The sequence below is a fragment of the Mesorhizobium sp. M1004 genome (genome assembly GCF_040318795.1).
Classification (GTDB): domain Bacteria; phylum Pseudomonadota; class Alphaproteobacteria; order Rhizobiales; family Rhizobiaceae; genus Mesorhizobium.
Genome location: NZ_JAMYNB010000016.1, coordinates 1 through 56547, shown reverse-complemented (window position 1 = coordinate 56547; position 56547 = coordinate 1). Strand labels below are relative to the sequence as shown.

Sequence of the window (56547 nt, the reverse complement as noted above, 5' to 3'; positions counted from 1 at the left end):
CCGGCGCAGATTGGCAATCGAGTTGAAGGATGTCGTGGGGTGGCCGAGCGCGTCCATAGACATATGCGCCCCGCCATTGGTGATCTGCTTGACCGCCTTGACCACGTTCGGCGTGGTCGAGGCGTTGATGGTCGCCACCGCGCCGATCTTCCTGGCAAACTCCAGCTTCTCGTCGGTGAGGTCGATGGCGATGACATTGGCGCCCATGGAGCTGGCGATCATGATCGCCGACAGCCCGACGCCGCCGCAGCCATGCACCGCCACCCATTCGCCCGGCTTCACCCGGCCCTGGTCGACAATGGCGCGAAACGAGGTGACGAAGCGGCAGCCAAGGCTGGCAGCGGTGGCGAATTCCATCTCCTCGGGCAGCCGCACGAGGTTGGTGTCGGCATGGTCGATGGCGACATATTCGGCGAACGAGCCCCAGGCCGTGAAGCCGGGCTGCGTCTGGTGCTCGCAGACCTGGTGGTTGCCGGATGTGCATTCGAAGCAGCGGCCGCAGCCGACAGCGAAGGGCACGGTGACACGTTCGCCGGCCTTCCAGCGGGTCACCCGCTTGCCGGCGGCAACGACGACGCCCGCCAGTTCGTGGCCCGGAACATGCGGTAGCGTGATGCCCTCGTCATGGCCCATCCAGCCATGCCAGTCGCTGCGGCACAGCCCCGTCGCCTCGACCTTGATAACGACGCCTTCCGGCGCCGGCTTCGGATCGGGAACGGTCTGGATCGTCGGCGCTTCGCCAAATTTTTCGAAGACGACGGCTTTCATCGGCAACTCTCCGTGCTCTGCTCCGGCAATGTGCGGCTACTCGGCATCTATCTGATTCTCTGGCGCCGCCTTCTGAAAGGCCGGCAGCGCCATGCAGGCGGCGTGGATGCGCGCTATCTCGGGGTAGGGCGTCATGTCGACGCCGAAGCGGGCATTGTTGGTGACCTGGGCGACCAGGCAGATATCGGCCAGCCCCGGCGTATCGCCATGGCAGAACGTGCCGGTCTCGGCCGATGAAGCCAGAATCTTTTCAAGCGGCTGAAAACCTTCGTTCACCCAATGGCGGAACCAGTTGACGACGTCCTGATCACCAGCGCCGAACAAAGTGCGCAGCGAAGTCAGCACGCGCAGATTGTTCACCGGGTGGATGTCGCAGGCAATCATCTGCGCCAGCATTCTGACGTGGGCGCGGCCGAGCGCGTCCTTGGGCAGCAGCGGCGGTTCGGGCTTGGTCTCGTCGAGATATTCGATGATCGCCAGCGATTGCGTCAGCAGCGTGCCGCCCTCCAGAATCAGCGCCGGCACCAACCCTTGCGGATTGACCGCGAGATAGGCCGGCTCCAGGTGCTCGCCATGGCGCAGATGATGCGGCACGTAGTCATATGTCAGCCCCTTCATCTCCAGCGCGATGCGCACCCGGTACGACGTGGAGGAGCGGTAGTAGTTGTGGAGGACGAGGTCACTCATCGGATCACGACTTGCCAATGGGATCTTGGCCGATGGGATCTTGGCCGATGGTGATCTCGATCGTGCCGATGCCGTCGACGCCGCCGGTCATCGTCTGGCCCGGCGCCACCGCGCCGACGCCGGCCGGCGTGCCGGTGAAGATCAGGTCGCCCGGTTGTAGTGCAACCGACTCGCTGCAGATCGACACGATATCGGCGATCGGCCAGATCAGTTCGGCGAGGTCGCCATCCTGTTTCACCGCACCGTCGACGGCGAGCCAGATGCGGCCCTTTTGCGGGTGGCCGGATTGCGCCGCAGGGACCAGAGGGCCGCACGGCGCCGAGCGGTCGAAAGCTTTCGACCAGTCCCACGGTCGCGCCGCTTTCTTGGCCTCGTCCTGCAGGTCGCGGCGGGTGAGGTCGATGCCGACGCCGTAGCCCCAGACATGGTCGAGCGCTTGCGTGCGGGGGATGCGGAAGCCGGCCTTGCCGATGGCCGCGACCAGCTCGATCTCGTGATGCAGGTTTTTGGTTAGCGGCGGGTAGGGGATCGCCGTGCCCGAATCGACCACTGCATCGGCCGGCTTGGTGAAGAAGAAAGGCGGGTCGCGCTCGTCATTGCCGAGTTCGCGGGCGTGCGCGGCGTAGTTGCGGCCGACGCAGAAGATGCGGCGCACCGCAAATCGGGCCGGCGAGCCTTCTATTGCGACCGACGGGGTAGCGGGCAAGGGGAGGACGAATTCAGTCATGCGCGGTCTTTCTGCTTCATCTGCCGGCACATTTGACCGATTTGAACCGCCGGGCAAGGCATGGGCCTCCGCAAAAGCGACGGCTCCGCCTGCCGGGTTAAGATGGCGATAGACTATTTGCCAATAAGCTGACTATGGCAGCGGGAGTATCGTGCCCGGGAGGACTGAAACGAGCCCCATGACAGCAATCAACGATCGCGCCCGGTTCCTGATCATCGACGACCATCCGCTGTTTCGCGAGGCGCTGCACAGCGCCGTGCAGATGGCCTATCCCGAAGTTGACACGGTGGAGGCGCGCTCGATCGCCGAGGCACTCGATCTTCTGGGTGGGATAAAACCGTTCGATCTGGCGCTGCTCGATCTCAACATGCCCGATGTCCATGGTTTCGACGGGCTGCTGCAGCTCAGGACCCGCCATCCGCGGCTGCCGGTGGTCGTCGTGTCGGGTTATGAGGAGCCGAAGATCATCTCCGAGGCGCTGTCCTATGGCGCGGCCGGCTTTATCCCGAAATCGGCGCGCAAGAGCGATCTCGCCGCCGCCATCCGTTCGGTGATGGAGGGCGCGATCTATGTGCCGGAAAACTATGAGGGACAGCCGCCGGACGCCGACAGCACCGACCGCGCCGACATGGTGCAGCGGCTGGCGAAACTGACGCCGCAGCAGTTGCGCGTGCTGCAGATGCTGCGCCAGGGCCTGCTCAACAAGCAGATCGCCTATGAGCTGCAGGTCGGCGAGACCACGGTCAAGGCGCATGTCTCGGAGATCCTGCGCAAGCTCAACGTCTACAGCCGCACGCAAGCGGTGATCGAGGTGTCGAAGCTGGACAATGCGGAGCTGTTTCGGGATCAGGCGGGGTTTTGAGGGGCGCCTAGAAAATCACCGTAGTTCGCACCGTAATTCGAAACTCTTACACCAGAGGGATAGTTTACATCCCTTCGAAATCCCATTCCATGATCTTTGAAAGCTCAGAGATACTATCTCGAAAATCAATTCTGTCGCAGCTAAATATCTTTCGATAGATATCCGATTTTATAGAAACAGGTTCGAATTCCTTGTATTTAAAGACCTTTCCGCCATACGGCGCGATGGCAGAGTCGTCGATTAGTTCTTTGACTAGACTTCCGGTGATAATTGCAGAATCAAAAACCTCCTCAAAATTGTTTTCCTCAAAGCCGATAGTTACCCGAATGTTCACATGAATGTTGGACTGGCTTGGCAAATCCCAAAGGTCCAAGATTTTTCCTTCAACCAAAAGGTCCCTGCTATAAATATGTCTTATCACTATCATTGAGCTACCTGCACTTGAGCTATGGTGACTGTGCACTTTCTCCTTCGCCAGCTGCCTCGGCGTCCAGATTTTCCGATTTGCACAGTTGGTTCTAAGCCAGCAAATGCGCCAGCAGCGCCCTTAGCTGCGCCGGTTTCAGCGGCTTGCGCATCAGTTCGATGCCGGCGGCGCGGGCGGCTTTGGCGACGGCCTCCGATCCGTCGGCGGTGACGATCAGCGCCGGCACGGCGCGGCCGAGATAATCGCGGACTTCGGCGATGGTGGCGGTGCCGAGGTCGCCGTCGTCGAGATGCTGGTCGGCAATGACGATGTCGGGCACCCAGTCGGTGTCGCCAAGCAGGCTGACCGCAGCCTCGGTCGAGGTCGCGGCGCGCACCAGGCACTGCCAGCGCTCGAGCAGGAAAGTCATCGCCTGCAGCACGTCGGCGTCGTTTTCGACCAGCAGCACCTTGGTGCCGAACAGGCCGTAGCCGCGCGGCCGCTCCATTTCGGCAAGGCTGGCGATGGCGTCGGCGCTGGCGCCGATGCCGACCGGCACGTCGATGTGGAAGATGGTGCCGCGCCCAACCCTCGAGGAGAACGTCACGGGATGACCGAGCGCGGCGGCCATGCGCCGCACGATGGCAAGGCCCAGGCCCAGCCCGCCGCCGGAGATTCCGGTGTCGGCTGGAATGGCGGAGCCGCGATGGAACTCCTCGAACACCGCCTCGCGCTGGTCGTCGGGAATGCCGCAGCCGGTGTCGGCGACATCGATGCGGATGCTATCGCCGCGATGCCTTGTGCCGACAAGCACGCCGCCCGAAGGGGTATAGCGCAGCGCATTGGACAGGATGTTTTGCAGGATGCGGCGCAAGAGCGTGCGGTCCGAACGCACCACGGCGCTGACCGGGCGGAACTTCAGCGCCAGCCCCTTCATCTCGGCCACGGGCAGGAAATCCGATCGCAGCGAGGAAAACAGCGTCTCCAGATTGACATCGCCGATGTCGGGCTGCACCACACCTGCATCGAGCTTGGAAATGTCCAGCAGCGTGCGCAACAGGTCTTCCATGGTCTCCAGCGAGCGCTCGACCTGACGGACAAGTTTCTTGCCCTCGTCGCTGGTCTGCACTTCGGCCAGCGCCGAGACGGAGAGGTGGGCGGCGTTCAGCGGCTGCAGCACGTCATGGCTGGCGGCGGCCAGGAACCTGGTCTTGGACAGGTTTGCCAGTTCGGCGTTTTCCTTGGCGGCGCTGAGGTCGATGTTCGACTGTTCCAGCCGGCGCAAGGTCGAGTGCAGTTCCTCGGTGCGCATGCGCACGCGGTTTTCCAGTGAAATTGCGGTCTGGAACAGCGAGAAGGCGTTGCCCTGCTGGTCCATCGAGCGCTCGACGCGGCTGACCAGAGCGGCGTTGATCTTCTTCAGCCTGTCGACGTCGTTGATGTCCCTTAGCGGCATGCGCTATTCCGCCGCCTGGCGTTCGCCGAAGGCGATGCCGGTGAAGGTTTGGTTCAGATGCATCGAACGGTACTGTTCGCCATAGGTGCCGAAGCCGATGACATTGTTGACCCGGTAGAGCTCCGAAATGTCGCGGAACACCTGGCGGTTGCGGGCGTCGAGCCGGCGCAGCACGCAATCGAAGCCGAGGATCATGTCGATGCCGCCGAGCCGTTGCTCGACGTCGCGCAGTGCGGCGCGCGTGGATTCCACCATGTCCTTGGGCTGGGCGATGGACAGCACGACGCCGTCGTCTATGGCGCAAAAGAAAGACAGGGAACCGTCGGCATGCATCTTCTGGATCGAGCGGCAGTAATATTCGCCGCCCACTTTCACCACCACCGGGTGCGAGGCGAAGCTCATCGGCGTCAGGTTCTGCGCAACGATGCCGACCGAGGCTGCATATTCCTCAGCCGCGTTGGTGGCGTTGAATTCGCGCACGGTGCGGTGGTCCGGATCGGATGCCGTCACCACCAGCTTCTCGTCGGTGGGGATGAAATTGTCGGTCTTGAAGACATGGAACGGGATCTCGGTGGCGATCAGCACAATGATGGCGCTGTCGGACGCAACCTTGCCGTTCGAAATCAGCCTGGTGGTTTCGAATTTCAAATCGTCGCCCGCCGAACCGCCGATCAGCGGGATGTCGTCCAGCCCCCAATGGATGGCCGAGGTTACAGCTTCCTCGGCAAAGGACAGGCCGTCGATGAAGCAGAGCGCGAAGGTGCTTTTGGCATGGCAACTGCCGGTGCGTCCGCGCAGCAGGCGCCGCAAGCCCTCGACTTCATCAGTGATCCTGTCCATTCCCGACGAGGAGAGATTGTCGACCATGGTGCTGACCGCCGAAAACGACGCGGAGGGAAAGAGCAGCGCCAGCACATGGCCTTCCTCCAGGCCCTGGGGGGTGATCTCGCCGGCGGTCGAGCAGGCGGCGTAGGCCAGCGTCGGCGCGTGGGTCTTCAGCCCTTGCGAAAGGACGCTCGCGTCAAACAGGCTCTGGGAGAAGAACAGCAGGGCAAAGCCGGCATCGATGGCTGCGGCCTCGACGGCGACCGCGAGGGCGAATGCATCGGCGTCGGGCTCGTCGGTGGTGAGCGCCGACAGACCGGATGCATAGCTCGTCCGTGAACTGGCCAGAGGCTTCCTCCCGATATCCTCCGACGCTTCCTGCGCGCGCCCGTTTTATGTCTCTCGGCGCGTTGGCGTCGAGGGCATTGTTGCCCCCTATTCGCTCTTTGGCAATGGGGCGGACAGGCCCATGATTTTCGTTTTCTCCATGACCGAAAGTACAATGAGCGCCGTGTGTTTTTTGCGCTTTTTGCAGTGTACCAATAGCGCATGGCCGAGCGCCAAAGCCGCATCGGCAGCATGACTACCAAGGTCGATACCCAGGGAGGATGCATGTCGGACGTTTCGTTTGTCGTGAACGGAAAACGGATCAGCGGCGCTGCCGAGGACCGAACGCTTCTGGTTCATTTCCTGCGCGAAAATCTTGGTCTCACCGGAACGCATGTCGGTTGTGACACCTCTCAATGCGGCGCCTGCGTCGTGCATGTCGACGGCAAGGCGGTGAAGTCCTGTTCGATGCTGGCCGTGCAGGCCTCCGGGTCGACCGTGGTGACGATCGAAGGGCTTGCCAATGGCGGCGACCTGCATCCGATGCAGGCCGCGTTCAAGGAACATCATGGGCTGCAATGCGGCTTCTGCACGCCGGGCATGATCATGACGGCGACCGACATGATCGCGCGCCATCCCGAAGGCCTTGACGAGGCGACGGTGCGCGCCGAGCTCGAAGGCAACATCTGCCGCTGCACCGGCTACCACAACATCGTCAAGGCGATCCTCGCCGCATCGCAGACGATGGCGAAGGTGCCGAAGGGCAGGGCGAAACAGGCAGCGTAAGAAAGAAGCGAGTAGTGAATAGTGAATAGCGAGTAGTCGGTTTAGCCGAACCGCTCCGAGCACAATTCCCTACTCACTGTTCACTATTCGCTACTCACTATTCGCTATTCCGGAGGAATTCCTATGGGCATTGAAGGCATCGGCGCTCGGGTCGTGCGCAAGGAAGACAAACGGTTCATCACCGGCGCCGGCCGTTATGTCGACGACATGGTGGTTCCCGGCATGAAGCATGCCGCTTTCGTGCGCAGCCCGCACGCGCATGCTCAGATCAAGAAGATCGACGTCAGACGAGCGCAGGCGATGCCCGGCGTCATCGGCGTCTTGACCGGCAAGGAGCTCAAGGCCGACGGCATCGGCAACCTGATCTGCGGCTGGATGATCCATTCCAAGGACGGCTCGCCGATGAAGATGGGCGCGTGGTCGCCGCTGGCCGTTGACAAGGTGCGCTATGTCGGCGACGCGGTCGTCATCGTGGTGGCGGAAACCAAGGGCCAGGCCCGCGACGCGGCCGAAGCGGTCGAGATCACCTACAAGGAATTGAAGGCGGTGGTCGATGCCACCAAGGCGCTGCAAAAAGGTGCGCCGCAGGTCCATGCCGAAGCCGAGGACAATCTTATCTTCGACTGGGAGATCGGCGATGCCAAGGCGACCGACGCGGCGATCCAGGCGGCGGCCCATGTCACCCGCATGAAGATCGTCAACAACCGGCTGGTTCCCAACGCCATGGAGCCGCGCGCGGCCCTTGGCCATTACGACAAGGCCGAGGACCATTTTACCTGCTGGACGACGTCGCAGAACCCGCATGTCGCGCGGCTGGTGATGAGCGCCTTCTACAATGTCGCACCGGAAAACAAACTGCGCGTCATTGCGCCCGATGTCGGCGGCGGCTTCGGCTCGAAGATCTACATCTATCCCGAAGAGATCGTCTGCCTTTGGGCGTCGAAGAAGACCGGCGTGCCGGTCAAATGGGTCGCCGACCGCACCGAAAGCTTCCTCACCGACGCACATGGCCGCGACCATGTCTCGACGGTCGAAATGGCGTTCGACAAGAACAACAAGATCACCGGCTTCAAAGTCGACACCATCGCCAATCTCGGCGCCTACATGTCGCTGTTCTCGTCTTGCGTGCCGACCTATCTCTACGCGACGCTGCTGTCGGGCCAGTACAACATCCCGACGATCCACGCCAATGTGCGCACCGTCTACACCAACACGGCACCCGTCGATGCCTATCGCGGGGCAGGGCGGCCGGAAGCCACGTATCTGCTCGAACGGACAATGGAGACCGCCGCGCGTGAACTTGGGGTCTCTCCGGCGGAGTTGCGGCGCATCAATTTCATAACCGAGTTTCCGCACCAGACGCCGGTCATCATGAATTATGACGCCGGCGATTATGGCGCTTCGCTCGATGCGGCGACAAAGGCGTCCGACTATGCCGGCTTTGCCGAACGCAAGGCTGCCGCCGCCAACCAAGGCAGGCTGCGCGGCATCGGCATGAGCTGTTACATCGAGGCCTGCGGCATCGCGCCGTCGGCGGCGGTCGGCTCGCTCGGCGCCGGCGTCGGCCTGTGGGAATCGGCCGAAGTGCGGGTCAATGCCGTCGGCACGATCGAGGTGCTGACCGGCTCGCACAGTCATGGTCAGGGCCATGAGACGACCTTCGCGCAACTCGTCAACCAGCGTTTTGGCGTGCCACTGGACTCGGTCTCGATCGTCCATGGCGACACCGACAAGGTGCAGATGGGTATGGGGACCTACGGTTCGCGCTCGGGCGCGGTCGGCATGTCGGCAATCGCCAAGGCGCTCGACAAGGTCGAGGCCAAGGCCAAGAAAATCGCCGCCCATCTGCTCGAAGCCGACGAGGGCGACATCGTCATCGAGAATGGCGAGGTCAAGGTCGCCGGCACCGACAAGAGCCTGCCCTGGTTCCAGGTGGCTCTTGCCGCCTACACCGCTCACAATCTGCCGGCAGGCATGGAGCCGGGACTGAAGGAAACCGCCTTCTACGATCCGGCGAACTTCACTTTCCCGGCCGGCTGCTACATCTGCGAGGTCGAGATCGATCCGGAAACCGGCACGACCGAGATCGTCCAGTTCGTCGCCGCGGACGATTTCGGCAACATCATCAACCCGATGATCGTCGAGGGCCAGGTGCATGGCGGCATCGCCCAGGGCATCGGCCAGGCGCTGCTGGAAGGCGCTCACTATGACGATAGCGGGCAGCTTTTGACGGCGAGCTACATGGACTACACCATGCCCCGCGCGGACGACCTGCCGTCATTCAAGGTGTCGACCTCGAACACGCCGTGTCCGAGCAATCCGCTCGGCATCAAGGGCTGTGGCGAGGCCGGCGCCATCGGCTCGCCGCCAGCGGTCATCAACGCCATCACCGACGCTTTGGGGATTGTGGACATCCCCATGCCGGCCTCGCCGTCGACGGTGTGGGCGGCGATTAGGGCGAAGAAATGAGTGAGTAGGGAGTAGTGAGTAGGGAATTGGCATTACCGGAGATGACAGCGTCCTTATTCCCTACTCCCTACTCCCTACTCACTACTCACTACTGCCTAACCACTTCAGGGGAGGATCCCATGTACGCAGTCAACTACCACCGCGCCGCCTCGGTCGCCGACGCCGCCAAGCTGGTGAAGAGCGGCGACGCCAGGCTTTTGTCGGGCGGCATGACGCTGATCCCGGCGATGAAGACGCGGCTCGCCGCACCGTCCGACCTGATCGACCTGTCGCGGATCAGGGAGCTGCAAGGCGTCAAGGTGTCGGGCAAGACCGTCACCATCGGCGCCGCCACAACCCATTACGACGTCGCCAATGACGAGAAGCTGCGGAAGGCCTGTCCGGCGCTTGCGCACCTTGCGTCGCTGATTGGCGATCCGGCGGTGCGCCACAAGGGCACGATCGGCGGCTCGGTCGCCAACAACGACCCAGCCGCCGATTATCCGGCGGCGCTCTTGGCGCTGGGCGCCACCATCGTCACCAACAAGCGCGAGATTTCAGCCGCGAAATTCTTCACCGGCCTGTTCGAAACGGCGCTGAAAGAAGGCGAGATCATCACCGCGGTGAGTTTTACCGCGCCGGCCAAGGCTGCTTACGAAAAATTCCGCAACCCGGCCTCGCGCTATGCGATCGTCGGCGTGTTCGTGGCAAAGGGCAAGGACGGGGTCAGCGTTGCCGTTACCGGCGCCGGCGATGACGGTGTGTTCCGCTCGAAGGAGATCGAAGCAGCACTGGCGAAGAATTTTGCCGCATCGGCGCTCGACGGCGTGAAAGTGCCGGCGAAGAATTTGATGACCGACCTCCACGCTTCGGCCGAATACCGTGCCAATTTGATCGCCGTGATGGCCAAGCGCGCGGTGGCGGCAGCCAACGCCTGACATCATAAAGCTACTGACAAGGAAAGGGGCCATCGCGGCCCCTTTGTTCGTCTGTGGCGGGCTGTAACTGCCCAGTCCTTGCGGGTTCGCTGCCACGCGCAAATCCGTTGTTTCAGGTAATTCCCGTGCAAGAACAGGCGCATACTTCCCAAGGGACTGCCCAGCCCCATTCTCGCACTTGCACAATCTGATATTGCACTGCAATATGTATAGCTTGGCGGAACACGGGGTGGATTCTGCGCGCGGCGGTGTGAGCTGCGCCAAGATCTTGCGTCGTAGAGGATCGGCATGGCCGACATCTCCGCAGCGTCTGTTGCCCTGCCGCGGGCCACAGCCGACAAAGCAGCCAGAGCAAGACTGGCCTATCTCGATGGTTGGCGCGGGCTTTCGATCGCACTGGTGCTGATCGGCCATTTCTTCCCCGTTCCCGGGATCAATCTCGGCGTGCTCGGCGTCGAGTTCTTCTTCGTGCTCTCAGGCCGGCTGATGGGCGAGATACTGTTCATCGAACGCTTTCCGCTGAAAAAATTCTTCAAGCGCCGCTTTTCGCGCATCTATCCCGCGCTGCTGGTGTTCGTGACATCAGCCATGATCGGGCTCTCCGGCACCTTTATCGGCTTCAAATGGAAGGCGGCGCTGACGGCGCTGACATTCACCTACAACTATGCCGGAATTCTCATCACCCGCGCCGGCGCGCTCGACCACATCTGGTCGCTATGCGTGGAAGAGCATGCCTACATCATCCTGGCGCTGATCAGCGTGGTGGTGACCGGGCGGGGTAATGTCGTTCGGCTGCTGGTGACGCTGTCGCTGCTGGCGATGGCCAATGGCGCCATTTCGTACTGGGCACTCGGCATGGATTACGAGCACAGCTATTGGCGCACCGATGTGCATATCGCCTCGATCCTGCTGTCGGCATCGATCTGCCTGCTCAAGCACGATGACCGGCTGCCGGCATTCCTGACGAGCCCCTATGTCAGCCTCGTGTCGGCGGCGGCGGCTATATTGCTGTTCCTCGATCCGGTGCCGACGCCGATCCATTACCTACTGGCGGTGCCGTTGCTGGCGCTTGCCGTCAATACGCTGGACACCAGCAACTGGCATCTTACCGGCCTGCTTTCATCCAGGCCGATGGTGATGATCGGGCTATGGTCGTACTCGCTCTATCTCTGGCAACAGCCCTTCTACAAATTCGTCGCCGAGCAGGGCAGTGCACCGATCCCGATGCTGGCGGCTGTCTTCGCCTGTGCATTATGCAGCTACTATCTGGTCGAGAAGCCCGCGCGGGCCTGGCTGAACCGGAATTGGTGAGGGCTACGGACTCCTAATCTTATGCTGCCGTGGCGATCTGCTTGCCGATCATCAGCCAGCGATGCGTCAGCCCGCAATCTGCCTGAGGTAGTAGCGCACGGTCTTCTTGCCGCCATGGATCACCGCGTCGCCGACCTCGGCGAAGCCAAGCGCGGCATGGAAGGCGTCCGAAGCCGGATTGGGCGGTTCGGCATTCACCTCGCACGTGACGATGCTGTGGCCCGCGCGTGCGACTTCCCCGAACAGATCCTCGTAGAGCCGGCGGGCATGGCCGCGGCCGCGCGCTTGCGCCGCGACGACGACGCGGTCGACATAGACGAAGCGTGGATAGCGCTCGCGGAACCAGAGGAAATTCGGGCTGTCGTAGCGCGCATCCTGGTCGAAGGTCATGATGAAGGCTTCGAGCGCGCCGATGCGCCTGACGTAAAACGCTTCGCCAAGAAGGAAGGACAGCCGTTCGGGCTCGAGCCATGACAGTTCGGCGGCGTGCTCGTTGTTGAGTGCGAGGATGGCCGCTTCGTCCTGAGGCGAGACACGGCTGATCGGCGACGGCCCACTCACGGCTTCGCTCATCATGCTCTGGCCGCCGCAATCGTCGCGGCAACCAGCGCCCCATCGGTGACTGTGGTGCGATACTCGCGGTCGAGATCGGTGCCGCCCATGCCGACTTGCGGGTTGCGGTAGGCCATGGCGCTCGGTACGTCCTTGAGCGCGGCGAAATGCAGTTCCGTCAGCCCGGTTGATGCCAGCACCCCGGCGATGTTTTCGGGGTCCAGCGCGCCGCAGCCGAGGATGATGATGCGGCCGTCGGCCTGGCGGACGAGATCCGCCAACAGGCCGGCGCCTTCCACCGCGGTGTCCCTCTGGCCGCTGGTTAGCACGCGGCCGACCTTGCAGCGGATTAGCGCTTCCAGCGCCTCGGCCGGGTCGCGCGTCATGTCGAAGGCGCGGTGGCAGGTAACGGCGAGCGGACCGGCGGCATCGACCAGCGCGCCCATGCGGGTTTCATCGATGGTGCCGTCGGCATCGAGGCAACCGACAACGACGCCGGCGACGCCGAGGTCACGAAGCGCTGCGACATCGGCGAGCATCGAGCTGTATTCGGCCTCGCTGTAGAGGAAATCGCCGCCGCGCGGCCGCACGATGACATGGAAGGGAATGGTCGCGCTCTCGAGTGCGGCGCGCACCGTGCCGAGGCTGGGCGTGATGCCGCCTTCGACCAGGCTGGCGCAGAGCTCGACCCGGTCGGCGCCGGCGGCCTGCGCAGCCAGCAGTCCATCGATGCCTTCGACGCAGATTTCGATCAGGGGGCGAGCATTTCCGGCCAAGGGGCGATCCTTCATGATTGCATGACGGCCAGCCCTAGCATCGGCTCGGTTGGCGGGGAAGCCGGAACAGCCAGTCGCTGCTTGGGCCAGCCCGGCAACCCTGCCTAGGTCCGTAGCGAGAGATCTATTGTTTCTGCAGCACCGTGTTCTTGGCGCCTTGTTCGACCTGGTCGATGACCAGCAGCTTGACCGGGCCGTCGCCGATGTTGGTGGCCTGGTGCCACTGGCCGATCATCTCGATGATGAAATCGCCCGTCTTGTAGGTGTTGCTGTTGCCGGTCTCGACATTCGTCACTTTGAGTGTCCCGGCCTCGACATAGGCGTAGCGGGCAAACGGGTGCTTGTGCACCGGCAGAGTGGCGCCGACCGCAATGTCATAGGCTGAAACCAGGACCTGGACGTTTTTCTGCGGCAGCACGATCGGCTGGCCGGACGCCGTCTGGCTGCGATCGGCAAGCGGTGTGACGACAACCGGCGGGATGGTACTGTCCAGCGCCCGAGCGGGGTTTGCAGATAGCGCTGCCGCGAACAGCAGCATCGATGCCAGAATCTTTCGCATGGTTCCTCCAGGTTCTACCGCCACCGCGCGGCGCGACGCCAAACTTCTATCTCTCGTCAGTTACTGGAGACACAACGTCATCCGCCGGTGCCGTCGTCCATCATCGTATTCGTGAGCGCTTCATAGATGTTGCTGCATACCTGGGACCGCGGACAGTGTTTTACGATGAATACCGGCACGACAGTCAGTGCGGCGGCGATCAGGATTTGCAGGAAGAGAGGAGCAGGCTCGAAGCGTTTGCCAAACAAGGCTCGGCAAGCGAAGTAGAGACTTTGAGCCAGGCATGCCCAGACAAGGACATGCAACAGCGTGCTCGTTGCTCGGGCATAGGGCGTTATGTATCCGTCGGGAAAGCCGACCATGCCAAGGTCGACGAGCCACTGCAGAGCCAGAACGCAGGACAGGCATGCCCACAGAAAGAGCGCCACGCGGGTAACCAAAACTCTGCTGCGATCCACGCTCATGTGCGATCGAAGCACAACTGCGCTCGGTCTTCCAGAGCGGCTGCTGCGTGGCTTGGAGTGTGGCCTATTTCAGAGTGCGCAGCGTGATCGAATAGCGGTGCCCGGCGACCGGCGGAATGCTGTGCTCCCACTCGTGGCGCGCCGGGCCGTCAATGAGATAGACAGATCTCGGCTGAACCTCGATCGTCTTGCGATCCCATTTCGAGCCGTTTTTTCGGCGCAGCCGAAAGCTGCAGGGCGCCAGCAGCGAGACGCCGGCGACGAGATCGAAATGCGGCTTGTCGCGATGCCAACCTATGCCCGCGCCCGGCCGATACTCGTTGATGAGCACTTGCGCGAATTCCGTGGCCTGCCTGCCGGCAAAATCCGCGACCTTGTCGCGAAGCGGCAGCAGGAATTTCGGGATGGGCGGCGCTTCGACGACCTGGCGCCGGTCGTAGTCGTAGCGCCAGCCGAAGCCGGCGACCTGCCGGTTGGCAAGGTGGCCGTGGAAATCGAACGGCTTGAAGGACAGTTCATTGAGGTGACGGACCAGTTCCGCCTCTTCGTCCGTTGTGATCAGGCTAGGCCGGTAAGAAAATCCTTCCGGCAGCGTGTCGGCCGCGCCGAAGAGATCGCCCTGGCTGGCATACGCTGTTGTACTGGATTTCGTCTGTGCCATCTGACGGAGAGATAGGAAGCCTCGCCACCCGGGCAAGATTCGGCGTTGTGGTGCGCCTCCCTGTCGGAACCTCCGCATCGTTGCGGCATTACGCATGTTCGAAGCAGGATTTGGGGCGAAAGATTTGGGGACGAAGCAGGATTTCGACATGCCGTCCACCGCCATCCGCAACACCCATTACGACCCGTCGACGAAAATCCTCTCGGTCTGGTTCGTCCCGAGCGGAGCCCGCTACGACTATGAAGAGGTCGAGCCCGAGACCTATGCGGCGTTCCGGGCCGCCTTCTCGAAAGGGCAATTTTTCAACGAGTTCGTGCGCGACCGCTACCGGTTTCACCTGGTTGAAGAAGGGCGCGGGCGCGTGACTGGATCCTGAATGCGCTACCAGGAGTCGCAGCGCAGGGATAGTTTTCGGGCTGAGAAGACCAGGGACCCAGGCAGCTATAGGCCCCCAAGTGCGAGTGGAATGCCAAACGGGCGACCGCATAGCCTCATCAAAGCCCTGTTCAACTCCTGAATTCGTGGTAATGTGATTATACCAGTTGATAACATGACGATCGGCGCGGCCGTCGTTTGAATCGGGAGTAGGGATTACATGACGACGATTGCGCTACTCGGTGCCGGCGGCAAAATGGGTTACCGCCTGTCGACCAATTTTCGCGGATCGCCCTACACGGTACGCCATGTCGAGGTGAGCGAGGCCGGCCGCGAGCGGCTGAAGACCGGACTGGGCTTTGACGCGGTCAGTGCCGATGCGGCGCTGGACGGGGCGGACATCGTCATCCTGGCCGTTCCCGACACGCATATCGGCAAGGTGGCGGCTGATATCGAGAGCAAACTGGCGCCGGGCACAATGGTGATAGTGCTCGATGCGGCCGCACCCTTCGCCGGCCATCTGCCCAACCGGCCGGACCTGACCTATTTCGTCACCCATCCCTGTCATCCGCCGATCTTCAACGACGAGACCGACATGGCGGCCAAGAAGGACTATTTTGGCGGCGTCAAGGCCAAGCAGCATATGGTCAGCGCGCTGATGCAGGGACCGGAAGCGGATTACGCCAAGGGCGAGGCGGTCGCGAAAATCATCTGGGCGCCGGTCATGCGCTCGCACCGTGTCACTGTCGAACAGATGGCGCTGCTGGAGCCCGGTCTATCGGAGACGGTGTGCGCGTCACTGCTTGTCGTCATGAAGGAAGCCGTCGACGAGGTCGTCGCGCGAGGCGTCGACCAACAGGCGGCGCTCGACTTCCTGCTCGGCCACATGAACGTGCTCGGCGCCGTGATTTTCGGCGAAACCAAGGGCGTATTCTCGGATGCCTGCAACAAGGCGATCGAATTCGGCAAGCCGGTGCTGATGCGCGACGACTGGAAGCGGGTGTTCGAGCCCGAAGAGATCGCCGCGAGCATTCGGCGCATTACCTGAGACAGGCCGAGTCGGGCGCTTGCCGGAGCGCCTCGATGGCTCGACACACCCGCCATGACGAACAGATGTTTTGCTCAGTGGGAACATGTCACCTCAATTAGTGATTGACTCATCATACCAGTTGGCTTAGCTGTTGATGGCTTGGGCAAGGGTTCGCGGGAAGTACGAAGCCTGGGCGAGTGGAGGGACGGCGGGGGAGCAGCGATCGTTTGGGAAGCCGGCACCGGCATTCAGCCTGAACCGATCGGCGGCCCGCGTTGCGCGATGAATTCGAATGCAGAGGCCTTGATTTATCAAGGCAATTTTTCAAACGGGAGGACATCATGAAACTCACACGCAGAATGACACTTGCGGCGTTCGCCGGCATGCTGGCGCTTGGCACGGCGGTACCCGCCTATGCGGCCGACCTCATTGCCATCATCACGCCCTCGCACGACAATCCGTTCTTCAAGGCGGAAGCCGTCGGCGCCGAAGCCAAGGCCAAGGAACTCGGCTACGAAGCGCTTGTGCTCGTCCATGATGACGACGCCAACAAGCAATCCGAATTGATCGATACGGCGATCGGTCGCGGCGCCAAGGCGATCATCCTCGACAATGCCGGCGCCGACGCCACTGTCGCTGCCGTGCAGAAGGCCAAGGACGCAGGCGTGCCGTCGTTCCTGATCGATCGCGAGATCAACGCCACCGGCGTCGCCGTGGCTCAGATCGTCTCCAACAACTACCAGGGCGCCCAGCTCGGTGCGCAGGAATTCGTCAAGTTGATGGGCGAGAAGGGCAATTTCGTCGAGCTGGTCGGCAAGGAATCCGATACCAATGCCGGCATTCGCTCGAAGGGCTATCACGACGTCATCGACGATTATCCGGATCTGAAGATGGTCGCCCAGCAGTCGGCAAACTGGAGCCAGACGGAAGCGTATTCCAAGATGGAATCGATCCTCCAGGCCAACCCGGATATCAAGGGCGTCATCTCCGGCAACGACACGATGGCGATGGGCGCCTATGCGGCGCTGGTCGCGGCAAACCGCAAGGACGTCATCGTCGTCGGCTTCGACGGGTCGAATGACGTGCGCGACTCCATCACCGCGGGCGGCATCAAGGCAACCGTGCTGCAGCCGGCTTATGCGCAGGCGCAGATGGCGGTCGAGCAGGCCAACGACTTCATCAAGAACAAGAAATCGCCGGCCAAGGAAAAGCAGTTGATGGACTGCGTCCTGGTCAATGGCGACAATGCTTCCAAGCTGGAAACTTTTGCGCTTACCAACTGAGCCGGCGTGACATGAATAGCGAGGGGCGACCCAAGGGTCGTCCCTCGTCGCCATTTTCCGTGGGTGCTGATCACCATGCTCAACAAGCCATCATGCTGAACAACAAGCCGACCTGGCCGATCCTTGCCGTGATACTCGGCATCAGCTTGACCGCCTGCAAGATCCTCCCGACCGCTTCGGGGGACAGCGGCAATGCCGCCGTCTTCAACCCGGACAAGATGGTCGAGGAGATATGGGCGGCGAAGGTCGTGCCTTACCTCCAGCAGAAAGCCGGGCCGTTTGTGCAAGTCCACGCTCTGGCAAAAACCGATCCTGCTTCCGCCGGCGCCAAATATGCCAATCCGAACAAGCAGGCGAATTCGCCCTGGACCTTCGCGGTTCGCGTCGAGGGCAAGATCATCGCCGCCAACACGCAGTCGCGGGCAGCGACCATGGATGTCGATGTCGACGGCGACGGCAAGGCCGATGCGCGGGTGCAAATCGGACCGGCGATGCGGGGAACCGCGCTGCGCGACAGCCTCGATTTCATCCAGTTCAACGATTTTACCAATCAGATCGACTTTGCCCAGTTCGGCAAGGCGTTCAACGCCTATGCCGTCAAGGCCCTGTTTGCCAAACTGCCGCGTGACGCGCTGGAAGGCCGGACCGCCAAGGTTCTCGGCGCCTATACGCTCGAGAGCGGCCAGGACCTGCCGCTGGTGACGCCGGCGGAGGCAGAAATCGGGCGGAAGCCATGAGCGCTGCGGTTGCTCACGATGTCGTCTTGAAGCTGGAGGACGTCTCCAAGGTCTATTCCGGCACCGTCGCGGTCAAGCGCGCGAATTTCGAGGTGCGCAAGGGCGCGGTCAATGTGCTGGTCGGCGAAAACGGCGCCGGCAAATCGACGCTGATGAAGATCATCGCCGGCGTCGAACAGCCGACGCTCGGCCGGATCCTCCTGGAAGGGGAGGAGGTCTCCTTCTCGTCATCGGGCGACGCGGTGAACCGCGGCATCGGCATGGTGTTCCAGGAGCTGAACCTGTTTGGCAATATGACCGTCGCCGAGAACATCTTCGCCACGCGCGAGATCACCAACCGGTTCCGCAAGATCGACCGCAAGGAGCAGGAGCGTCGCGCGGCGCAATTTCTCGAACGCCTGCAGGCCGGGATAAGGCCCGACATGCTGGTCGAGGATCTGCGCATCGGCCAGCAGCAGCTGGTCGAGATCGCCAAGGCGGTTTCGCTCGATGCGCGCATCCTGATCATGGACGAGCCGACCTCGGCGCTCAGTGCGGCGGAAGTCGAGATCCTGTTCAAGGTGATCGCCGACCTCAAGGCGCGCGGCGTGGCGATCGTCTACATCTCGCACCGGCTGGAAGAGCTGATCCGCATTGGCGACTACATCACGGTGCTGCGCGATGGACACATCACCGGCCAGGAAGAGATGAAAAACGTCGACACGCGGTGGATCGTGCGGCAGATGATCGGCTCCGACGCCAAGGATTTCGCCAAGGCCGACGGCCATGTTCCCGGCGAAGAGATATTCCGCGCCGAGGACATCTGCCTGCCGCGCGCGACCGGCGGGCTGGCGGTCGATCACGTCTCCCTGTCGCTGCGCGCCGGCGAGATCCTCGGCATCTATGGCCTGATGGGCGCCGGGCGCAGCGAACTGTTCGACTGCATCATGGGCCGCCATGGCCAGGCGACCGGCGCGATCTTCATCGCCGGCAAGAAGGTCAAGGAGCGCGACACGACGCGGCGCATCCGGCGCGGGCTGGCGCTGATCCCCGAAGACCGCCAACGCGAAGGGCTGGTGTCGATCCTGTCCGTCGCCAGCAATCTGACACTGGCCAGCCTGTCGCGGTTTGTCCGCCTGTTCCACATCAGTGGCGGCCAGGAGAAGCATGCGGTGACGCAGATGGTGCGGGAACTGGCGATCAAAGTCGCCGACCCGGCGCAGGAGGTCTCATCTCTGTCGGGCGGCAACCAGCAAAAGGTGGTGATCGGCAAGGCGCTGCTCACCGGGCCTAAGGTGCTGCTGATGGACGAGCCCAGCCGCGGTATCGATGTCGGCGCCAAGGCCGACGTCTTCGGCACCATGCGCAAGCTGTCGCGCGACGGGCTCGGTATTCTGTTCGCCACCTCGGATCTTGATGAGGTGATGGCGCTGTCCGACCGCATCGCGGTGATGAGCAATGGAAAACTGACGGGCATGTTCGATCGCGCCGAGGCGACGGAGGCAGCCCTTGTCGCCGCCTCGGCACTTGGCCACGGACCGGCCCCGCACACGGAGAACCCATGACTGACATCCCAGCCAAGGCGGCTGTCTCCTCCGTTTCGAGCGGCTCGCTGCTGCTGACGCTGATGAAGGCGAGGACCTTCATCGCGCTGATCGCCGTCTTGATCTTCTTCTCGATCGCGGCGCCGAATTTCCTGTCGACCGCCAATCTGATCCTGATGTCGAAACATGTGGCGCTGAACGCCTTCCTCGCCATGGGCATGACCTTCGTCATCATCACCGGCGGCATCGACCTGTCGGTCGGCTCGATCGTCGGCCTGTGCGGCATGGTTGCCGGCTACCTCGTGCTCAACGGCATCGACCTGCAATTCGGCTACACCGTCTATTTCAACGTCGTCGAGATCGCGCTGATCACGCTGGCGGTTGGCATCCTGATCGGCGCCGTCAACGGATTGCTGATCACCAGGCTGAACGTCGCGCCGTTCATCGCCACACTCGGCGTGCTCTATGTCGCGCGCGGCCTGGCGTTGCTGTCGTCGGACGGCCGCACCTTCCCGAACCTCGTCGGCAAGCCGGAGCTTGGCACCACCGGGTTTGGTTTCCTCGGCGCCGGGCGGCTGCTCGGCCTGCCGGTGGCGATCTGGATCCTGATCGTCGTCGCGCTGGCTGCGGCCTATCTCGCCAAATACACGCCGCTCGGCCGCCACATCTTCGCCGTCGGCGGCAATGAACGGGCGTCGCGAATTTCGGGCGTTCGTGTCAACATGGTGAAAATGTTCGTCTACATGTTCTCCGGCTTCTGCGCGGCGATCGTCGGCCTGATCATCTCGTCCGAACTGATGGCCTCGCACCCGGCAACGGGCGAAAGTTTCGAGCTCAACGCCATCGCGGCGGCAGTGCTCGGCGGCACCTCGATGTCGGGTGGGCGCGGCACGATCGGCGGCACCATTGTCGGCGCCTTCGTCATCGGCATTCTTTCGGACGGGTTGGTGATGATGGGCGTGAGTTCCTTCTGGCAGATGGTGATCAAGGGCCTTGTCATCATCGTCGCCGTCGTCGTCGACCAGGCGCAGCGCCGGCTGCAGAGCCGGGTGACGTTGATGCAGATGGCAAAGGCAGGCTGAGCATGGCGGAGTTGCGGGGAGGGCTCATCGGCTGCGGCTTCTTTGCCATCAACCAGATGCATGCCTGGCGCGACATTGAAGGCGCCGCGATGGTCGCCATTTGCGACCGCGACCCGGAGCGGCTGCGCATCATCGGCGACCAGTTCGGCATTGCGAAGCGCTACACCGACGCGGCAGAGATGTTTGCAAGCGAAAGCCTCGACTTCGTCGATATCGCCACTACCGTTCCCAGCCATCGTCCGCTGGTCGAGATGGCGGCGCTGCACCGTGTGCCGGTGATTTGCCAAAAGCCGTTCGCGCCGACGCTTGCCGACGCCAAGGCGATGGTGAGGGCCTGCGTGGAAGCCGGCGTACCGCTGATGGTGCATGAGAATTTTCGCTGGCAGTCGGCGATCCAGGCGGTGCGTGCCGTGCTGGACAGCGGCGAGATCGGCACGCCGTTCTTCGGGCGCATCTCCTTCCGCTCCGCCTATGACGTGTTTTCCGGCCAGCCCTATCTCGCCAAGGGAAAGCGCTTCATCATCGAAGACCTCGGTATCCACATCCTCGACATCGCCCGTTTTCTACTCGGCGACGTATCGACGATCACGACGCGAACGGCGCGCATCAACCCCGATATCGCCGGCGAGGACGTCGTAACGATGCTGATGGATCACAAGAGCGGCGCCACCTCAGTCGTCGACTGCAGCTACGCGACGAAGCTTGCCGTGGAGCCGTTTCCCGAAACGCTTATCGAGATCGACGGCAGCGACGGCACAATCCGCCTGGCGCAGGGATATCGGCTCACCGTGACCGGCAGGAGCGGCACGAAGATCACCGACGTTTCGCCGCCCGTACTCGCCTGGGCATCGCGCCCATGGCACAACATCCAGGAGAGTGTCGTCGCCATCCAGCAGCACTGGGTCGACTGCCTGGCAAAGGGAACCGAGCCGGCGACCTCGGGCGCCGACAATCTCAAGACATTCGCGCTGGTCGAGGCGGCCTATCTGGGCGCCGCGAGCCACGAACCTGTCCACCTGGATGGCTTGCTGACATGACAGCCGACGCCTTCCTCCTATACGGCACACGCGTGGTCGAGGCCGAGCCGGTCAGGCTGAGTGCGGGCCTGCTCAGCGCCGACTTCGTCAACGGCAATCTGCGCACCATCCGTTACGGCGGCATCGAAGTGCTGCGCGCCATCGCCTACATCGTGCGCGACCGCGACTGGGGCACTTACGAGCCTGAACTGACCGACCTTGCCGTCGATCAGGACGCCGACAGCTTCTCCGTCAGCTACTCCGCAAGTTGCTTAGCGCCGGGCGGAAGCCGGCTCGACCTTCGCGCTACGATCAAGGGCTCCGCCAACGGTCACCTGGTCTTCGACGTCAGCGCGGTCCCTGAAAGCGATTTCGAGACCAATCGCTGCGGTTTTTGCGTCCTGCATCCGATCGCCGGCCTCGCCGGCAGCCCGGTCACGGTCGAGCATACCGACGGCAGCGTGGTGGCGACGAAACTGCCACTGCTGATCGATCCCTGGCAGCCTTTCAAGGATTTGCGCGCGATCACCCATGAGGTCCGGCCGGGCATCACTGCCGAATGCCGGATGGAGGGCGACACTTTCGAGATGGAGGACCAGCGTAACTGGTCGGACGCGTCCTACAAGACCTATGTGCGGCCACTGGCGTTGCCTTGGCCCTATGTGCTGCCGGCCGGCCAAACTGTAAGCCAGACGGTCAGCCTGCGCATCACCGGCGAGGGGGGAATGCCGGCCGCAGCATCTGCCGCCGAACCGGTCAGCGTCGAACTCGGCGAGACCGGGCAGAGGCTGCCGGATCTCGGCGTGATCATCTACCCGGATGAGGTCGAAGCAGCGCTCGCAAATCTTTCGACATTGACCGAGCTCGGCCCGCAGCAACTTGTCTTCCACTACGATCCGACGCGCGGTCACGGCGTCGAAGCATTGCAGTCTTATGCAAGGCTCACCGCCGCCTATCCGGTGCAGACGACGCTGGAATGCGTCGTTGCCTGCGCGGGCGACCTCGATGCCGAGCTGTCAGGCGTTGCCGACATGGTGCGTCAAGCCGGGTTGAAGCTTTCGGCCATTGCCGTCTTGCCTTCGGTTGACCGGCAGTCGACACCGCCGGGCAGCGCGTGGCCGGACTGTCCGCCGCTCGAAGACGTCTATGCCGCGGCCTGTCGCGCCTTTCCCGATATCCGGCTCGGCGGCGGCATGTTCAGCTATTTCACCGAGCTCAACCGCAAGCGCGTGCCGGCGGGCCAACTCGATTTCGTCACCCACTGCACGTGCCCGATCGTGCACGCCGCCGACGATCTCAGCGTCATGCAGTCGCTGGAGGCGCTGCCCTTCATCACCGCGTCGGCGCGGGCGATCTTCGGGGAAAAGCCTTACCGCATCGGTCCATCGACGATCGCCATGCGCCAGAACCCCTATGGCGGCGCGACCAAGGGCAATCCCGGGGGCCAGCGCATCGCCATGGCCGATCGCGACCCTCGCCATGCCGGCCTGTTCGCAGCCGCATGGGCGATCGGCTATGCCGCGCGTGTCGCGCCGGCCGGGCTGGAACTGCTCACGCTGTCCGGCTTCGCCGGGCCTTTCGGCGTGCTCGCAGCATCCGGCGAACCCGTCGCGGAAGGATCGCCTCGGCCGATCTTCGATGCCATCAAGGGGCTTTGCGAACTGGCCGGCCTTACGTATGTGGCGACGAAAACGAGCGACGAGACCAAGGTGCTGGCGCTGGCCGGCCGCTCCGCTTCGGGCAAGACCGTGGCGTGGCTGGCGAACCTGACGGCGGACGACGTGACGGTCGACATCTCAGCGTTTGGCCGAGGCCAACTGGTGATGACCCCTTACGCGATCACGCGGATCGGCTGAAATCAGTTGCCGGAGTTCATCACATAAAGCGCGCGCGAGCGCTCGAGGTGCTTGATCATCGCCTTCTCGGCGCCGTCGGCATCCTTCTTCTCGATGCGGCCGATGATCTCTTCATGCTCGGTCAGCGTGAACTGTTCCTTGCCGGTCCAGATCAGCATTTCGGTGTGATATTCCTTCAGCCAACCGAGCATCGCCTCGCTGACGGCGATATAGATCGGGTTGCCTGAAATGGCCGCGATCTGGGTGTGAAACTTCATGTCGGCTGAAATGAAAGCCTCGGAATCGCCGCGAAAGCCACGCTGTTCGGCAATTGTGGCCCGCAGCTGCTCAACGTCCTCGGCAGTGGCGTTTTCGGCGGCTTCCCTGACCATACCGCGCTCGAAGAAGATGCGCGCCGTTTTCAGGTGTTCCAACGTGTCCTTCGACGACGACAGGATGATCTTGGCTGCGCCATCGACCTGCTTGATGATCGACTTGGCGGTCAGCTGCAGCACCTTGGCGCGTTCCCCATGCGAGATCGCGACGAGGCCCATATTGCTCAGCGCCTGCATCGCCTCGCGGATCGCGGGACGGCCGACCTCGAAGCGCTCCATCAACTCGCGCTCCGACGGCATGTCGTCGCCCGGCGTCAATTCTCCGCTGGTGATCAGGCGCTTCAGCCGCAAAAACACTTCGTCGGAAAGTTTGCGCCGGACGATCGGCTCCGAACGGTTCATCGTCGCGAATCACTCCCTTGACCTGTGTCTATCTAGCACTGCCGCAGCTGTTCCCGGAATGGCTGTCGCCCCGATCGCCCATAGCCGCCAGACAGGATATTGCTTGCAAAGCTTATGTACTCATTATACCAGATTCCGACGATCAAGGAACTCTTTTCGAACCCCCTGCGGCCTCAGACAACGAACCATGATCACGCTCACCTACCGCATCGAGACATCAGGCAGCATCGAGACGCTGGCAGCCAAGATCGCCAGCGACCAGTCGTCTGGAACCTTCGTCGCGCTGCCCGGCGAGACCGAGGAACTGAAAGCCCGGGTGGCCGCGCGTGTCCTGGCCATTCGGCACCTGCCGGACGCACTTCGCCCCTCCATTCCCGAGGCCGGTAACGGGCCGTTCAAGCGCGCGGATGTCGACATCGCCTTTCCATTCGATGCCATCGGCCACGACCTGTCGGCTCTGATGACCATTGCCATCGGCGGCGCCTATTCGATCAAGGGCCTAACCGGCATTCGCGTTGTCGACATGAAGCTGCCGGAGCAATTCCGCGGCGCGCATCCAGGTCCGCAATTCGGCGTCGCCGGCAGCCGCAGGCTGACAGGTGTCACGGATCGGCCGATCATCGGCACCATCGTCAAGCCGGCGCTGGGGCTGCGGCCCCCCGAAACCGCCGCGATGGTGGGCGAGCTGATCGCCGCCGGTGTCGATTTCATCAAGGACGATGAGAAGCTGATGAGCCCAGCCTATTCGCCGCTGGCGGAGCGGGTAAAGGCAATCATGCCGCTGATCCTCGACCACGAGCAGAGGACCGGCAAGAAGGTGATGTACGCCTTCGGCATCTCGCATGCCGACCCGGACGAGATGATGCGCAATCACGATCTGGTGGCCAAGGCCGGCGGAAATTGCGCCGTGGTCAACATCAACTCCGTCGGTTTCGGTGGCCTGGCCTTCTTGAGAAAACGCTCCAGCCTGGTGCTTCACGCTCATCGCAACGGCTGGGACATCCTCACCCGCCATCCCGGCCTCGGTATGAACTTCAAGGTCTGGCAACAGTTCTGGCGGCTGCTCGGCGTCGACCAGTTCCAGATCAACGGCATCCAATCGAAATACTGGGAGCCGGACGCGTCTTTCGTCGAGTCCTTCAAGGCGGTGACGACGCCGATTTTTGCCCCTGAGGATTGCGCCTTGCCTGTGGCGGGCTCCGGCCAATGGGGCGGGCAAGCGCCCGAGACCTATGAACGGACCGGCCGGACGGTCGATCTGCTCTATCTGTGCGGCGGCGGCATCGTCAGCCATCCGGATGGACCGGGCGCCGGGGTGCGTGCCGTGCAGCAAGCCTGGCAGGCGGCGGTCGACGGCATTCCGCTGGCGGATTTCGCCTTGAGCCATCCGGAGCTGGCGCGGTCGATCGAAAAATTCGGCGACGGCAAAGCGGCCTGAAGCAATGCAAGACCTGCTTCTCAGCTATTATGGCGACGACCTCACCGGCTCGACCGACGTCATGGAAGCGCTCGAACTCGGCGGCGTGCCGACCGTGCTATTTATGCGCCAGCCGGACGCGGCCATGGTTGAGCAGTTCAGCCATTGCCGCGCCATTGGCCTGGCCGGCACCAGCCGCAGCGAGACGCCGCAATGGATGAACACGCATCTGAGCGATGCCTTCGCTTGGCTGAAGACGCTGAATGCCGCGATCTGTCACTACAAGGTCTGCTCCACCTTCGATTCCAGCCCGACCATCGGCAGCATCGGTCGCGCCATCGAGATCGGCCGTTCGGTCTTCGCGCAGGACAGCGTGCCGCTGCTGGTCGGGGCGCCGCAGCTCAAGCGTTACACGGCCTTCGGTCATTTGTTCGCGGCCTATCGTGAAAAGTATTTCCGCATCGACCGCCATCCGGTGATGAGCCGCCACCCGACGACGCCGATGGATGAATCCGACCTGCTGATCCATCTGTCGCGGCAGACGGAGCTCACATCGGGGCTGGTCGACCTCGCGACGTTGCAGTCGGCGGCGCGCTCGGAGGCCTTCGATCGCTTGCTCGCCGAGGGCACCGACATCGTACTTGTCGATGTCGACAGCCTCGAGACGCAGGCGCTTGCCGGCAAGGAGATATGGCGCGCCCGCAAGCCGGGCGGTTCGTTCGTCGTCGGCTCGTCGGGGATCGAATATGCGCTGCTGGCCGAATGGGTGTCGAACGGGACAGTCAGAGCTGAACCAGAATTTTCGCCGCCGGGTGCCGCCGACCGGATCGCGGTCGTCTCGGGCAGTTGTTCGCCGACGACCGAACGACAGATCCGGCACGCTTTGACCGACGGCTTCGATGGCATCGAGGTCGATCCCGTCGAACTGATCTCCGAAGCTTCCGGAGATGCGATCGCACGCGCGACGGCAGCCGGTCGCGCCAGTCTGGAAGCCGGGCGCAGCGTCGTTCTCTACACGGCCCTTGGACCCGCGGCCGATAGGGGGGGCGAAATCGACCGCCAGGAAGGCGCCCGCCACAAGCTCGGGCGGGGCCTCGGCGAACTGCTTCGCGCGCTGACCATCGAGCAGAAGTTGCAGCGCGTGGTCGTTGCCGGCGGCGATACGTCGAGCCACGCGCTCGGCCAGATGGGTGTCGATGCGCTGACCGTGCGGATGCCGTTGCCGGTGTCGCCGGGCTCGCCGCTTTGCGTCGCTCACTCGCGCGTCAAGGCGATCGATGGGCTGGAGGTCGCACTCAAGGGCGGGCAGGTTGGAACCGACCGCTATTTCAGCGCCATCCGTGACGGCCTTAGCAGCTGATTACGCGTCGCCTGGCAACCGCGAGATCCATCCGTGGCTCCCTGGCGCCGAAGCCTTTTTGTCGCGTATGTTGACGTTAAATTCACATAAAGATATGAGTTCTTTGTTGCGGCGAGGTGCTTTTGCCGTTTGTCCCCCTTGCTCAATCGGGGTTGTCGCCATGTGTTTCGCCCTTGCATCAGACTGCAGGATCGCCCTGTAGCAATCGCCAGTTGCTGAAAGAGGCGGTGATCATGCCCAGCCTGCTCGGAATCGATAACGGCCTCACGGTCACCAAGGCGGTCATCTTCGATGCCGACGGCACGCAATTGTCCGTGGCCCGTCGCCGGGTGCCGCAATCGATGCCCCACGCGCGCTGGGTGGAGCGCGACATGTCAGGCCTGTGGCAAGCAACAGCCGACGCCATCAAGGAGGCGATCGCGCTCTCCGGCAGGCCGGCGGAAGACATCAAGGCGGTGGCGGCGACCGCGCATGGCGATGGTCTCTATCTGCTCGATCATGATCGTCAGCCTTTGGGACCAGGCATCCTGTCGCTCGACAGCCGCGCCGGCGACATTGTCGAAAGGTGGTCCGCCGGTACCGTTTTCACCGATGCACTGGCGACGACAGGCCAGACGCCGCATGTTTCGGCGCCGTCGGCGCTGCTGGCGTGGCTTAAGCAGAACGATCCTGATCGCTATGGCCGCATCGGCCATGTGCTGGCCTGCAAGGACTGGCTGCGCTTTTGCCTGACCGGCACGATCGGGACCGACCGCACGGAGGCCAGCACTTCATTCACGGATTTTCGCACGCAAGCCTATGCGCCTGAAGCGCTGCGCATCTTCGGGTTGGAGGATCTGTTCAACGCGCTGCCGCCGGTGGCGCATTCCGCTGACATCGCCGGTCAAGTCACAGCCGATGCCGCCGAAAGGACCGGCCTTCGCAGGGGAACACCGGTCGCCTGCGGCCTGCACGACGTGGCCGCCTCGGCGCTTGGCATGGGCGGCCATGAAGACGGCGTGCTCGCCATCGTCGCCGGCACGTATTCCATCAACGAAGTCGTCTCTTCGCAACCGCGCGTCGACCGACGTTGGTTCTGCCGCAACGCCATCGATGCGGGGCGTTGGAACAACATGTCGATCTCGCCGGCCTCGACCGCGAACTACGACTGGTTTCTCGACACTTTCTGTCGCTTGGAGCAAGACAGGACAAACGCGGATGGCGGCTCGCTCCACGAATTGCTGGCGGGAGAGATCGACGCGGCGTTGAAGAAGCCTTCGACCATCCTGTTTCATCCCTATCTGTTCGGCTCTCCCTATGGCGATTTGGCCAGCGGCAGCTTTGTCGGCCTGCATGGCTGGCACAATCGCGGCGACATGCTGAAGGCGGTTCTGGAAGGCATCGCCTTCAATCACCGCACCCATGTCGAGGCTTTGCGCGACGGCTTTGCCGTCAGCGAGATCCGCCTGACCGGCGGCGGTTCGCGCAATCCTGCTTTCGTCCAGATGTTTGCCGACGTGCTGAACGCCCCGGTCACCGTCACCTCGACGGATGAGACCGCGGCCCTCGGTGCCGCGCTTTGCGCAGGTGCTGCGGTCGGCTTGTTCAAGACGCCGCAAGAGGGAGCAAGGCAGGTTGGGATGACGGAGCGGACGTATCAACCGGTGCCCGCCTCCAGTGCTGTGTTCAATGAGCGGTTTTCGCTCTACTGCCGCATAGCCGAGCAGCTGAAGTCGCATTGGCCGGACATCGAAAGGCTGGCGCGGCCAAGGGGAGACGCATGATCAAGGCCGACGAACGACGCGAAGAGATCGCCGATTATGTGATCAAGCTGGGCCAGGTGCGCATCGACGATCTGGTCGAGCATTTCGGCGTATCGCGCATGACCATCCACCGGCACATCGACCGGCTGGCGCAGCAGGGCGTGCTGCGCAAGCTGCATGGTGCCGTGACGGTTCAGCCGTCCGGTCTCTATGAGAGCGCCTTCCGCTACCGGGTGACGGTCAACCGAGCCGAGAAGGATGCGCTGGCGCGGGCAGCATTGGACTATGTCGAGGCCGGCCAGGTGGTGATGCTGGACGATTCATCGACGGCAAACGCGGTTGCGACGCTGCTGCTCGACGTCAAGCCGCTGACGGTTGTCACCAACAGCGTGTCGATGGCTGCGTTGCTGATCAATGTCGACGACCTCGACTTCATCTGTCTCGGCGGCCAGTATCACGGCACCTACAATGCCTATATCGGCATCGTCTGCGAGAACGCCGTGGCGCAGTTGCGCGCCAATGTGCTGATCTGTTCGGCTTCGGCCGTCACCGGAACCACGGCTTTCATCCAGGATCCGAATGTCGTGCGGGTCAAGCAGGCGATGATGACCGCCTCCGTGAAGCGCATCCTTTTGGTCGACCACGCAAAATTCGACCGGATCGCGCTGCATGTCTTCGACGATTTGACCAGTTTCGACGCCGTGCTGGTGACCGAGGGGCTCGGCGATGCGCAGGCGCAGAGCCTCGAGCGGGCCGGCGTGAAACTGCGCATCGTCAAGACGAAAGCGCCATGAGCCGAACAGACGGAGCAGGGGCGGACAATCGCGCCGGACGTCTCGCCGCTATGGCTGCGACCGGCGAGGTCGACGTCGTCATTCTTGGCGCCGGCATCAACGGGGCTGGGCTGTTTCGCGATCTGTGCGCGCAAGGTGTCAGCTGCCTGATCGTCGAAAAGGCGGATTTCGGCTCGGGCACCAGTGCCGCGCCGTCGAGGCTCATCCACGGCGGCTTGAAATATCTCGAGACCGGCGAGTTCGGGCTGGTGGCGCAGTCGACGCTCGAACGCAATCTGCTTCTTCAAAACGCGCCGCACTATGTCAGCCCGCTGCCGACCGTCATCCCGATCTTCTCGTGGAGCAAGGGCATGCTCGCGGCGTTGCGAACGCTGTTCGGCTCGACCAGCGCGCCGCGCAGCCGCGGCGCCATACTGATCAAGATCGGCTTGATGATCTACGATTTCTACGGTTCACGAAACCAGGTCATGCCGCGCCACCGCATGGTCGGGCGGCGGCAGGCGCTTGTTGAGATGCCGGCGCTCAATCCGGCGATCGTCGCCACCGGCACCTACTACGACGCCAAGATAAGTCACCCGGAAAGGCTGGTGCTGGAACTGATCCTCGACGGCTTGCAGGCTCACGCGGCGTCTGCCGGTGCCAACTACACGACACTGGCGGCTTCAGCCAATGGCGTGCTCACCTTCCAGCCGGAAAACGGCGCGGCCTTTTCGGTGCGGCCGAAGCTGGTGGTGAACGCCGCCGGTCCGTGGATCGACGACGTCAACGCGCTGCTTGGTGCTCCATCGAAGATGATCGGCGGCACCAAGGGCTCGCATATCCTTTTAAGGCATGACGAACTGGTCAAAAGCCTCGCCGGGCGCATGCTCTATTTCGAGGCCGATGACGGCCGCATCTGCCTGGTCTACGACTATCTCGGCCTGGCGCTGGTCGGCTCGACCGACATCAAGGCCGACAATCCGGACGCGGTCCGCTGCGAACCCGAAGAAGTCGACTATCTGCTCGACAGCGTGCGAACGCTGCTGCCGGGCATGGCGTTCGAGCGCGACCAGATCGTCTACGCCTATAGCGGCATCCGGCCGCTGCCGACGTCTGAAGCAGCGACGCCCGGACTGATCAGCCGCGATCATTCGGCGCCCGTTGCCGAGCCGGACGGCAACAGGCCCTTTGCAGTCATTTCGCTGGTCGGCGGCAAATGGACGACGTTCCGCGGCTTTGCCGAGGAAGTCACTGATACCGTACTCAAGCGCTTGCAGCGCAGCCGCAAGATGTCGACTCAGTCGATGCCGATCGGCGGTGGGCGGGATTTTCCGGCCAATGCCGCCGCGCGCGCGGACTGGCTGGCTGAGGCACAGCAGGCAACGGGCGCCGGGGAAGGGCGCCTTGATCAATTGCTGTCGCGCTACGGGACCAGAGCCGTTGAGATCGCCAGGCACGGGTCGGATGATGAGGGTTGCCTGCCGGACTCCGGCGGCTACGGCAAGGCGGAAATCGACTACATCGCGCGCAACGAGTTCGTCGAACATCTGGCCGATGTCGTTATGCGCCGCAGCACGTTGGCGATAGGCGGCTCGCTGACGAGCCGCGACCTGCAGGAGATTGCCGCGATCGCGGGGCGGGCGTTGGGGTGGAGCACCGAGCGCCTCACGCGGGAGGTCGAAGCCGCTGTTGTCGAGCTCGAAGGCAGGAACCTGATGCGGCTGGACTGATCGCTTGATCGCCGACGCCTAGCTTTTCCTGAGGCAATCCGATCGATTTGCCCTTGTTGCGCCCTGTGCATCAACCTTCCCATTTTGCACCCGGATTGGGATTTGCCGGCGCCTACGGGCTCATGCCGTCACTGGATCCGGTAACACAAATTGACGTTAAATTAACACTACCGTATGGTCATATTGTATGCTTACCTTCTAATAGGCTCGCGTTGGCTGCCGAACGTCGGCTGAGGCAACCATCTGCGGAGGGATTGACAGCGGTGCAAAGGTATGAAAATTTTTGCACACAAAGATAATATTATCACCCTGGGGAGGGGATGGCTTGAATTCCGGCGGAAGCGCAAACCGCGACCATGAATCCAGCCTCGCCACGCGCGCGGCCTGGCTGCACTATGCCGGTGGTCTGACCCAGGCCCAGGTGGCCAAGCGGCTTGGCCTGACCAGCCTCAAGGCGCATAGGCTGATCACCAAGGCCAACCAGGAAGGTCTGGTCAGGGTCTTCATCGACGGCGACGTCGCCGAATGCGTCGACCTGGAACAGCGCCTGATCGCCGCCTATGGGCTCCACTATTGCGAGGTGGTTCCCGATCTCGATCAGGACGAACTGCCGCTCAAGGGGCTGGGCATTGCCGGCGCCCAGTTCCTGAAGCGCGAAATCGATCGCGGCGAAGACATGCTGATCGGCGTCGGCCATGGCCGCACGCTTGCCGCCAGCGTCGAATATCTGACGCGCGCAACTGCTGCTCACATCCGTTTCGTCTCGCTGCTTGGCGGCGTGACGCGCAAATTCGCCGCCAACCCGCACGACGTCATGCATCGCCTGGCAGAGCGGACCGGCGCGCAGGCTTTCGTCATGCCGGTGCCTTTTGTCGCCAATACCGCCGAGGACCGCGAAGTGCTGCTTGGCCAGCGCGGCATCAGCGATGTGTTCGCTCTCGCCAGCCGGTCCGACCTGATGTTCGTCGGAATAGGCACGGCCGAGCGGGAGGCGTCGCTGGTCGCCACCGGCATGATCGAGCCTTCCGAAATCGACGAGGTCAAGCGTGACGGCGGCGTTGGTGAATTGCTGGCGCATTTCTTCGACGACAAGGGGCGTCCGGTCGAAACGGCGCTGTCGGAAAGAATACTGGCGCTTCCGCGCGATCAGTTGAAGGGCCGCAGGATCGTTGCCGTCGCCGGCGGCAAGGTGAAGGTGCGCGCCATCAAGGCAGTACTCGAAAGCCGTTATCTCAGCGGCCTGATCACCGACGAATGCACGGCCCGCGCGCTGGTCGAGCTCGACGATGCAGCCGGGACCGCGAAGCGCTGCGTGAACGGAGGAACTTCGAATGCGTGACAACGGACAATCCGCACCGCTGGTGGTTGCATCATGAGCGCGAAGGCCACCGCCCGGCAAGCTTCGCCCGGCCTGCGCCGGGTGCTTGCCGGCGCTGCGGTTGTGGTTCTGCTCGGCGCCATGGCGCTCGATACCAAGGTGATCAAGATCGGCTCTGCCGGCGATGTTCGCAACGCGGTGTTTTCGGCCGCCGACTACGGCAAGTCTGAATTTCCCAAGGTGCAGGCCGATGTCGAAGCGCGTGCCGCCGACGCCGCAACGGTGGCAACGGCGATCGCCAAGGACAGGGCGACGGCCGAAAAGGAATATGGCGTGCCGGCGGGAGTCGGACCGGTCATCTCGGTCAAGTTCACCGGCGTCGTCGGCGAGGGAAAATCGGGCATCTACAAGGTCGCGGTCGACGGTTTGCCGGACACGTTGACCGTCCGCGTACAGACTGGGCCGGCGATCAACGGCACCGAGCTTCGCGACGCCACCGGCAAGATCACCTTTGGTCAGTTCACCAACCAGATCGAGTATCAGGACGCCGGCTCGGCGCTGAACAACGAGATGAAGAAGGAGGTGCTGGCGAAAGTCGATACCAGTGACTTGACCGGCAAGACAATAGCGGTGGTCGGCGTCTTCAAGCTGGTCAATCCGAAGAGCTGGCTGGTCACGCCGGTGAGGCTGGACGTCAAATGACAATGGCTGCCGGCACAGAACCCGCGACTGGCGATGCCGTGCTTTCGGCGCGCAATGTCGTCATGTCGTATGGCGGCGTCCACGCGCTCAAGGGCGTCAACTTCGACATCCATCGCGGCAAGGTCACCACCCTGTTCGGAGAGAATGGCGCCGGCAAGTCGACGCTGATGAAGATCCTGTCCGGCGTGGTCACGCCGACATCCGGCGACATCGTGCTCGACGGCAATCTCGTCAGCTTTTCCTCGTCTTCGGACGCGCGCGACCGCGGCATTTCGATCATCCACCAGGAGCTCAGCCTGGCGCCGAATCTGAGCGTTCGCGACAACATCTTCATGGGCCGCGAACTGCGCACCAGAACCGGCCTCGACTTCGCCGAGGAGTCGCGCCAGGCGCGGGCGCTGATGGCCGACCTCGAAGAAGACATCGATCCGATGACCTTGGTGGAGGACCTGCGCCTGGGGCAGCAGCAGATCGTCGAGATCGCACGCGCGCTATCGGTCGACAGCCGCATCCTGATTATGGACGAGCCGACCTCCGCGCTGAGCGCCACGGAGGTCGAAGTGCTGTTCAAGGTGATCCGCGATCTGACCAGCCGCGGTGTCTCCATCGTCTACATCTCGCATCACCTCGAAGAGGCGCTGCAGATCACCGACTACGCCGTCGTGCTGCGTGACGGGGCGATCACGGCGACGGCCGAAGCCAAGGACATCGACCTCGAATGGATCGTCCGCAACATGGTGGGTGAGAATTTCGACCTCGGCTCGCCGCCGACCGGCCATGCGTTTGGTGAGGTCGCGCTGTCGATCGAGGATGTCAGCGTCACTGACGCTTCGGGTTCAGGCTACGTCGTCGATCATCTGTCGCTGGATGTCAAAGCGGGCGAGATCGTCTGCATCTATGGGCTGATGGGCGCGGGCCGCACGGAATTGCTGGAGGCCGTCGCCGGCCGTGTGCCCATGGCGGGCGGGCGGGCGCTGCTGGAGGGTGAGGACGTTTCGGGGCTGACCATTGCCCAGCGCATCGCCCGAGGTCTGGTTCTGGTCCCCGAGGATCGCCAGCGCGACGGCCTGGTTCAGACCATGACCGTCGGCCGCAATCTGTCGCTTGCCAGCATCGAGGCGTTCGCGAAAGGCCTGTTCCTCTCCCGGCCGAGGGAACGCGCACTGATCGACGATTCGATCCGCAAGGTGACCATCAAGACCGCGGGCGGCAACGCCATGATCGGATCGCTGTCGGGCGGCAACCAGCAGAAGGTCGTCATCGGCAAGATGCTGACGACAGATCCCAAGGTCATCCTTCTCGACGAGCCGAGCCGCGGCATCGATGTCGGCGCCAAGGCCGAAGTCTTTCGCTTGCTCAGCGAGCGTGCCGCGCAAGGCCTGGCGGTCGTCTTCTCGACCTCGGAGGTCAATGAGTGCCTCAGCATCGCCCATCGCATCGTCGTGATGCGGCGCGGCAAGATTTCAGCCGAATTCGGCGCCAACGCCACCAAAGAGCAGATCATGGCCGCCTCCGGCGAAGCCGTGGTCGCCTGACCATAGAATTTCGGAGCCCCGACCCATGAGCGATGTCAGCCAGGCCAGCAAACAGTCCAGCCCCAATGCGGGCGGCGAGGGCTTCGACGTGGCCAAGCTGCTGCTCGAAGGCCGGGCCTTCTTTGCCCTGATCGTCATCATTGTCGTCTTCTCGATCCTGTCGCCCTATTACCTCTCGGTGGCGAATTTCCTGACCATGGCCTCGCATGTCGCCATCTTCGGGATTCTCGCCGTCGGCATGCTGCTGGTCATCCTCAATGGCGGCATCGACCTGTCGGTGGGGTCGACGCTCGGGCTTGCCGGCGTCGTCGCTGGGTTTCTGATGCAGGGCGTGACGCTGACCTGGCTGGGCGTCGTTCTCTACCCGCCGGTCTGGATGGTCGCGGTGCTGGCCTGCATGCTGGGTGCGGCCGTCGGGCTTATCAACGGCGTGCTGATCGCGCGGTTCAAGGTTCCGGCCTTCGTCGCCACGCTCGGCGTCATGTACATGGCGCGCGGCCTGGCACTGCTGATGACCAGCGGCCTGACCTACAACAATCTCGGCGGCAAGCCGGAGTTGGGCAACACCGGTTTCGATGCTCTCGGCTTCAACCGCCTGTTCGGCGTGCCGACCGGCGTGGTGGTGCTGGCGGTCATCGCGCTGATCGGCAGCATCGTCCTGAACCGCACCGCCTTTGGACGCTGGCTCTACGCCTCGGGCGGCAATGAGCGCGCCGCCGAACTCTCCGGCGTTCCGGTCAAGACCGTGCAGATTTCGGTCTATGTGCTGTCGGGCATCTGCGCCGCCATTGCCGGCCTGATCCTGTCCTCGCAGCTGACCTCGGCCGGGCCGACCGCCGGCACCACCTACGAACTGACGGCCATCGCCGCCGTGGTCATCGGCGGCGCCGCACTCACCGGCGGGCGCGGCAACATTCGCGGCACCTTGCTCGGAGCCTTCGTCATCGGCTTCCTGTCCGATGGTCTGGTGATCATCGGCATCTCATCCTACTGGCAGACAGTGTTCACCGGCGCCGTCATCGTGCTCGCCGTGCTCCTCAATGCCGTTCAGTATCGCCGCCGTAGCAAGCTTCCAGCTTCGACGGGCGGCCAACCGACTTCTCAGAAACGGGGGAAGGCCGAACCGGCCAATCCTGCCCAAGGGAAGACTGCCAGCTGACTGGCAGCAAGACCGCGTAAAATCATTGGAGGAATGTACATGAAAATCGTGCTTAGAAGTTTGCTTGCCGCCGCGATGGTGGTCGGGTTTAGCGCAGCCGCATCGGCCGCGGGCCTGATCTCGATCATCGTCAACGATCCGGCCAACCCCTACTGGCTGACCGAAGGCAACGTCGCCAAGGCCGAAGCCGAAAAGCTTGGCTATACAGCCAACGTCGCCGCCCACAAGGGCGACACCAATACCGAAAGCAATCTGATCGACACCGCCATCACCAACAAGTCGGTGGCGATCATCCTCGACCCGGCCAATGCCGATGGTTCGGTCGGCGCGGTGAAGAAGGCGATTGCCGCCAACATCCCGGTTTTCCTCGTCAATGCCGAGATCAACCAGGAAGGTCTTGCCAAGGGACAGCTCGTCTCCAACAACGCCCAGGGTGCGGCTCTCGGCGCCCAGCAGTGGGTGCAGGCGGTCGGTGAAAAGGGCAAGTATGTCGAACTGCTCGGCGCCCCCTCGGACAACAACGCCGCCACGCGCTCGAACGGCTACGCGACTGTGCTGAGCCAGTATCCGGATCTCGAAAAGGCCGCTTCGCAGGTCGCCAACTGGGATCGTACCCAGGGACACGACAAGATGCAGAGCATGCTGCAGGCCAATCCCGACATCATCGCGGTGATCAGCGGCAACGACGAAATGGCGCTTGGCGCGGTTGCGGCGCTGAAGGAAGCCGGCAAGCTCGCCGGCATCAAGGTCGGCGGCTTTGACGGCTCCCCGGATGCGGTTGCGGCCATCAAGTCCGGCGAACTGCAGTACACCGTGCTTCAGCCGGTGGCCATCTTCTCGGCCAAGGCCGTGCAGCAGGCCGACTCGTTCATCAAGACGGGCGCTACCGGCGCCACCAGCGAGAAGCAACTGTTCGATTGCCTGCTCATCACCAAGGACAATGTGGACAAGTACACCGCACCCTTCGTGCTGTCGGAATAAAAACCTGCTCAGGGGGTGTCCTTCGCGGACACTCCCTGGCTCTTCCATGGCTTCGAGACAACAAAGACTGCTCCTTGTGACTTGCCTTCATAACCATCCGGAACTTGCGGCATGAAAGACCTGCTGATCGGGATCGACGCGGGAACGTCCGTGATCAAATCGGTCGCTTTCGATCTATCGGGGCGGCAGCTCGCCATGGCATCGGTGACCAACAGCTTCGTCACGCTGGAAGGCGGCGGCGCCGAACAGGACCTTAATCAGACCTGGCGCGACATGGTGCTGACCGTTCTCGATCTGGCGACGAAAATTCCAGACCTCGCGCGGCGAACCGCGGCCGTCGCGGTCACCGGGCAGGGCGACGGCACCTGGCTGATCGATGGCGACGGCATGCCGGTCGGGCGCGCGTGGCTCTGGCTCGATGCGCGCGCCGGACATCTGGTGGACGAGATGCGCGGCGATCCCCGGGATCGCACGCGGTTCGAGATCACCGGCACCGGGCTCAACGCCTGCCAGCAGGGCGCTCAGCTCAGCTGGCTGAAGAAAAACAGCCCGGAAATCCTGGAGCGCGCCGCCACTGCCTTTCACTGCAAGGACTGGCTCTATTTCAAGATGACCGGCGAGCGCGCCACCGATCCTTCGGAGGGAACATTCACCTTCGGCGATTTCCGCGCGCGCAGCTATTCCGACGAGGTGCTCGACATTCTGGATCTGACGTCGCACCGCCGCCTGCTGCCCCCCATGCTCGAAGGCACGACCGACCATCATCCGCTTTCTGCGTCGGCAGCAGGCGAGACCGGCCTGCTTGCGGGCACGCCGGTGGTGCTGGGCTACGTCGACATGGTCAGCACCGCGCTCGGCGCCGGCCTCTATGATCCAAGCGGCAATGTCGGCTGCACGGTCATCGGCTCGACCGGCATCCACACACGCCTGGCGCGCACTCCTGATGATGTCGTCCTCAACGACAATGCCTCCGGCTACACGATCGCCATGCCGGTTCCGGGCGCCTATGCGCAGCTGCAATCCAATATGGCGGCGACGCTCAACATCGACTGGCTGCTTGGCCTGGCGCGCGACGTGCTGACCGCCAGCGGCGCAAAACCTTCGCGCGACGAGCTGCTGAAAGCGCTCGATGTCTGGGTCGAAGGATCGGAGCCGGGATCGCTGGTCTATCAGCCCTATATCTCGCTCGCCGGCGAACGCGGACCGTTCGTTGACCCCGACGCACGCGCGGGCTTCATCGGCCTCTCGGTCAAGCACGGTTTTGGCGATCTGGCGCGCGCCGTTCTCGAGGGATTGGCCTTCGCGGCCCGCGATTGCTACCAGGCCATGGGCAGCATGCCCAGCGAGATCCGCCTGTCTGGCGGCGCGGCGCGCAGTCCGTCGCTGCGCCGTATTATCGCCGCGGCAACCCGCGCGCAGGTCAGAACCAGCAGCCGCCAGGAAGCAGGTGCCGCGGGTGCGGCGATGATGGCCGCGGTCGGGCTCGGCTTTTATCGCTCGATGGATGATTGCTGCGCCGAATGGGTGACGCCGCTTCTGGGCGAATGCGACGCCTATGACGAGGCGCTTTCGCAAACCTACGATGCGCTGTTTCCGTCTTTTGTCGCGGCGCGTCAGGCGCTGCATCCGGTGTGGAAATCGATGGCGCACCGCACAGGAGCTAAGTCTTGAGCGATACAACGGATATTGTCGATCTCTTCGTGATCGGCGGTGGCGTCAACGGCGCCGGCATAGCGCGCGATGCCGCGGGTCGCGGGCTGTCGGTCATCCTGTGCGAGAAGGACGATCTGGCGCAAGGCACCAGCTCGCGTTCCGGCAAGCTGGTGCATGGCGGCCTGCGCTATCTCGAATATTACGAGTTCCGGCTGGTGCGCGAAGCGCTGATCGAGCGCGAGGTGCTGCTTGAGGCGGCGCCGCACATCATCTGGCCAATGCGTTTCGTGCTGCCGCACAGCCCCGAGGACCGGCCGGCATGGCTGGTGCGGCTCGGGCTGTTTCTCTACGACCATCTTGGCGGCCGCAAGCGGCTGCCGGGAACGAGGACACTGAACCTGAGAACGGCGCCGGAAGGGGCGCCGATCAGGGACGAATTCAAGCGTGGCTTCGAATATTCCGACTGCTGGGTCGATGACGCCAGGCTGGTGCTGCTCAATGCGCTCGATGCCAGTCAGCGCGGCGCAAAAGTCTTCACTCGCACTGCCTGTATTGCTGCCTGGCGCGAAGACGGCCTGTGGTCGATCGACATGCAGGACGGCCGCACGGGCGCTGTGACGAGGGTCCGCGCACGCGGGTTGGTCAACGCGGCCGGGCCATGGGTGAATGACATCGTCAGCCGCGTCGCCGGACAGAATTCCACCCGCAACGTTCGCCTGGTAAAAGGAAGCCATATCGTCGTGCCAAAATTCTGGGAGGGACGGCAGGCCTATCTGATCCAGAACAACGACAAGCGGGTGATTTTCGTCAATCCGTATGAGAACGATCTGGCGCTGATCGGCACCACCGACATACCCTATGAAGGCAGGCCTGAGCTAGTGGCGGCCGAAGCCAGCGAAATCGATTATCTGATCAAGGTGGTCAACCGCTACTTCAAGCGCCAACTCACCGCGCAGGACGTGGTCTACAGTTTCTCGGGCGTGCGGCCGCTCTATGACGACAATGCCGACAACCCGAGCGCGGTGACGCGCGACTACATCTTCGAACTCGACGCCCCGAACGGTGGCGCGCCGCTGCTTTCTGTGTTCGGCGGCAAGATCACCACCTTCCGCAAACTGTCCGAACATGCGCTGGAAAAGATCCAGCCCTTCTTTCCGACCATGAAGAAGGCCTGGACAGCCAAAATTCCCCTGCCGGGAGGCGACCTGCCCAACGCGGATTTCGAGCAGTTCCTGGGCGATCTGCACGCCGAGTTTTCGTGGCTTAGCCCGTCGCTGGTGAAGCACTATGCCCGCAGCTACGGCACGCGCACGCGCGCCTTGCTGAAAGGCGTAAAAGGCGAAGCCGATCTCGGCCGTCGTTTCGGCCCGGATTTCTATGAGCTCGAAGCTGTCTTCCTGTTCGAGACCGAATGGGCGATGACCGCCGCCGACGTTCTCGAACGCCGGACCAAACACGGGCTGCATATCAATGCGGCCGAGCGGAAAACATTCGAAGACTGGTGCACAAAGACAATGGCGGCGGTGAACTGATGGCCTTCACGCTTTCGCTGAACACCAACCCGCTGGTCAATCGCTTCGCCGATCCCGACGATCTGATCGACGCCATTGCCTATGGCATCGGCATCCGCGACGTGCAACTGACGCATGAATTCGTCAATCCGGGCTGGCCGGCGGCAACGATCGCCAAGTTCGTTCGCCTGTTCAACAGCGCCCTGGCGCGGACCGGCGTGCGGATCACTTCGGGTATGACCGGTCCCTATGGCCGGCTCAATCATTTCGGCCATCCGGACGCGGATGTGCGCCGCTATTATGTCGATTGGTTCAAGACCTTCGCCGACATCTCCGCCGAACTCGGCGCGTCGGGCATGGGCACGCAGTTCGCCATATTCACCTACAAGGATTTTGACGATCCGCAGCGGCGCGCGGCGCTTCTCGACATCGCGCTCGAATGCTGGCGCGAAGTGGCCGAGCACGCCAAGGCGGCGGGCCTGACCTACCTTTTCTGGGAACCGATGTCGGTCGGCCGCGAGTTTGGCCACACGATCGAAAGCTGCGTCGAATTGCAGGGCGCCATCGATGCGGCCAAGCTGCCGATCCCGATGCAGATGATGGTCGACATCGACCATGGCGACGTGACCTCGCCCAATCCTGACGACACTGATCCCTATGCCTGGGCGAAAGCGTTCCCGTTGCAATCGCCGATCATCCACATCAAGCAATCGTCGATGAACAAGGGCGGGCACTGGCCGTTCACCGCCGCCTACAACAAGGATGGCCGCATCATCCCGCAGAAGCTGCTCGACGCCGTGCGGGCGGGTGGCGGAACCGACAATGAAATCTGCCTTGAACTTTCCTTCCGGGAGAGGGAACCGGTCGATCATCAGGTTATTGCAATGATCCGTGAGTCGGTGGATTTCTGGGCGCCTTACATCGACAGCGGCCGCGAAAGTCTCAAGCCTCGCGCTTGAGGCAAACCGCCGGCCCGAAGGCCGGCGCAGACCCGGAAACACGCATCATTCGAATTTCGGATCGAAGGAGAGAAGAATGGCCCCATATTGGGTCGGCACGAGCTGGAAGATGAACAAGACGCTGGCGGAGGCGCTGCAGTTCGCCGAGGCATTGGCTGCCTTCGTGCCCGGCTTCGATCCGGCGATACAGCCTTTCGTCATTCCGCCCTTCACCGCGGTGCGGCAGGTCAAGGCGGCGCTCGCCAACACCCGCGTCAAGGTTGGCGCCCAGAACATGCATTGGGCCGATGCCGGTGCCTGGACGGGCGAGATTTCGCCGGTGATGCTGAGGGATTGCGGGCTCGACCTGATCGAACTAGGCCATAGCGAACGCCGCGAGCATTTTGGTGAGACGGACAGGACCGTAGGACTGAAAACGGCGGCGGCGGTCAGGCACGGCTTTGTGCCGCTGATCTGTGTCGGCGAGACGCTGGCCGAGCGCGAGGGCGGCCGCGCCGACGAAATTCTGACCGCGCAGGTCTTGGGCGCGCTGCAGGGTCTCGCAAACAATGAGTTGTCGGCAGAGATACTCTTTGCCTATGAACCGGTGTGGGCGATCGGCGAGAAAGGCATTCCGGCCAGCGCCGACTATGCCGACAAGCAGCAGGCGCTGATCAAGCAGGTCGCAGCAACCCGGTTGCCGACCGCCCCGCTTGTGCTCTACGGCGGCAGCGTCAATCCCGGCAACGCGGCTGAACTGATTGGCCAGCCGCGTATCGATGGGCTGTTCATCGGCCGCTCGGCATGGCAAGCGGAAGACTATATCGACATTCTCAAAAAGGCGTCGGCCGCCATCGCGCGCTGACCACGAAAACGAAGGAGTTCATTGCCATGAAGATCGCACTCGGAGCCGACAGCGCCGGCAAGCCGCTGCTCGATGTCATCGCCAAGCATCTCGCCACCAAGCCAGAACTGCAGGTCGTCGATCTCAGCCAGGCCGGATTCTACGCCGATATTGCCGCTGCGGTCGGCCACGAAATTGTCGACGGCAATTACGACCGCGCCATCCTGTTTTGCGGCACCGGCATCGGCGTCAGCATCTCGGCCAACAAGGTGCCCGGAATCCGTGCCGCGCTAACCCACGACACCTATTCGGCGGAACGCGCTGCGAAATCCAACAATGCCCAGATCATCACCATGGGTGCGCGCGTCATCGGCCCCGAACTGGCCAAATCGATCGCCGACGCCTGGCTGGCCTCGGAGTTCGATCCGAACGGTCCCTCTGCCGCCAACGTGCAGGCTGTCGACAAGCTCGACGCGAAGCGCTGAGGATCCGCTCCCGACCTAGCCGGTCAAGGCGATCCGCATCGCCTCGATGACGGTTACGGCGGACGCCGCGCCTGGATCCATATGGCCAAGCGAGCGTTCGCCGAGGCGGGAGGCCCGGCCCTTGGTGGCGATCATCGCCTTGGTCGCCTCCGCGCCGGCCTTTGCCGCCTCGGCTGCAGCCGCGAGGCTGCCGGCCAGCCCCTTGCCGGCGGCCAGTGCCTCGCCCGCAGCCGTCGCGGCCGGCGCCCACGCATCGATCATCGTCTTTTCCCCAGGCTCGGCCTTGCCGCGATCCTGAATGCCTCTGGCCATCGCTTGGAACATAGCGACCGCGTCGGCGTCGTCGAGCGTCGCCTTGCCCTTGACGGCGGCCGCGCCGCGCATGAATGCCGTGGCATAGAGCGGGCCCGAGGAGGCGCCGACGGCGTTGAGGAACGACTTCGCCGCCGTGTTCAGCAAGATGGTCGGATCGGTGGTCCCGTCGTCCAATACGGCCACCGCGTCGCGTGCCGCGGCAAATCCCAACTCCATGGCAATGCCGTGGTCGGCATCGCCGATCACCCCGTCAAGCGCGCACAACCGGTCCCGGTCGGCTGACATGGCGTCGGTGATGGCAACGAACATCGCGGCAAGGCGGGTGGTGTCGATTGTTGTCATCTGTTGTTCCTTGCCGTCCCCAGTTTACCCGGCGCGAAACATGGCGCAGTCGCAAGGGTGGTCGAGCATCGTTTGCAACTCGTCGTCGAGGTGGTGCAGCGTGATCGAAGCGCCGGCCATTTCGAGCGAGGTGCAGTAATTGCCGACCCAGCTTGCGTGAATGGATACACCGATATCGTCAAGCCGCTGCTTCACGCGCCGGTTCATGATGTAGAGTTCCATCAGCGGTGTCGAACCCAGCGAATTGACCAGCACGGCGACCTTCTCGCCGCGTGCCGGCGCCATCTCGGCGAGAATCCTGTCCAACATTTCGTCGGTGATCTCGTCGGCCGTTTTGAGTTTTCCGCGTGCGATGCCGGGTTCGCCATGGATGCCCATGCCGATCTCCATCTCGTCGGGTCCGATTTCGAAATTCGGCCGGCGGGTTTGCGGCAACGAACAGGGCGCCAATGCGACGCCCATGGTAAAGGTGTGGTCGTTGGCTTTCCCGGCAATGCGTTCGCATTCATCGAAAGACAACATGCGGTCGCAGGCGGCGCCTGCCGCCTTGAAGATGAAGAAGTTCCCTGCGACACCGCGCCGCTTGTGCCTGTCACCAACGGGCGCGGAAGCGACGTCGTCGGTGCTCAGCACCGTGCGCACCTCGATGTCGTCCATCGCGGCCATCTCGGCCGCCATGTCGAAATTCATGACGTCGCCGGCATAGTTGCCGTACATGAACAGCACACCGGCGCCGCCGCTCGCCGCCTTGGCGCATTCGAGGATCGGGTCGGGCGGCGGAGAGGCGAAGACATTGCCGATCGCCGCCGCGTCGGCCAGCCCCTTGCCGACGAAGCCGAGAAAACTCGGCTCGTGGCCCGAGCCGCCACCAATGACGAGGCCTACCTTGCCTTGGCGCGGTCCATCGCGGGCGATGATCGAGCGCGGGCTTCCGTCAACGGCTTTGAGATGGCGGGGATGCGCAGCCAGGATGCCTTCCAGCATCTCGTCGACGGCCCGATTGCCGTCATTGATGATCTTCTTGGTTTGCACCAACGTCCTCCCGATTTGGTATTTTCATAGGTGATACCGGGCGTTATCAGGCTGCCTTCGGGCGAGGGCAGGGGCGCGATGCCCACCAAACTGCCTCGATCGGCTTCGTAGCTGTTACCAGCCGTTCTGGCAGAAGCTAAGCGGACCGAAGTGCGCGGACAATGGCGCTGTAGTGTACAAGATCGCACCACGGCTTAGAAAAGGCGGTGGCTCCCCGGGCCGGATTCGAACCAGCGACCAACCGGTTAACAGCCGGTTGCTCTACCACTGAGCTACCGGGGAATAGAGGCTCTCATGTGAGTGGCGCAGCCTATAGCAAACCCTTTTCGGCTTTGCAAAGAAGCATTTCGCATTTTTTAGCGCATTTTCACCCAATGGTTTCTGGCAATCGCCGGATGACACCACATATGAGCCGTCTTGGGCGCCGTCGGACCTTGGTCGGCGGAACCTGAAAGGCGATTGCAGCCTTTAGCGCATATGGCTTTATCGAAGGCAACCGGATCGACTTTCGACATGACTGCAGCAGACGAAAACCAGGCACCGGCGCGGAAAATCTCGGTGTTCGGGCGCGAGTTCACCATGCCGCGCTCGCGCGGGCTGAGGATCGCCATCGGTATCGTGCTGGTGTTTTTCGGCCTTCTCGGTTTCCTGCCGATTCTCGGCTTCTGGATGATTCCGCTCGGCCTTTTGGTGCTTTCCTACGAATTTGCCGCGGTGCGCCGCCTGCGGCGCCGGTTCGTCGTCTGGTGGGAACGGCGTCGCCGGCCAAATTGAAAGCGATGGCGCGCGGTCCCGGTTCAGTGGACGCTTCGCTTCCAGCCCCTCGCAGACCTTCCCCTCGAATATCTCCTTGAGAACGGCAGCCCTGGTGTCAGCCGCGCGTTTACGGTGGAAGCCAGTTTGCACCCGCTGCGTAAAGCCGCGGGTTGAGTTTCGCCGGTCGCGCAGCCATGCTTGAGGAGCGGCCAATATGCCGGTGCGCCAAGCGCTGAAATCGCTAGGGAACCACGTTGCGGCGGCTGATGAGGAAAGCGCGCCGGAATGCCGCGCGGACGCTTGACGACCTTTCGCTGCCACCATATTGAGTTCGCTCGCCGGGAGCGATGAGGCCTCGTGGCGGAGTGGTTACGCAGAGGACTGCAAATCCTTGCACCCCGGTTCGATTCCGGGCGAGGCCTCCAATCGCTTCAACTCCCGCATGCCGGGGGCTTGAGTTCCGGTCGAATGCGCCGCAGTGTCGGCGCGACAAGCGCATTTCAGCGCATTGGCTTTTGACGGATTGGTTGGGACATGAGCGCTGATTTCTCCGAACTTCGCGTCAAGATGGTCGACGGCCAGGTCCGCACCACCGATGTGACCGACGCAGCATTGCTCGATGCCATGCTTGCCGTGCCGCGCGAGGCCTTTGTCGGGGCCGGCCAACAGGCTCTCGCCTATATCGACGAGGATATCCGCATCTCCGACGGCGCCGATGGCAGCGGTGCGCGCTACCTCATGGAGCCGTCGCCGTTGGCCAAGCTTTTGCAGTTGGCCGAGATCGACGTCGGCGATTCGGTGCTCGATGTCGGCTGCGGCACCGGTTATTCCGCGGCGCTGCTGTCCAGGCTGGCCAAATCCGTCGTGGCGCTGGAAAGCGATACCACACTGGCGGAAGCAGCCAAAGCGGCGCTTTCGGCGCAGGGCTGCGATAACGTCACGGTGGTCACCGGCCCACTGCCGCAAGGTCATGCCGCCAAGGCGCCCTACAATGTGATTCTCATCGGCGGCAGCGTCGAGAAAGTGCCTGCGGCGCTGCTTGACCAGCTTGCCGAAGGCGGCCGGCTGGTGGCTGTGGAAGGGCAGGGCAATGCGGGCGTAGCCCGGCTCTTTTTCAATGCAGGGGGGGTTGTAACCGGAAGACGGGCATTTAATGCGGCAATTAAGCCACTACCCGGATTTGAACGCATTCATGCCTTCGAGTTCTAAGTGATTTTGCCTTGCAGCAAAGACTCTGTCATGTTGGCTTGCGATTGAACAATCGTTGCTGATTGGTTAACCGGGGTTTCGGGAGGCTGTCAGCGGGGGAACGATACATCGACGCGGCGCTGGCCGATCCCTAGGGATGGGCTGGCGTGGCGTGGTCCCCGTGCAAAACGAATGAGGGATATAAAGTGCCGTCCTTAGCCAAGAGTTTGTTTGTTACTGTCCTCATTTCCGCGACAGCGCTTTCGCCGATAGCCGCCTCGGCGGAAACCATTCTCGGCGCGCTTTCCAAGGCCTACCAGAACAATTCCTCGCTGAATTCGGCCCGTGCCGGCGTGCGCGTCACCGATGAGGGCGTGGCGATCGCCAAGTCGGGCTATCGCCCGGTGATCACTGGTTCGGCTGATATCGATTACACCTCCAGGCACCTAAACGGCAGGAACGCGAGCCTGGCATTGACAACCGGCAGCTTCGGCGTTCGGATTGATCAGACGCTGTTCGACGGCTTCCAGACCAAGAACAGGGTCGCGTCGGCTGCTGCACAGGTGAGGGCCTCGGTCGAGGGCCTGCGCAACACCGAGGAGAACACGCTGTTTAACGCGGCGAGCGCCTATATGGACGTGATTCGCGACCGCCAGGTGGCGGTGCTGACCGAACAGAATCTGCAGTTCCTGACCGAGCAGGCGCGCGCGGCACGCTCGCGCTTCGAGGTCGGCGAGGGCACGCGCACCGATGTGGCGCAGGCCGACGCGTCGCGTTCGGCCGCGGTGGCGCAGTTGAGTGCTGCCCGTGCGCAGGCTCTGGCCAGTGCAGCAACCTATCATCAGATCGTCGGTGACGAGCCGGGCAAGCTCAAGGCTGCGTCGCCGTTGGCGAAGCTGTTGCCGAGGAGTCTCGAGGCGGCGATCGGTATTGCATCGAACGAGCATCCGGCCATCCTGGCCGCCCTACATTCCGTCGATGCAGCGGGATTTGATGTAAAGACGCAGGAAGGTGCGTTGCTGCCGCAGTTGACTGCCAGTGCCGGCCTTTCCCATGCCTATCAAAATACCGTACCTGGCGCGGGGAATTCGGACGGCGACTCCAATGCCGCCACCGTCGGCGCGACGCTGACCGTTCCGATCTATTCGGGCGGCCGTACCTCCGCACTCGTTCGTCAGTCGAAGGAATCGCTCAGCCAGGCTCGCATCGAGGTGGATGTCAGCCGTGACTCGGTGCGCCAGGCCGTGACCTCGGCATGGACGCAATACATTGCAGCGCGGGAAAGCGTCGACGCTAATCGGCAGGTGATCGCGGCCGCACAGTTGGCACTCAACGGCGTCATCGAGGAGCGCAATGTCGGACAGCGCACCACGCTCGACGTGTTGAACGCCCAGAACGCCGTCATCTCGGCAAAGATCGACCTCGCCAGCTCCGAGCGCGATGTGGTCGTAGCGAGCTACGCCATCCTTTCGGCAATGGGCCGCCTGTCGGCCGATCGCCTGGCGTTGAATGTGGTGAAGTACAAGCCTGAAGAGCACTACAGAGCCGTCAAGGACAAATGGATCGGGCTGCGTACGCCGGACGGCCGTTGAGCCCCCCGAGCGGTTCAAATCCCGCCAAGGTTGAAAGTATCGTAGCGCCGCGCTTCCCAAGGATGCGCGGCGTTTATCTTTTATGGCTTAAACTGTTGAAATCCGGCGTCTTCCGAGATTGGGGATTCTCGGATGGCGATCCGTCGGCTACGCTGTCGCCATGATTCGTATCCGGCTTTGCCGGACAGGAATCCAGGAACGGGTCACTACAGCGCCACGCGTCCGGTGGATGCGCAAAGGACGCTGTAGAACTTTGATTTTGCGCCTGATCCTCTTCGAAAATCGAAGATCGATTTTCGGGATCATGCGCGGGGGCGGCGGATGTGACGATGGCGACGGCAAGCAGCGCACAGCGCGAACCTTCCATGGAAGAAATACTGGCTTCCATCAGGAGGATCATCGAAGACAGCGACACCGGCCGCAAGCTGCCGGGCGACGCCGATGAGTTGCGCCAGGACCTTGTGCCGGCCGCCGGGCCTGTTTCGGATGTCGAGGCCTTCCGCAGCGAATTGCACAGCTCGACCGAAAGCAAGAAGCCGGTGACGCTGGCCGAGGTGCAGGCCCAACTGGCCGAGCCGGTGGTTGCGCGGCCGGAGCCGCGCTCCGAGCCGTCGCCAGTGAAGCCTGCCATTGCGGCAAATGCCACGACCGCCGCGCCACCCGCGCATGCTCCGATGACATTGGCGGAAGTAAGCGCCAGGATAGCCAGTGAGCCAGCTCCCGCCGTCAGGGCAGAAGCTGCAGTGCGGGCAAAGGCGGAAACCACCGACTCGATCGTCACGGATTGGCGCCGCGAAATCGCGGCCGTTGGCAATCAGGCAAAACCGGCTGACACAGTACGGCGGCCCGAGATCAGGCAGCCGGAGATCAGGCAGCTGGAGACTGAAAATCGGCAGGCAGCAATCGCGGAGGTCGAGGCTTTCGAGGACGATCTCGCTGCCGAGCCGGCTTTCGAGCCTCGTCCTTCGAGCGGCGAGCGCGCGCGCCCGGCCGATACAACTCCGGTTCGGTCGGCGATCGTTTCGGAACATACGGGACGGCAGGTCGCAGCCGCCTTCGGCGAGCTCTCCGACGCCTTCGCCAGCCGCAGCAAGAAGACCTTCGACGAGATGGCCGAGGAGATGCTGCGGCCGATGTTGCAGGACTGGCTGGACAACAATCTGCCGACGCTGGTCGAGCGCCTGGTACGCGAAGAAATCGAGCGCGTCGCGCGCGGCGCGCAGTAGACATCACCATAGCCGGTTCCGGATTAAGGCGCCGCCTTCGGGCGACGCTTTCGCTGCAGGTCAGCTTCCGGCCGATGTCGCGAACACGATCAGGTTACCGTCGGGATCGCTGACGATGAAGGTGCGGGCATGGCCTTCCCGTTGAAATGACCAGGGCCCCGCCTATTTGCGTTGAAGGACTGAGGCCGCCCTCGCGGTTGACTTGGCCAAAACCTTCCGATTTACACCGGGTCAGCAAAACTCCCGACCGCGCGGACCATTTTCCCATGCTTGAAAAGACCTACGACGCCAAGACCGTCGAGCCCAGGATCGCCAAAATCTGGGAAGAGGCGGACGCATTTCGCGCCGGCGCCGGCGCCGAGGAGGGGGCGGAGGCCTTCACCATCGTCATCCCGCCGCCCAACGTCACCGGCTCGCTGCATATGGGCCATGCACTCAACAACACGCTGCAGGACATACTCGTGCGCTTCGAGCGCATGCGCGGCAAAAACGTGCTGTGGCAGCCCGGCATGGATCATGCCGGCATCGCCACGCAGATGGTGGTCGAACGCCAGCTGATGGAAAAGCAGATACATCGCCGCGATCTCACCCGCGAACAGTTCATCGACAAGGTCTGGGAGTGGAAGGCCGAGTCCGGCGGCGCCATTTTCAACCAGCTGAAGCGGCTCGGCGCCTCGGCGGACTGGTCGCGCGAACGCTTCACCATGGATGAAGGCCTGTCCAAGGCCGTGCTCGAAGTTTTTGTCAGCCTCTACAAGGAAGGGCTGATCTACAAGGACAAGCGCCTTGTGAACTGGGACCCGAAGCTGTTGACGGCGATCTCCGACCTGGAGGTCGAGCCGCAGGAGGTCAATGGCAATCTCTGGCACTTCCGCTATCCGATCGAGGGCGAGATTTTCGATCCGGAAAATCCTGGGACATTCATCACCGTGGCGACGACACGGCCCGAGACGATGCTGGGCGATACGGCAGTCGCCGTGCACCCGGACGACGAGCGCTACCGGCATCTGGTCGGCAAGAATGTCGTGTTGCCGATCGTCGGCCGGAAAATTCCGGTTGTGGCTGACGAGTATTCCGACCCGGAAAAGGGTTCCGGCGCCGTCAAGATCACGCCGGCGCACGACTTCAACGATTTCGAGGTTGGCAAGCGCCACAAGCTGCCGGCGATCAACATCCTGACCATCGAGGCGGCAATAACGCTCAGGGATAACGAGGATTTTCTCGCCGGGCTCGACGTGACGCCGGAGCGCCAGGCCGTCTGGGACGAGCTCGACGGTCTCGACCGTTTCGTCGCGCGCAAGAAAATCGTCGAGCTGATGGAGGCCGGCGGCTTCCTCGACAAGATCGAGCCGCACCGCCACGCCGTGCCGCATGGCGACCGCGGCGGCGTGCCGATCGAGCCGTTTCTGACCGAGCAGTGGTATGCAAACGCCGCCGAGCTCGCCAAGCCGGCGATCGCATCGCTGCGTGAAGGCCGTACCAACTTCGTGCCGAAGAACTGGGAAAAGACCTATTTTGACTGGATGGAGAACATTCAGCCCTGGTGTATTTCACGCCAGCTGTGGTGGGGTCATCAGATCCCGGCCTGGTACGGGCCGGACGGCCGCGTCTTCGTCGAGAAGACCGAGGAAGAGGCGCTGGGCGCCGCGATTGAATATTATCTGGCGCTGGAAGGCCCGTGGAAGGCCTGGGTCGAGGACAAGCTCGAGACCTTCAAGCCGGGCGAAATCCTGAGCCGCGACGAGGATGTGCTCGACACCTGGTTCTCGTCCGCACTGTGGCCGTTCTCGACACTGGGCTGGCCGGATCACACGCCGGAGCTGAAGACCTATTACCAGACCGACGTGCTGGTGACCGGTTTCGACATCATCTTCTTCTGGGTCGCCCGGATGATGATGATGGGCCTGCATTTCATGCACGAGGAGCCGTTCCACACCGTCTATGTGCATGCGCTGGTGCGCGACAAGAACGGGCAGAAGATGTCGAAGTCGAAAGGCAACGTCATCGATCCGCTCGACCTCATCGACGAGTTTGGCGCCGATGCACTGCGCTTCACGCTGACGGTGATGGCGGCGCAGGGGCGCGACGTAAAGCTCGATCCGGCGCGCATCGCCGGCTACCGCAATTTCGGCACCAAGCTGTGGAACGCGACACGCTTTGCCGAGATGAACGAGGTCGCGCGCAATGACGATTTTTGGCTGAACGACGCCAAGCTGCCGGTCAACCGCTGGATCCTGACCGAGCTGACCAGGGCGTCGCACGCGATCACCGAGGGCATCACCTCATACCGCTTCAACGAGGCGGCGGGCGCCGCCTACCGCTTCGTCTGGAACCTGTTCTGCGACTGGTACCTGGAACTGCTCAAGCCGGTGTTCATGGGCGCCGACGAGGCGGCCAAAGCCGAAAGCCGCGCCTGCGTCGCCTTCGTGCTCGAAGAGATCTACAAGCTGCTTCACCCCATGATGCCGTTCATGACGGAGGAGCTGTGGGCGCAGACGGCAGGGGAGGGCAGGACGCGCGCAACGCTGCTGTGCCACGCCGCCTGGCCGTCGCCCGACTTCGAGGACGCCGATGCAGCCGCCGACATCAACTGGCTGGTCGATCTGGTCTCCGGTATTCGCTCCGTGCGCTCTGAAATGAACGTGCCGCCGGCGGCGATCGCGCCGCTGGTGGTGGTCGGCGCCAGCGCCGAGACTCACCAGAGGCTGGAACGCCATGCGTCCGCCATCAAGCGGCTGGCGCGGGTCGGCGACATCTCGCTGCAGGACGCCGCACCCAAGGGCTCGGCCCAGATCGTGCTCAACGAGGCGACGATCTGCCTGCCGCTCGGCAGCCTGATCGATCTGTCCGCCGAGGCGGCGCGGCTGCAGAAGGAACTGGCCAAGGTGACCGAGGAAATCGCGCGGCTGCACAAGAAGCTGTCGAACGAACGGTTCGTCGCCAGCGCGCCGGAAGAGATCGTCGCGGCCGAGCGCGAAAAACTCGCGGAATACCGTGATCAGCAGGAGAAGCTTTCGGTGGCGTTGACCCGGGTGCGCGACGCCGGCTGAGCGCCGGATTCGCGAGACGCTTGCAGCGCTTCGCGAAGGTTCTTTTGCTCGAAAAATAGGCGTTTCGTAACGTTAATATTGACGTAAACGGAAAGTTTCGACCTCATTGTTGCCATAATGTAACAATGGGGCCGAATGCCGGCAAAATAGCTGGTTTGGGTGCTGTTTTGAGCGGTTTTACCTGATTTGTTCCCCAGTCTGCCGCCCAAATGGTCATTTTCGAACCTACCGGCCAGGGCCGCCACTGTGTTCGAAATGCGGTCCGCAAGAGTGTACATGTACGCTATTCGAATTCATTGTTGCGCCGTTAACCCGAATTGGTTCTAGCTTGACGCACTAGTATTTCGGGGAGGACATCCATGAGCAATTTGCGTTTGAAAGCACTGCTGGGGGCAGGGTGTTTTTCGCTGGGTCTGATCGGTTCCGTGCATGCCGGCGGCCTGGAGCGCGGCGGCTATGACATCGATCTGCTGTTCGATCCTGCGCAGGTCACGGGCGAGGTTACCGGCACCTATGTGATGCCGCAGCGCGACCTCAAGAATGTGGTGGACACGAATCCGGCTGACGGCCCCCTTAACGCGTTGGGCCTTTCCAACAGCGCCCGCGATACCGCAAGTTATTGGGTGCCGAGCGTAGGCATCAAGGCTGGTATGGGCCCGGTCGATTGTCTTGTCGACTATGGCCAACCGATCGGTGCGTACAGCAATCCCGGCGTTAACTGGGCCGGCGCGAACGGCAATATCGTAACCAAGGTCAAGAGCGAGGCCGTGGGCGGAACCTGCTCGTACAAAATGGACGTCGGCAAAGGCCAGTTTCGTTTCATCGGCGGCGTGTTCCATGAGGACGTCTCGGGCTTCAAGGAACAGCTGGTCGCTCCGCTTCCCGTATTTTTGGGCACAGGCATCGGGCGCCTTGATCTCAAGGGAGACGGCTGGGGATGGCGCGTCGGTGCCGCCTATGAAATTCCTGATATCGCGCTGCGCGCCAGCCTGGTCTACAATTCAGCCGTCAAGCTCGACAACCTCTCGGGGACCCTTGATCTGACCCAGGTTCCCGGATTCCTCGACCCAACTAATCCGATTTTGGGTCGCATAACCGACGTAAGCGGTTCTTCGGAGGTGCCTGAGTCTTTGGAACTCAAGCTCCAGTCAGGTATTGCGGCTGGTTGGCTCGCGTTTGGATCCATAAAGTGGGTCAATTGGAGCGTGTTGCAGAGCATACCATTCTGCCCGACCGGCGCCCCGGGGGCTTGCACCACGACCGGCCCCACCCGCGCTACATCGCTTGATCTGCTCTACCGGGATGGCTGGACGGTCTCAGGCGGTATCGGTCACAAGTTCAACGATCAGTGGAGCGGCGCCGCCATTCTGACCTGGGATCGCGGAACCTCCACCGGTCTGAGCGCCCAGACGGACACCTGGACGGTTGGCGGTGGCGTGGCTTACACGCCGACCCAGAACATCGAGGTTCGTCTTGGTGGGGCGCTGGGCGTGCTTACCAGCGGGTCGATCCATCCAGTCGTAGGCGACGATGGCGTCACCTATGGTACGGACTACACCGCTGACTTCGGCAACGATCTTGTGTCGGCCATTTCAACTTCGTTGAAGGTGAAGTGGTAAGCCTTTCAAATTGAAAAGAAAAAGGCCGGTCATCCCCGGTCTTTTTCTTATGCGGGCACCGCGTCGAGCCTTGTCGGCGAGAGTTGGCGTTGCAGATACGCCGCACGGGCGTCGCCTCTCGCGATTGTGACGTTTTGGCAACAGTTTCTGAACAACCCCCGCGCTAGAGTTCCGCCCGACCAAATTGCCCATTTCCCGCCATAAACCCGGCGCACCTCGAATTTGTCTCGGGACACGCGCCAAAAGGCTCGGCGATGAGGCAGGCCGCGCCGCCCGCGGCAAGGAAGAGAATGGACGCCAAAGTCATCTCCAAGGCCAAGCTGCCTAGCCGCCATGTGACCGTCGGTCCGGCGCGTGCGCCGCACCGTTCGTATCTCTATGCCATGGGGTTGTCGGCGGCCGAGATCGCGCAGCCGCTGGTCGGCGTTGCCTCCTGCTGGAACGAAGCGGCGCCTTGCAACATCTCGCTGATGCGCCAGGCGCAAGTGGTCAAGAAAGGCGTCGCGGCCGCCAACGGCACGCCGCGCGAATTCTGCACCATCACCGTCACCGACGGTATCGCCATGGGCCACCAGGGCATGAAGTCGTCGCTGGTGTCGCGCGATGTCATCGCCGACTCGGTCGAACTCACCATGCGCGGCCATTGCTACGATGCGCTGGTCGGCCTTGCCGGCTGCGACAAGTCGCTGCCCGGCATGATGATGGCCATGGTGCGGCTCAACGTGCCGTCGATCTTCATCTATGGCGGCTCGATCCTGCCGGGCTCCTATCGCGGCCGCCAGATCACTGTGCAGGACGTGTTCGAGGCGGTCGGCCAGCATTCGGTCGGCACGGTCAGCGATGCCGAACTGCTCGAGATCGAGCAGGCGGCGTGTCCGTCCGCCGGCTCCTGCGGGGCCCAGTTCACAGCCAACACCATGGCCACCGTCGCCGAGGCGATTGGCCTCGCGCTGCCCTATTCCTGCGGCGCGCCGGCGCCTTACGAGATGCGCGACCGCTTCAATTTCGCGTCCGGCGAAAAGATAATGGAGCTGATCGCCAAGAACATCCGGCCGCGCGACATCGTCACGCTGAAGGCGCTGGAGAATGCGGCGACCGTGGTCTCGGCCACCGGCGGCTCGACGAATGCGGCTTTGCACCTGCCGGCGATCGCGCATGAGGCAGGCATCAAGTTCGACCTGTTCGACGTTGCCGCGATTTTCGAGAAGACGCCTTACATCGCCGACCTCAAGCCGGGCGGCAAATATGTCGCCAAGGACATGTTCGAGGCCGGCGGCATTCCGCTGTTGATGAAGACGCTGCTCGACCATGGCTATCTGCATGGCGACTGCATGACCGTGACTGGCCGTACTTTGGCCGAAAACATGGAGCATGTTGCCTGGAATGATAGCCAGGATGTGGTCCGTCCCGCCAACCGACCAATCACCCAAACCGGCGGTGTCGTGGGCTTGAAGGGCAACCTTGCCCCCGAAGGCGCGATCGTGAAGGTCGCGGGCATGACGGAGCTGAAATTCTCAGGTCCGGCACGGTGTTTCGATTCGGAAGAGGAATGTTTCGAGGCGGTCACGCACCGCAACTACCGGGAAGGCGAGGTTCTCGTCATCCGTTACGAAGGTCCGCGCGGCGGCCCGGGCATGCGCGAGATGCTGTCGACGACGGCGGCGCTCTACGGCCAGGGCATGGGCGGCAAGGTCGCTCTCATCACCGACGGTCGTTTCTCGGGCGCGACGCGCGGTTTCTGCATCGGTCATGTCGGGCCCGAAGCTGCCGTTGGCGGCCCGATCGGGCTCTTGAAAGACGGCGATGTGATTTCGATCGATGCAACCAAAGGCACGATCGAGGTCGACCTGTCCGAGGCCGAACTGGCAACGCGGGCGAAGGCCTGGAAGGCGCGCACGACCGACTATCAGTCGGGCGCGATCTGGAAATACGCACAAACGGTAGGGCCTGCCCGCGACGGCGCGGTCACCCATCCGGGCGGTGCCAAAGAAACACATTGCTATGCGGATATCTGAGTTGTTGAGGTCGTCTGTCCTTCCGGCACTGGTCGCTGTTGCGATCTTTGGCGCCGTGGGCCAGGCCATGGCCTTCGACGACAAGGTGTTCGACGACAAGACCGGCGTGAAGCCGCAATCGAGCCCATGGGCCGTGTTCCAGTTCGGCTTCTCCGCTTACAAGAGCGGCCACAAGGAACAGGCGGTCGAGGCCTATAAATACGCCGCCGAGAACGGCCAGATCGGCGCCACCTGGAAGCTCGCGCGCATGTACGCCGAAGGCGACGGCGTGACGCGCGACGACTATGCGGCCTTCAAATTCTTCTCCGAGATCGTCGATCAGGATGTCGAGCCGGGATCGCCGGAGGAAAGCTATGTCTCCGACGCGCTGGTGGCGCTGGGCGACTATCTCCGGACAGGTATCCCCGGCAGCCCGGTCGAGGAAAACGAGGTCGCGGCGCAGGAATATTACATGCGCGCGGCCGCCAACTACCGCAACCCGAACGCCCAGTTCGAGATGGGCCAGATGTTTTTGAAGGGCGAGGGCGGCGTCAAGGCCAGCGTCAAGCAGGCCGGCCGCTGGTTCCAACTCGCCGCCGAAAAAGGCCATGCCGGCGCCCAGGCGACGCTCGGCAATCTTCTGTTCCAGAGCGGCAAGATCGTGCGCGGGCTGGCCATGATGACCGCCGCGCTCGAACGCGCCTCGCCGAGCGACCAGCCGTGGATCCGCGGCATGCAGGAAGAGGCATTTGCCGCCGCCGGCGAAGCCGACCGCCGCACGGCGATTTCGCTTGCCGACGATCTTCTCACCAAGGGTGGTGACGACCAGTGAAATTGCCAATCTCCCCCCTTGAGGGGGAGATGCCCGGCAGGGCAGAGGGGGGCGCTGTCCCGCTGGCATTTCAGTTGACTAAAGTTTGCCCGGGTTGGACTGAGAGGGTGAGCTTGTTTGACCGAAAGGTCGCGTTTCTTCGCGCCCCCCTCTGGCCTGCCGGCCATCTCCCCCTCAAAGGCATAGGCGCTAAGATAGCTTTGGCATGGACTGAAACTTGCGCTTTCGTGGTGGTTCGCGCCAGCGATATCGCAAGGCATGGAGATTTTGGCGCAGGGCCGC

52 protein-coding genes and 2 tRNA genes (1 of these 54 only partly in view) are annotated in these 56547 nt (G+C 62.8%); 37 read left to right on the top strand and 17 right to left on the bottom strand.

The window, feature by feature from the left end; all coding sequences use genetic code 11:
• The 3 genes in view from NKH54_RS27120 to NKH54_RS27110 are tightly spaced (at most 36 nt apart) and all read right to left on the bottom strand, a layout consistent with a single transcriptional unit that may run on beyond the window.
• Positions 1-768 carry the 5' portion of a zinc-dependent alcohol dehydrogenase family protein gene (locus NKH54_RS27120; protein ID WP_353029371.1) on the bottom strand. 273 nt of this gene lie to the left of the window's left edge, so the window shows 768 of its 1041 coding nt (coding positions 1-768); its start codon is at positions 766-768; its stop codon lies beyond the left edge, outside the window.
• A gap of 36 nt (positions 769-804) precedes the next feature.
• Positions 805-1455, bottom strand: a complete 651-nt coding sequence (maiA, locus tag NKH54_RS27115) for a maleylacetoacetate isomerase (RefSeq protein WP_353029370.1) — start codon at positions 1453-1455, stop codon at positions 805-807.
• A 4-nt stretch (positions 1456-1459) separates the two neighbouring features.
• Positions 1460-2182 carry a fumarylacetoacetate hydrolase family protein gene (locus tag NKH54_RS27110; RefSeq protein ID WP_353029369.1) on the bottom strand — a complete coding sequence of 241 codons (723 nt, stop codon included), beginning with the start codon at positions 2180-2182 and terminating at the stop codon, positions 1460-1462.
• 178 nt (positions 2183-2360) lie between these two features.
• Between NKH54_RS27110 and NKH54_RS27105 the strand changes: the two genes are divergently transcribed.
• Positions 2361-3044 (top strand): response regulator, encoded by a 684-nt coding sequence (locus tag NKH54_RS27105; protein ID WP_023681717.1) that lies wholly within the window; start codon positions 2361-2363, stop codon positions 3042-3044.
• A 64-nt stretch (positions 3045-3108) separates the two neighbouring features.
• Here the strand turns inward: NKH54_RS27105 and NKH54_RS27100 are convergent, their stop codons facing one another.
• From NKH54_RS27100 to NKH54_RS27090, 3 genes are all read right to left on the bottom strand, one after another.
• Complete coding sequence (locus tag NKH54_RS27100; RefSeq protein ID WP_198020708.1) at positions 3109-3417, bottom strand: Imm8 family immunity protein; 309 nt, start codon at positions 3415-3417, stop codon at positions 3109-3111.
• A 145-nt stretch (positions 3418-3562) separates the two neighbouring features.
• Positions 3563-4906: an ATP-binding response regulator gene (locus tag NKH54_RS27095; protein WP_023741535.1), complete on the bottom strand. Its 1344-nt coding sequence runs from the start codon at positions 4904-4906 to the stop codon at positions 3563-3565.
• Positions 4907-4909: 3 nt separating this feature from the next.
• Positions 4910-6046, bottom strand: a complete 1137-nt coding sequence (locus NKH54_RS27090) for an FIST signal transduction protein (RefSeq protein ID WP_031200506.1) — start codon at positions 6044-6046, stop codon at positions 4910-4912.
• Positions 6047-6343: 297 nt separating this feature from the next.
• Between NKH54_RS27090 and NKH54_RS27085 the strand changes: the two genes are divergently transcribed.
• The 4 genes from NKH54_RS27085 (at position 6344) to NKH54_RS27070 (ending at position 11541) form a co-directional block, all read left to right on the top strand.
• Positions 6344-6844 (top strand): (2Fe-2S)-binding protein, encoded by a 501-nt coding sequence (locus tag NKH54_RS27085; protein WP_023681712.1) that lies wholly within the window; start codon positions 6344-6346, stop codon positions 6842-6844.
• 123 nt (positions 6845-6967) lie between these two features.
• Positions 6968-9313: a xanthine dehydrogenase family protein molybdopterin-binding subunit gene (locus NKH54_RS27080; protein ID WP_353029368.1), complete on the top strand. Its 2346-nt coding sequence runs from the start codon at positions 6968-6970 to the stop codon at positions 9311-9313.
• Positions 9314-9432: 119 nt separating this feature from the next.
• On the top strand, positions 9433-10230 hold the full coding sequence (locus NKH54_RS27075; RefSeq protein ID WP_023739056.1) for an FAD binding domain-containing protein: 798 nt from the start codon (positions 9433-9435) through the stop codon (positions 10228-10230).
• Positions 10231-10518: 288 nt separating this feature from the next.
• A complete protein-coding gene (locus NKH54_RS27070; RefSeq protein ID WP_023735274.1) occupies positions 10519-11541 on the top strand; it encodes an acyltransferase family protein in 1023 nt (340 codons plus the stop codon).
• A 66-nt stretch (positions 11542-11607) separates the two neighbouring features.
• Here NKH54_RS27070 and NKH54_RS27065 read toward each other — a convergent pair whose 3' ends face one another.
• The 5 genes from NKH54_RS27065 to NKH54_RS27045 form a co-directional block, all read right to left on the bottom strand.
• Entirely contained in the window at positions 11608-12114 is a 507-nt protein-coding gene (locus NKH54_RS27065) for a GNAT family N-acetyltransferase (protein WP_023746795.1), read from the bottom strand.
• Positions 12114-12884, bottom strand: a complete 771-nt coding sequence (locus NKH54_RS27060; protein ID WP_023735276.1) for a copper homeostasis protein CutC — start codon at positions 12882-12884, stop codon at positions 12114-12116. The genes NKH54_RS27065 and NKH54_RS27060 overlap by 1 nt, the downstream gene beginning before the upstream one ends.
• Positions 12885-12993: 109 nt before the next feature.
• A complete protein-coding gene (locus NKH54_RS27055) occupies positions 12994-13428 on the bottom strand; it encodes a cupin domain-containing protein (protein ID WP_023823039.1) in 435 nt (144 codons plus the stop codon).
• Positions 13429-13505: 77 nt separating this feature from the next.
• Positions 13506-13892 (bottom strand): hypothetical protein, encoded by a 387-nt coding sequence (locus NKH54_RS27050; RefSeq protein ID WP_023730737.1) that lies wholly within the window; start codon positions 13890-13892, stop codon positions 13506-13508.
• A 64-nt stretch (positions 13893-13956) separates the two neighbouring features.
• Complete coding sequence (locus NKH54_RS27045) at positions 13957-14553, bottom strand: alpha-ketoglutarate-dependent dioxygenase AlkB (RefSeq protein WP_023672616.1); 597 nt, start codon at positions 14551-14553, stop codon at positions 13957-13959.
• Positions 14554-14701: 148 nt separating this feature from the next.
• Here NKH54_RS27045 and NKH54_RS27040 point away from each other — a divergent pair, with 148 nt between their 5' ends.
• From NKH54_RS27040 to apnL, 8 genes are all read left to right on the top strand, one after another.
• A complete protein-coding gene (locus NKH54_RS27040) occupies positions 14702-14929 on the top strand; it encodes a KTSC domain-containing protein (protein ID WP_353029367.1) in 228 nt (75 codons plus the stop codon).
• 219 nt (positions 14930-15148) lie between these two features.
• Positions 15149-15976 (top strand): phosphogluconate dehydrogenase C-terminal domain-containing protein, encoded by an 828-nt coding sequence (locus tag NKH54_RS27035; RefSeq protein ID WP_023681705.1) that lies wholly within the window; start codon positions 15149-15151, stop codon positions 15974-15976.
• A 323-nt stretch (positions 15977-16299) separates the two neighbouring features.
• Positions 16300-17241 (top strand): D-ribose ABC transporter substrate-binding protein, encoded by a 942-nt coding sequence (locus NKH54_RS27030; RefSeq protein ID WP_352652032.1) that lies wholly within the window; start codon positions 16300-16302, stop codon positions 17239-17241.
• A gap of 92 nt (positions 17242-17333) precedes the next feature.
• Positions 17334-17978, top strand: coding sequence for a DUF2291 family protein (locus NKH54_RS27025; protein ID WP_353029366.1), 645 nt, complete (start codon positions 17334-17336; stop codon positions 17976-17978).
• Complete coding sequence (locus NKH54_RS27020; protein ID WP_353029365.1) at positions 17975-19522, top strand: sugar ABC transporter ATP-binding protein; 1548 nt, start codon at positions 17975-17977, stop codon at positions 19520-19522. The genes NKH54_RS27025 and NKH54_RS27020 overlap by 4 nt, the downstream gene beginning before the upstream one ends.
• On the top strand, positions 19519-20583 hold the full coding sequence (locus tag NKH54_RS27015; protein WP_023688190.1) for an ABC transporter permease: 1065 nt from the start codon (positions 19519-19521) through the stop codon (positions 20581-20583). Before NKH54_RS27020 ends, NKH54_RS27015 begins: the two co-directional genes overlap by 4 nt.
• Positions 20584-20585: 2 nt before the next feature.
• Positions 20586-21620, top strand: a complete 1035-nt coding sequence (locus NKH54_RS27010) for a Gfo/Idh/MocA family protein (RefSeq protein WP_023697641.1) — start codon at positions 20586-20588, stop codon at positions 21618-21620.
• Positions 21617-23455, top strand: a complete 1839-nt coding sequence (gene apnL / locus NKH54_RS27005; protein ID WP_353029364.1) for a D-apionate lactonase — start codon at positions 21617-21619, stop codon at positions 23453-23455. Before NKH54_RS27010 ends, apnL begins: the two co-directional genes overlap by 4 nt.
• Positions 23456-23457: 2 nt before the next feature.
• On the opposite strand, the gene NKH54_RS27000 is transcribed toward apnL, so the two are convergent.
• On the bottom strand, positions 23458-24171 hold the full coding sequence (locus NKH54_RS27000) for a transcriptional regulator NanR (RefSeq protein ID WP_023672607.1): 714 nt from the start codon (positions 24169-24171) through the stop codon (positions 23458-23460).
• Between the two features lie 187 nt (positions 24172-24358).
• Here NKH54_RS27000 and oiaX point away from each other — a divergent pair, with 187 nt between their 5' ends.
• The 15 genes from oiaX (at position 24359) to derI (ending at position 42319) form a co-directional block, all read left to right on the top strand.
• On the top strand, positions 24359-25609 hold the full coding sequence (gene oiaX, locus NKH54_RS26995; RefSeq protein WP_023681698.1) for a 3-oxo-isoapionate-4-phosphate decarboxylase OiaX: 1251 nt from the start codon (positions 24359-24361) through the stop codon (positions 25607-25609).
• Between the two features lie 4 nt (positions 25610-25613).
• Positions 25614-26948: a four-carbon acid sugar kinase family protein gene (locus tag NKH54_RS26990; protein ID WP_023681697.1), complete on the top strand. Its 1335-nt coding sequence runs from the start codon at positions 25614-25616 to the stop codon at positions 26946-26948.
• 233 nt (positions 26949-27181) lie between these two features.
• Entirely contained in the window at positions 27182-28711 is a 1530-nt protein-coding gene (locus tag NKH54_RS26985; protein ID WP_353029363.1) for an FGGY-family carbohydrate kinase, read from the top strand.
• The gene (locus NKH54_RS26980; protein ID WP_353029362.1) at positions 28708-29484 is read left to right on the top strand and encodes a DeoR/GlpR family DNA-binding transcription regulator; all 777 of its coding nucleotides are present in this window, start codon (positions 28708-28710) and stop codon (positions 29482-29484) included. The genes NKH54_RS26985 and NKH54_RS26980 overlap by 4 nt, the downstream gene beginning before the upstream one ends.
• Positions 29485-29534: 50 nt before the next feature.
• Positions 29535-31193, top strand: coding sequence for a glycerol-3-phosphate dehydrogenase/oxidase (locus NKH54_RS26975; protein WP_352653840.1), 1659 nt, complete (start codon positions 29535-29537; stop codon positions 31191-31193).
• Positions 31194-31518: 325 nt separating this feature from the next.
• Positions 31519-32532: a sugar-binding transcriptional regulator gene (locus NKH54_RS26970; protein WP_023672601.1), complete on the top strand. Its 1014-nt coding sequence runs from the start codon at positions 31519-31521 to the stop codon at positions 32530-32532.
• Between the two features lie 33 nt (positions 32533-32565).
• Positions 32566-33213 carry a DUF2291 family protein gene (locus NKH54_RS26965; protein ID WP_023672600.1) on the top strand — a complete coding sequence of 216 codons (648 nt, stop codon included), beginning with the start codon at positions 32566-32568 and terminating at the stop codon, positions 33211-33213.
• Positions 33210-34748 carry a sugar ABC transporter ATP-binding protein gene (locus tag NKH54_RS26960; protein WP_023818099.1) on the top strand — a complete coding sequence of 513 codons (1539 nt, stop codon included), beginning with the start codon at positions 33210-33212 and terminating at the stop codon, positions 34746-34748. Before NKH54_RS26965 ends, NKH54_RS26960 begins: the two co-directional genes overlap by 4 nt.
• Positions 34749-34773: 25 nt before the next feature.
• Positions 34774-35907 (top strand): ABC transporter permease, encoded by a 1134-nt coding sequence (locus NKH54_RS26955; RefSeq protein ID WP_023672598.1) that lies wholly within the window; start codon positions 34774-34776, stop codon positions 35905-35907.
• 39 nt (positions 35908-35946) lie between these two features.
• Complete coding sequence (locus tag NKH54_RS26950; RefSeq protein ID WP_081726801.1) at positions 35947-36888, top strand: D-ribose ABC transporter substrate-binding protein; 942 nt, start codon at positions 35947-35949, stop codon at positions 36886-36888.
• 111 nt (positions 36889-36999) lie between these two features.
• Complete coding sequence (locus NKH54_RS26945; RefSeq protein ID WP_023672596.1) at positions 37000-38559, top strand: FGGY-family carbohydrate kinase; 1560 nt, start codon at positions 37000-37002, stop codon at positions 38557-38559.
• Complete coding sequence (locus NKH54_RS26940) at positions 38556-40073, top strand: glycerol-3-phosphate dehydrogenase (protein ID WP_023672595.1); 1518 nt, start codon at positions 38556-38558, stop codon at positions 40071-40073. The genes NKH54_RS26945 and NKH54_RS26940 overlap by 4 nt, the downstream gene beginning before the upstream one ends.
• On the top strand, positions 40073-41011 hold the full coding sequence (locus tag NKH54_RS26935) for a sugar phosphate isomerase/epimerase family protein (protein ID WP_023710712.1): 939 nt from the start codon (positions 40073-40075) through the stop codon (positions 41009-41011). Before NKH54_RS26940 ends, NKH54_RS26935 begins: the two co-directional genes overlap by 1 nt.
• A 76-nt stretch (positions 41012-41087) precedes the next feature.
• Complete coding sequence (locus NKH54_RS26930) at positions 41088-41855, top strand: triose-phosphate isomerase (protein WP_023672593.1); 768 nt, start codon at positions 41088-41090, stop codon at positions 41853-41855.
• Positions 41856-41881: 26 nt separating this feature from the next.
• The gene (derI, locus tag NKH54_RS26925; protein ID WP_023672592.1) at positions 41882-42319 is read left to right on the top strand and encodes a D-erythrulose-4-phosphate isomerase; all 438 of its coding nucleotides are present in this window, start codon (positions 41882-41884) and stop codon (positions 42317-42319) included.
• A 15-nt stretch (positions 42320-42334) separates the two neighbouring features.
• On the opposite strand, the gene dhaL is transcribed toward derI, so the two are convergent.
• From dhaL to NKH54_RS26910, 3 genes are all read right to left on the bottom strand, one after another.
• Positions 42335-42976, bottom strand: coding sequence for a dihydroxyacetone kinase subunit DhaL (dhaL, locus tag NKH54_RS26920; RefSeq protein WP_352595559.1), 642 nt, complete (start codon positions 42974-42976; stop codon positions 42335-42337).
• Between the two features lie 24 nt (positions 42977-43000).
• Positions 43001-44008, bottom strand: a complete 1008-nt coding sequence (locus NKH54_RS26915) for a dihydroxyacetone kinase subunit DhaK (protein WP_023667709.1) — start codon at positions 44006-44008, stop codon at positions 43001-43003.
• A 207-nt stretch (positions 44009-44215) separates the two neighbouring features.
• Positions 44216-44290: transfer RNA gene (locus NKH54_RS26910), tRNA-Asn, on the bottom strand.
• A 231-nt stretch (positions 44291-44521) separates the two neighbouring features.
• Here NKH54_RS26910 and NKH54_RS26905 point away from each other — a divergent pair.
• The 4 genes from NKH54_RS26905 to NKH54_RS26890 all read left to right on the top strand — a co-directional run bounded on the left by NKH54_RS26905 (position 44522) and on the right by NKH54_RS26890 (position 47544).
• A complete protein-coding gene (locus NKH54_RS26905) occupies positions 44522-44782 on the top strand; it encodes a PGPGW domain-containing protein (protein WP_027050334.1) in 261 nt (86 codons plus the stop codon).
• A 333-nt stretch (positions 44783-45115) separates the two neighbouring features.
• Positions 45116-45189 (top strand) — tRNA-Cys (locus NKH54_RS26900).
• Between the two features lie 109 nt (positions 45190-45298).
• A complete protein-coding gene (locus NKH54_RS26895; RefSeq protein WP_023706014.1) occupies positions 45299-45973 on the top strand; it encodes a protein-L-isoaspartate O-methyltransferase family protein in 675 nt (224 codons plus the stop codon).
• A 185-nt stretch (positions 45974-46158) separates the two neighbouring features.
• Entirely contained in the window at positions 46159-47544 is a 1386-nt protein-coding gene (locus tag NKH54_RS26890; RefSeq protein ID WP_023667706.1) for a TolC family outer membrane protein, read from the top strand.
• Positions 47545-47617: 73 nt separating this feature from the next.
• On the opposite strand, the gene NKH54_RS26885 is transcribed toward NKH54_RS26890, so the two are convergent.
• Positions 47618-47932 carry a hypothetical protein gene (locus NKH54_RS26885; RefSeq protein WP_353029391.1) on the bottom strand — a complete coding sequence of 105 codons (315 nt, stop codon included), beginning with the start codon at positions 47930-47932 and terminating at the stop codon, positions 47618-47620.
• On the opposite strand from NKH54_RS26885, the gene NKH54_RS26880 reads away from it, so the two are divergent.
• A complete protein-coding gene (locus NKH54_RS26880) occupies positions 47874-48770 on the top strand; it encodes a PopZ family protein (protein WP_023714409.1) in 897 nt (298 codons plus the stop codon). The genes NKH54_RS26885 and NKH54_RS26880 overlap by 59 nt on opposite strands.
• 266 nt (positions 48771-49036) lie before the next feature.
• Entirely contained in the window at positions 49037-51820 is a 2784-nt protein-coding gene (locus NKH54_RS26875) for a valine--tRNA ligase (RefSeq protein ID WP_353029361.1), read from the top strand.
• Here NKH54_RS26875 and NKH54_RS26870 read toward each other — a convergent pair.
• On the bottom strand, positions 51769-52098 hold the full coding sequence (locus NKH54_RS26870; RefSeq protein WP_353029360.1) for a hypothetical protein: 330 nt from the start codon (positions 52096-52098) through the stop codon (positions 51769-51771). The genes NKH54_RS26875 and NKH54_RS26870 overlap by 52 nt on opposite strands.
• Before the next feature lie 81 nt (positions 52099-52179).
• Between NKH54_RS26870 and NKH54_RS26865 the strand changes: the two genes are divergently transcribed.
• From NKH54_RS26865 to NKH54_RS26855, 3 genes are all read left to right on the top strand, one after another.
• On the top strand, positions 52180-53439 hold the full coding sequence (locus NKH54_RS26865) for an OmpP1/FadL family transporter (RefSeq protein ID WP_353029359.1): 1260 nt from the start codon (positions 52180-52182) through the stop codon (positions 53437-53439).
• Positions 53440-53729: 290 nt separating this feature from the next.
• The gene (gene ilvD / locus NKH54_RS26860; RefSeq protein WP_023688211.1) at positions 53730-55454 is read left to right on the top strand and encodes a dihydroxy-acid dehydratase; all 1725 of its coding nucleotides are present in this window, start codon (positions 53730-53732) and stop codon (positions 55452-55454) included.
• Positions 55441-56265 (top strand): tetratricopeptide repeat protein, encoded by an 825-nt coding sequence (locus NKH54_RS26855; RefSeq protein ID WP_023714413.1) that lies wholly within the window; start codon positions 55441-55443, stop codon positions 56263-56265. The genes ilvD and NKH54_RS26855 overlap by 14 nt, the downstream gene beginning before the upstream one ends.
• Positions 56266-56547 lie beyond the last annotated feature (282 nt).

Excerpts from the sequence above, each read along its gene's own strand:
- maiA (WP_353029370.1), bottom strand. The coding sequence starts at position 1,455 with ATGAGTGACCTCGTCCTCCACAACTACTACCGCTCCTCCACGTCGTAC.
- NKH54_RS27110 (WP_353029369.1), bottom strand. The coding sequence starts at position 2,182 with ATGACTGAATTCGTCCTCCCCTTGCCCGCTACCCCGTCGGTCGCAATA.
- NKH54_RS27105 (WP_023681717.1), top strand. The coding sequence starts at position 2,361 with ATGACAGCAATCAACGATCGCGCCCGGTTCCTGATCATCGACGACCAT.
- NKH54_RS27095 (WP_023741535.1), bottom strand. The coding sequence starts at position 4,906 with ATGCCGCTAAGGGACATCAACGACGTCGACAGGCTGAAGAAGATCAAC.
- NKH54_RS27085 (WP_023681712.1), top strand. The coding sequence starts at position 6,344 with ATGTCGGACGTTTCGTTTGTCGTGAACGGAAAACGGATCAGCGGCGCT.
- NKH54_RS27080 (WP_353029368.1), top strand. The coding sequence starts at position 6,968 with ATGGGCATTGAAGGCATCGGCGCTCGGGTCGTGCGCAAGGAAGACAAA.
- NKH54_RS27075 (WP_023739056.1), top strand. The coding sequence starts at position 9,433 with ATGTACGCAGTCAACTACCACCGCGCCGCCTCGGTCGCCGACGCCGCC.
- NKH54_RS27070 (WP_023735274.1), top strand. The coding sequence starts at position 10,519 with ATGGCCGACATCTCCGCAGCGTCTGTTGCCCTGCCGCGGGCCACAGCC.
- NKH54_RS27065 (WP_023746795.1), bottom strand. The coding sequence starts at position 12,114 with ATGAGCGAAGCCGTGAGTGGGCCGTCGCCGATCAGCCGTGTCTCGCCT.
- NKH54_RS27060 (WP_023735276.1), bottom strand. The coding sequence starts at position 12,884 with ATGAAGGATCGCCCCTTGGCCGGAAATGCTCGCCCCCTGATCGAAATC.
- NKH54_RS27055 (WP_023823039.1), bottom strand. The coding sequence starts at position 13,428 with ATGCGAAAGATTCTGGCATCGATGCTGCTGTTCGCGGCAGCGCTATCT.
- NKH54_RS27050 (WP_023730737.1), bottom strand. The coding sequence starts at position 13,892 with ATGAGCGTGGATCGCAGCAGAGTTTTGGTTACCCGCGTGGCGCTCTTT.
- NKH54_RS27045 (WP_023672616.1), bottom strand. The coding sequence starts at position 14,553 with ATGGCACAGACGAAATCCAGTACAACAGCGTATGCCAGCCAGGGCGAT.
- NKH54_RS27040 (WP_353029367.1), top strand. The coding sequence starts at position 14,702 with ATGCCGTCCACCGCCATCCGCAACACCCATTACGACCCGTCGACGAAA.
- NKH54_RS27035 (WP_023681705.1), top strand. The coding sequence starts at position 15,149 with ATGACGACGATTGCGCTACTCGGTGCCGGCGGCAAAATGGGTTACCGC.
- NKH54_RS27030 (WP_352652032.1), top strand. The coding sequence starts at position 16,300 with ATGAAACTCACACGCAGAATGACACTTGCGGCGTTCGCCGGCATGCTG.
- NKH54_RS27025 (WP_353029366.1), top strand. The coding sequence starts at position 17,334 with ATGCTGAACAACAAGCCGACCTGGCCGATCCTTGCCGTGATACTCGGC.
- NKH54_RS27020 (WP_353029365.1), top strand. The coding sequence starts at position 17,975 with ATGAGCGCTGCGGTTGCTCACGATGTCGTCTTGAAGCTGGAGGACGTC.
- NKH54_RS27015 (WP_023688190.1), top strand. The coding sequence starts at position 19,519 with ATGACTGACATCCCAGCCAAGGCGGCTGTCTCCTCCGTTTCGAGCGGC.
- NKH54_RS27010 (WP_023697641.1), top strand. The coding sequence starts at position 20,586 with ATGGCGGAGTTGCGGGGAGGGCTCATCGGCTGCGGCTTCTTTGCCATC.
- apnL (WP_353029364.1), top strand. The coding sequence starts at position 21,617 with ATGACAGCCGACGCCTTCCTCCTATACGGCACACGCGTGGTCGAGGCC.
- NKH54_RS27000 (WP_023672607.1), bottom strand. The coding sequence starts at position 24,171 with ATGAACCGTTCGGAGCCGATCGTCCGGCGCAAACTTTCCGACGAAGTG.
- oiaX (WP_023681698.1), top strand. The coding sequence starts at position 24,359 with ATGATCACGCTCACCTACCGCATCGAGACATCAGGCAGCATCGAGACG.
- NKH54_RS26990 (WP_023681697.1), top strand. The coding sequence starts at position 25,614 with ATGCAAGACCTGCTTCTCAGCTATTATGGCGACGACCTCACCGGCTCG.
- NKH54_RS26985 (WP_353029363.1), top strand. The coding sequence starts at position 27,182 with ATGCCCAGCCTGCTCGGAATCGATAACGGCCTCACGGTCACCAAGGCG.
- NKH54_RS26980 (WP_353029362.1), top strand. The coding sequence starts at position 28,708 with ATGATCAAGGCCGACGAACGACGCGAAGAGATCGCCGATTATGTGATC.
- NKH54_RS26975 (WP_352653840.1), top strand. The coding sequence starts at position 29,535 with ATGGCTGCGACCGGCGAGGTCGACGTCGTCATTCTTGGCGCCGGCATC.
- NKH54_RS26965 (WP_023672600.1), top strand. The coding sequence starts at position 32,566 with ATGAGCGCGAAGGCCACCGCCCGGCAAGCTTCGCCCGGCCTGCGCCGG.
- NKH54_RS26960 (WP_023818099.1), top strand. The coding sequence starts at position 33,210 with ATGACAATGGCTGCCGGCACAGAACCCGCGACTGGCGATGCCGTGCTT.
- NKH54_RS26955 (WP_023672598.1), top strand. The coding sequence starts at position 34,774 with ATGAGCGATGTCAGCCAGGCCAGCAAACAGTCCAGCCCCAATGCGGGC.
- NKH54_RS26950 (WP_081726801.1), top strand. The coding sequence starts at position 35,947 with ATGAAAATCGTGCTTAGAAGTTTGCTTGCCGCCGCGATGGTGGTCGGG.
- NKH54_RS26945 (WP_023672596.1), top strand. The coding sequence starts at position 37,000 with ATGAAAGACCTGCTGATCGGGATCGACGCGGGAACGTCCGTGATCAAA.
- NKH54_RS26935 (WP_023710712.1), top strand. The coding sequence starts at position 40,073 with ATGGCCTTCACGCTTTCGCTGAACACCAACCCGCTGGTCAATCGCTTC.
- NKH54_RS26930 (WP_023672593.1), top strand. The coding sequence starts at position 41,088 with ATGGCCCCATATTGGGTCGGCACGAGCTGGAAGATGAACAAGACGCTG.
- derI (WP_023672592.1), top strand. The coding sequence starts at position 41,882 with ATGAAGATCGCACTCGGAGCCGACAGCGCCGGCAAGCCGCTGCTCGAT.
- dhaL (WP_352595559.1), bottom strand. The coding sequence starts at position 42,976 with ATGACAACAATCGACACCACCCGCCTTGCCGCGATGTTCGTTGCCATC.
- NKH54_RS26905 (WP_027050334.1), top strand. The coding sequence starts at position 44,522 with ATGACTGCAGCAGACGAAAACCAGGCACCGGCGCGGAAAATCTCGGTG.
- NKH54_RS26895 (WP_023706014.1), top strand. The coding sequence starts at position 45,299 with ATGAGCGCTGATTTCTCCGAACTTCGCGTCAAGATGGTCGACGGCCAG.
- NKH54_RS26880 (WP_023714409.1), top strand. The coding sequence starts at position 47,874 with ATGGCGACGGCAAGCAGCGCACAGCGCGAACCTTCCATGGAAGAAATA.
- NKH54_RS26885 (WP_353029391.1), bottom strand. The coding sequence starts at position 47,932 with ATGGAAGCCAGTATTTCTTCCATGGAAGGTTCGCGCTGTGCGCTGCTT.
- NKH54_RS26875 (WP_353029361.1), top strand. The coding sequence starts at position 49,037 with ATGCTTGAAAAGACCTACGACGCCAAGACCGTCGAGCCCAGGATCGCC.
- NKH54_RS26870 (WP_353029360.1), bottom strand. The coding sequence starts at position 52,098 with ATGTACACTCTTGCGGACCGCATTTCGAACACAGTGGCGGCCCTGGCC.
- NKH54_RS26865 (WP_353029359.1), top strand. The coding sequence starts at position 52,180 with ATGAGCAATTTGCGTTTGAAAGCACTGCTGGGGGCAGGGTGTTTTTCG.
- ilvD (WP_023688211.1), top strand. The coding sequence starts at position 53,730 with ATGGACGCCAAAGTCATCTCCAAGGCCAAGCTGCCTAGCCGCCATGTG.
- NKH54_RS26855 (WP_023714413.1), top strand. The coding sequence starts at position 55,441 with ATGCGGATATCTGAGTTGTTGAGGTCGTCTGTCCTTCCGGCACTGGTC.